This is a genomic window from Streptomyces sp. NPDC006332 (assembly GCF_040612855.1).
In the GTDB taxonomy this organism is placed as follows: domain Bacteria; phylum Actinomycetota; class Actinomycetes; order Streptomycetales; family Streptomycetaceae; genus Streptomyces.
Genome location: NZ_JBEXRA010000002.1, coordinates 230,687 through 286,601, shown reverse-complemented (window position 1 = coordinate 286,601; position 55,915 = coordinate 230,687). Strand labels below are relative to the sequence as shown.

Below are 55,915 nucleotides of genomic sequence, written 5' to 3'. Positions count from 1 at the left end.
AGGCCGGGCCCGGCCCTGTTCTGGGGCCCGGCGCTGTTCTGGCGTCAGGCGCTGTTCTGGCGTCAGGCCTTGGCGAGTTCCTTGTCGCCGCCCTGCTCGGGAAGCTCCGCGTGGGCGTCGTGGCCACCGTCGGCACCGTCGTCCAGGAGCGTCTGCTCGTCGAAGGGCAGGTGTCCGGCGAGGACCTGGTCGACGCGCTCGCGGTCGACCTCCTTCGTCCAGGTGCCGATCAGGAGGGTAGCCACGGCGTTGCCCGCGAAGTTCGTCACAGCGCGCGCCTCGCTCATGAAGCGGTCGATACCGACGATCAGGCCGATGCCGTCCACCAGAGCGGGCTTGTGCGACTGCAGACCGCCGGCCAGGGTGGCCAGACCCGCGCCGCTCACGCCCGCCGCGCCCTTGGAGGCGACCAGCAGGAAGAGCAGCAGCGGGATCTGCTCTCCGATCGACATCGGCGTCCCCAGGGCGTCGGCGATGTAGAGCGACGCCATGGTCATGTAGATCATCGTGCCGTCAAGGTTGAAGGAGTAGCCGGTCGGAACGGTGATGCCGACCACCGGCTTGCTCACGCCCAGGTGCTCCATCTTCGCGATGAGCCGCGGCAGCGCCGACTCGGAGGAGGAGGTGGACAGGATCAGCAGGAACTCCCGGGCGAGGTACTTGAACAGCATGAAGATGTTCAGCCCCGCGACCACACGCAGCAGCGTACCGAGCACGACGAAGACGAAGAGCAGACAGGTGATGTAGAAGCCGACCATCAGCACGGCGAGACTCTTGAGCGCGTCCAGACCCGCCGATCCGACCACGGCGGCGATGGCACCGAAGGCACCTATCGGGGCGGCCCACATCACCATGGCGAGGATGCGGAACACCAGTCGCTGGATGTGCTCGACACCGCGCAGAATCGGCTGACCGACCGAACCCATCGCCTGCAGGGCGAAGCCGGCAAGCAGCGCGACAAGAAGGGTCTGCAGAACCTGGCCCTCGGTGAAGGCGGAAACGAACGTCACCGGGATGATCGACAGCGCGAATTCGACCGGCGGAAGCGCGTCGGCCGACACCTGGTCGTGGCCGGACGCCTTGAGGGCCTCGGTCAGGTGCAGCCCGTCGCCCGGGTGCAGGATGTTGCCCACGACCAGGCCGATGGCCAGCGCGACCAGGGACATCACCATGAAGTAGCCGAGCGCGATGCCGCCGACGGCACCGACCTTCGCGGCCTTCCGTACCGAGCCGATGCCCAGAACGATGGTGCAGAAGATGATGGGCGAGATCATCATCTTGATCAGGTTCACGAAGCCCGTGCCCAGGGGCTTGAGCTCGACTCCGAAATCGGGCCAGATCAGACCGACCGCGATGCCGAGCGCCACCGCGCCAATGACGGCGATGTACAGATAATGGGTGCGGTCCCGTTTGGCTTTGGGTGCGGCTGGTGCCGTATCGGCTGCGCTGGTCACGGAGACCCTCCTTGACGACGTCGTCGGCATCACCGGCGTGCGGCTCACGTCCGGGGGATGTGGATGGGGTTGTGTAGGGCGGTTTTGCATGGGGGGATGCGGTGACTATCTCCCGCCGTGTGAGGGCGGTCACCCTTCCGTTCATATAGTTCACAATCAGCCAACAGGCAGACTGACGGCATGCACGTCCGTGTCCCGAGACCCCGCAGCCTGGCCGGCCAGCTCTTCGCCATGCAGGCCGTGCTGATCGCGGTCGTCGTCGCCGGGTACGCGCTGTTCACGTACGTCAGTGACCGCGGCCAGGCGGAGGACGCCGCCCGTCGGCAGGCCCTGGCGGTGGCGCGATCCGTCGCCGACTCCCCTTCCGTGCGGGAGGCGATCGGCACCTCCGATCCGACGGCCCGACTCCAGCCGTACGCGCTGCGGGTGATGACCGACACCGACGTCGACTTCGTCACGATCATGAATCCGCGGGGCATCCGCTGGACCCACCCCGTGGAGGCCCAGATCGGCCAGCACTTCCGCGGCAACATCGCCCCCGCCCTGAAGGGACAGCCCTTCACCGAGACCTACACGGGCACGCTCGGCTCCTCGGTCCGCGCGGTCACCCCCGTCGAGGACGGCGACCACCGCGTCATCGGCCTGGTCAGCGCCGGCATAAAGGTCGAGGAAATCAGCAAGCGGGTGCAGGGCCAGCTGACCGCCATGCTCGGGGTCGCGGCCGGTGCGCTCGCCCTCGGCGCGATCGGCACGTACGTCGTCAACGCCCGGCTGCGCCGCCACACCCACAACATGAACGCGGCCGAGCTGAGCGCCATGCACGACTACCACCAGGCCGCGCTGCACGCCGTACGCGAGGGGCTGCTGATGCTGGACGGGCAGTACAGGGTGGCGCTCATCAACGACGGCGGGCGGGAGTTGCTCGGGGTGGCGTCCGAGTGGGACGTGGTGGGCCGGTCGGTAGCGGAGATCGGCCTGCCCGCCCCGCTCACCGGGGCGCTGCTGGCGTCGGAGCCACGGGTGGACGAGGTGCACCTGACGGCGGCCCGGGTACTGGTGGTCAACACCTCCCCGGTGTCGGGCGGCGAACGCCGGGGAACCGTGGTCACCCTGCGCGATGTGACCGAACTCCAGTCCCTGATGGGCGAGTTGGACTCCGAACGCGGCTTCACGCAGGCCCTGCGCTCGCAGGCCCACGAGGCGGCGAACCGGCTGCACACCGTCGTCTCGCTGATCGAGCTGGGCCGCGCGGAGGAGGCGGTGGACTTCGCGACCGCCGAACTGGAGCTGGCCCAGGCCCTCACCGACCAGGTGGTGGCGGCGGTGGGCGAGCCGGTGCTGGCGGCCCTGCTGCTGGGCAAGACCGCCCAGGCCAACGAGCGGGGCGTGGAGCTGGTGGTGTCGGACGACAGCCGCCTGGACGACGGTCTGCTGCCGGACTCCCTGCCCTCCCGTGACCTGGTCACCATCCTCGGCAACCTGATCGACAACGCGGTCGACGCGGCGCAGGGCGGTGTGCCGGCCCGGGTGACGGTGACGGCGTACACCAAGGACGGTGAACTGGTGCTCCGTGTCTCGGACACCGGAGACGGCGTCGACCCCGCCCACACGGAGGCGGTGTTCCAGCGGGGCTTCTCGACGAAGCCGGCCGGACCTGGCGGCCGGGGCCTCGGCCTCGCTCTCGTACGGCAGGCGGTGAACCGGCACGAGGGGTCCCTGACGGTGGCGGAGGCCGACGGGGGCGGGGCCCAGTTCGAGGTCCGGCTGCCGCTGGGGGGCGGGGACGGATCCGGGCGGGTGTCGGAGGAGGCCCTGGTGTCGGGCAGTGGGGTCGTGCCCGGGAGCGGCTCGGTCACGGGCGGCCGGGCTTCGCCGGCCGGCACGGTCACCGGGGGAAGCGCGGTTCACGGGGACACGGTGTCCGGCGACAACCCGGCTTCTGGAGGCGACGCATGACGACGACCGAGCAGCAGCCCATCCGGGTCCTGGTGGTGGAGGACGACCCGGTCGCCGCCGACGCCCACGTCATGTACGTCAACCGGGTCCCGGGGTTCACCGCCGTCGGCAAGGCCCACACCGGCGCGGAGGCCCGCCGCGCGCTGGAGCGCACACCGGTCGACCTGCTCCTGCTTGACCTCCACCTGCCGGACGTGCACGGCCTCCAACTGGCCCGCTCCCTGCGGGCCGCGGGCCATCACGCGGACGTCATAGCGGTGACGTCCGCACGGGACCTGACCGTGGTGCGGGAGGGCGTCTCCCTCGGCGTCGTCCAGTACGTACTGAAGCCCTTCACCTTCGCGACCCTGCGGGACCGCCTCGTGCGCTACGCCGAGTTCCACGCGTCGGCGGGCGAGGCGAGCGGCCAGGACGAGGTCGACAGAGCCCTGGCCACGCTGCGGGCCCCGGGGCCGGCCGCGTTGCCGAAGGGACTGAGCGGACCGACCCTGGAGCGGGTGACGGGCGCGCTGCGCGAGGCGGAGGAGGGCCTGACCGCGGCGGGCATCGCCGAGGCGGTGGGCATCTCCCGCATCACGGCCCGGCGGTACCTGGAGCACCTCGTGGAAGCGGGACGGGCGGAACGGGCCCCGGTGTACGGGCAGGTGGGGCGGCCGGAGTTGGTGTACCGGTGGGTGCGGGGGGTGGTGGGGCGGGGGCGTTAGGGCCTGTCAGGCGGTCGGGGCATGACCACCTCCTGGCAGTCCTGATCGAGTGCTACGACAGCGTGGCGGGGAAATGGGAGCTTTGTTCTCGTATGTCATGAGTGGATGACCGAGTCTTCTGCCGCCTCACGACTCCGCCGGGTCGCCCGTCGACGGGCCGCCAGGCGACATCGACCACAACGGTCCCGCCCCGTCGGGCGGGACCGTGACACCGGAGTCAGCACACTGACATGGGTGGCACTCGTGGCGTCCACGCTGCCGGGACTGGCCGCACTCGTCGCGCTGCTGTTCACGTGGATGTCGGTCGAGCAGACGAACAAGGATCTGCGGATCTCCGAGCAGGGGCAGATCACCACCCGGTACAACGCCGCGATCACCAACCTGGGATCAGCGTCGCTGGATGTGCGCCTGGGGGGAATCTTCGCCCTGCAACGCATCATGCAGGATTCCTCTCGAGATCAGCGCGCTGTCGTCTCGGTGCTGGCCGCGTTCGTACGCCGGCACGCTCCCGTTCCGGACAGTGGCTTCAAGCCGGCGGAGGAGCACAGACCCCCTGCCGACGTGGCGGCTGTGGTCACTGTCCTGGGCAACCGGTCCACTGACCGGGAAGTGACCGAGGAGGGCAAGCCGCTGTACCGAGTCGATATGAGCAGCGTCGATCTGCGCGGCCTCGAGCGCGAAGTGGGCCTCACAGAAGGCGGGATGCCCAGACGCGGCACCTTCCGCTACGCGAACTTCACCGGCGCGGACCTCCGAGACGCGGGCCTCGAACACTTCGACCTTTTCGGCGCGTCCCTCGACGACGCGAACATGCCCGCCGCCAACCTGCAGGACACGGACCTCCGGCAGGCGTTTCTCGCAGGAGCAGTCTCACCGACGCGCGCCTGGGTGCGGCCGTCCTGACCGGCGCGGAGCTCGACGGAGCGAACCTTCACCGCGCGCACCTGAGCAGCGCCGAGGAAACCAACGTCACCAGCCGGGCCGACTCGAGCGCCGACCTGACCCGCGCGTCCCTGATCGGCGCGAACCTGAGCTCCGCGGACTTGCGCGGCGTGCTCCTGATCCACGCGGATCTGACCGACGCCGACCTGACCGGCGCGGACCTGCGCGGCGCCGACCTGACCCGTGCGGACCTGAGCAACGCAGACCTGACCGGGGCGAAGACAGCGGGCGCGAAGCTGTCCGGCGCGATCCTCGAGGGCGCACGCGGGCTGCCTCAGCACAGCCGCGGAGGCTCACCGTGATCCTCGTCCATGTAGTCGCGTATTACGTCGACAGGCCGCGTTCGGTCACTTCGGCCTCTACGACGCCGTAGGCATCCTCGGTGCTCTCCGTGTCCGGCGCGGGCAGGCGCAGCCCCCGGGACTCGGCGACGCGCAGGGCGTCGGTCAGGCACTCGGCGAGCCGGATGCCGGCGTAGCGGACCTCGGTGTACGGCGACGTGGGGTCGTCCAGCAGCGGGCGGGCGAGGTCGAGCACGTCGGCGGCCATGGCCAGTTGGGTGGCCTCCAGCTCGTCGGCGAGGCGGGACACGTATCCGCCGCCGCTGTCCGTGAGCAGGTAGCAGGGTTTACCACCGGGGGACGGCCAGGGCAGCAGGCGGGCGGACGGGGAGGGCGTCGCGGGGTCGGTGGCGTGTCGCGTTGTGGGTTCCATCAGGCGGCCACCTCCTGCGCGCCGATCAGGTGCCGGTCGAGGTCGATCCCGAAGTCGGCGGCGAGGACGAGGGCGAGGCGGCGGTGTTGCTGGAGGGCGGCTTCCTGTTCGAGGGCGGCGAGGTAGGGGCGCACGAGAGCGGAGGCGGTGCCGTCGAGAGGCGTGGGGACGCCGTACGGGGAGCGGTGGCGCGGCAAGGGGGCGGGGCGTACGGGGGTGAGGTGGAGGCTGGGGTAGGGGTGGCTGCGAGGGCGGCGCCGTTTGCCGGTGCCGGGGGCGAAGAGGAGGCGCAGCCATTCGAGGGTGCGGCGGATAAGGTCATGCATGTCGACGCTCCTGTTAAGCGTTGGCCGTGCCCCGGGAGGTCTAGCCACCTCGCCGGGGTCTGTCATTTCGACCATACCGCCAACTGCGTCCCCCTGCACCCCACTGCGTCCTACCGCTCATCACCGCTGCGGAACGCGTCCCAACTCTGCGTCAAGCGTTGGGCTGCGGCACGGTGGAGAAATGAGTGAGCTCCCGCGCTACGAGTACGTGAAACTCGCCGACGCCATCGCGGCAGACATCGCCACCGGCAAGTTGCCGCAGGGGGCCGCGCTGCCGGGCGAGCGGGCCATGACGGAGTTGCACCGCGTGAGCATCGGCACCGTGCGTCGCGCCATCGTCGAACTCCGGAAGCGAGGGCTCGTCGCCACCCTGCCCGCCAAGGGGACGTACGTCATCGGAATGCCAGAGCCAGCCAGCGACACACCCGAAGAGACCGAGCCGAACACCTGAAGGAGCCGCGCGCGAGCATCATCGGGCCACTCTCCTGTCGCCCTGTGACTCATGTCACACGCAGTTCCTGTCAGTAATCGGGGCCCTGTTCCGCTCAAGTCACCGACAGGGAGCCAGCGACCCGACAGGAGACACCCATGAAGCACCGCATCGTCGTCCTCGGTGCCGGATATGCCGGGGCCTACGTGGCCGGGACCCTGGCCCGTCGGCTGTCCCCGGCGGACACCGAGATCACCGTGGTCAACGCCGGGCCGGACTTCGTCCAGCGGTTACGGCTGCACCAGCTCGCGGCCGGCCAGGAGATCGAGGCTCCGAAGCTCACCGACGTCTTCGTGGGCACGGGGATACGGCTGCGCCTGGCCCGTGTCACCGCCGTCGACCCCGAGCGCCAGGTCGTCACTGTGGCCGACGCCGACAGCGGCGGCGAACTGGGCTACGACACACTTCTCTACGCGCTCGGCAGCCACGTCGCCGACCAAGGCGTTCTGGGCGTGGCCGAGCACGCCTTCCACGTCACCAGCCGTCCAGCGGCTCTGCGCTTGCGCGATCGCCTGGACAGCCTGGGCAGGAAAGGCGAAGGCGGGAGTGTGCTGGTCGTCGGCGACGGGTTGACCGGCATCGAGACCGCCACCGAGATCGCCGAATCCCGGCCCGGCCTGTCGGTGACGCTGGTCGCCCGCGGAGAGCTGGGCGTCACGCTCTCCGCCGGGGCCCGCGGTCACCTGCGCCGGGCCTGCGACCGGCTGGGCATCACCGTCTTGGAGCACACCAGCGTCGTAGCCGTCGAAGCGACGCGGGTACGGTGCGCCGACGGCACCGCCCTGGCGTCCGACGCCACCGTGTGGACGGCCGGGTTCGCGGTCAACGCCATCGCCGCCGTCGGCGGGCTGGAGGTCACCGAGGACGGTCGAATCGTCGTCGATCGCATCATGCGGTCGGTCTCGCACCCGAACGTCTACGCCGTCGGCGACAGCGCCTACGCCATCGGTGACAACGGCCGGCGGCTGCCGATGTCCTGCGCTTCGGCCGGCTACACCGGCATGCAGGCCACGGCCGCGATCGTGGGACACCTGACCGGCCGCCAGATCCCGAACACCAAGCTGGAGTACCTGGGCAACCACATCAGCCTCGGGCGGCGGGACGGGATCCTGCAGATGATCGACGACGAAGGGCAGGCGAAGCCGAAGTATGTGGGCGGCCGGAAGGCCGCGCGGATCAAGGCGGGCATCCTCAAGATGTCACTGTGGACCACCTCGCACCCGACCTTCGGCCTGCCCAAGCGCAAGCGGCGCCTGGCCGCCGCGCCAGATGCGGCCGCCGACAAGCGCTTGGCCGCCTAGGGTGGTCCGCGTGGACAACGCCGCCGCCGATCGCTTCGACATCAGTCGGTTCGAGGCCGGCCGGAACCGGCTGGCCTCGCTGGCGTACCGACTGCTGGGCTCCGCCGCCGACGCCGATGACGCCGTGCAAGACGCGTTCCTGCACTGGCAGGCCGCGGACCGGCAGCGAATCAGGGTGCCGGAAGCATGGCTGACCAAGGTCGTCACCAACCTGTGCCTCGACCGGCTCCGCTCGGCACAAGCCCGCCGCGAACGCACCGTCGGCGCCTGGCTGCCCGAACCGCTCCTCGACGGTGACCCGATGCTCGGCCCTGCCGACACTTTCGAACAGCGCGAATCGGTCTCCCTGGCCGTGCTGACTCTCATGGAGCGCCTGTCACCCTCCGAGCGGGCCGTCTACGTCCTGCGCGAAGCGTTCTCCTACAGCCACGCCGAGATCGCCGAGATCCTCGACATCACCGAGTCCGCAAGCCAGCAGCACCTGAGCCGGGGCCGGCTCCGCATCACCGCCGCGCGTCGCGGCGGCGGCGAAGTGGACCAGGCATCCGCCCGCAGGATCGTCGAGGAATTCCTCGCCGCTGCCTCCTCGGGCCGCACCGAACGGCTGGTGGCGCTGCTCACCGACGACGCGACCGCGATCTCCGACGGCGCCGGCCTGACCGAGAAGCTGCTGCGGTACGACACTCCGCAGCGCATCGCCGCCGTAGCACGCGCCGGCTTCAAACCCACACCCGCGAAACGGCGACTTGCCGGCGGCACGCCCGCCATCCACTACGCGCTCGTGAACGGCTCCCCCGCCATCCTCTTCGTGGTCGGCGACCAGGTCATCGGCGCCGTGACGTTCGACATCGCGGGCGGCAGGATCGCAACCGTGCGTGGCATCGCCGCCCCCGCCCGCCTCGTCCGCCTCACCGAAGCCTGGCAGCAGCACGAACCGGACACGCCGCTCGTCACCCAGTGGTGATCCGACGCCGACCGCGGCCAGGCGCAGCACCCGCGCATCGCCCTCGCCGGACCGAGGACCACCGCCCTCAACAACTCCCGCGAAGCCCTCCGCGCCCCCATCCGCGACATCGAGTACGGCAGGACCAACCACGTCCGGTAGCCGCCCAACATCCAATCCGCGCACGCTCATTGACCTGACTAGACCACTCCTCTTACGTTCACACGGCAGCCATCCCGGCCACAGCGACGTGCCCGCAGGAGGTCATGCCCGTGCGCCCCACCGCCGTCCGCTCAACTTCCTTACTGATCAGCCTTGTCGCCATCGCAGCCACCGTCACCGCCTGCGGCGGCGGTTCCGGTGGTGACCCGGACACCCTGAAGGTCTCCTTCAAGCAGTCCACGGACAACTCGATCCACGTCATGGACGACTACCTCGCCGGCGTCAAGAAGCAGTTCGAGAAGGAGAACCCCGGCAAGAAGGTCGAGCTCGTCCCCATCAAGGCCCCGGACTCGGAGTACTACACCAAGCTCCAGCAGATGCTCCGCTCCCCCAAGACCGCCCCGGACCTGGTCTACGAGGACACCTTCCTCATCAACTCGGACATCACCAGCGGGTACTTGAAGCCGCTCGACCCGTACCTCGCCAAGTGGCCGGACTGGGGACAGTTCATGGAGACCGCGAAGGCCGCCGCGAAGGCCGAGGACGGCAAGACGTACGGCGTCCCGGACGGCACGGACACCCGGGGCCTCTGGTTCAGCAAGGACATCTTCCGCAAGGCGGGCCTGCCCGCCGGCTGGCAGCCGAAGACCTGGGACGACGTCCTCGCCGCCGCCCGCACGATCAAGGAGAAGGTCCCGGACGTCATCCCGCTGAACGTCTACACGGGCAAGCCGGTCGGTGAGGCCGCCACCATGCAGACCTTCGAGATGCTGCTCTACGGCACCGGCGACGCGGGCGGCCAGGATCCCCTCTACGACCGGACGTCGAAGAAGTGGGTCACCGCGGGCGACGGCTTCAAGGACTCCCTCGCCTTCGTCGAGACCGTCTACAAGGAGAAGCTCGGTCCGGACATCGAGGACGCCCTCGACCCCAACGTCATGACGAGGGTCCGCGGCGAGTGGCTGCCCAAGGGCAAGCTCGGTATCGCCCTCGACGGCTCCTGGCTCCCGCAGGACTGGCTGAAGGGCAGCGGACACGAGTGGCCCGAGTGGTCGAAGGAACTCGGTCTCGCCGCGATGCCCACCCAGCACGGCCAGGCCCCCGGCAAGGTGAGCATGTCCGGCGGCTGGACCTGGTCCATCCCGGACAAGTCAGCCAACCCCGACCTCGCCTTCGACTTCATCAAGACCCTGCAGACGAAGGCCAACGCCCAGAAGTGGTACATCGCCAACTCGGGCATCGCCGTCCGCGAGGACGTCGCCGCCGATCCCGCGTACACCAGGGCCCAGCCAGGCATCACGTTCTTCACCGACCTGGTCGCCAGCACCCACTACCGGCCCGCCTATCCCGCGTACCCGAAGGTCTCCACCGCCATCCAGGAGGCGATGGAGGGCGTGACGACGGGTGACCAGCCCGTGCCACAGGCGGCGCGGGCCTACGACGACGCGCTCAAGGAGGCCACGGACAACCAGGTGGTCGACAAGTGACCACCGCCGCACCGCGGGCGACGGGTCCGGGGGCGGCGAAGTCCCCCTCGGGCCCGCCCCCTGCACCGCCCGGCGCTCCGCGCGTCCCCCTGCGCCGCTCCCTCGTCCGTGCCCTCCCCGTCTCCCCCGCGCTGGTCCTGCTGCTGCTCTTCCTCGCGGGCCCGATCGTCTACTGCGTCTGGATCGCCTTCACCGACCTCCAGCTCACCGGCCAGGCCGAGTCGTCGTTCGTCGGTCTGGAGAACTTCCGTACGGCGTTCCAGGACGAGGAGTTCCTCAACGCCGTATGGCTGACGCTGGTGTTCACGGTCATCTCGTCGCTGATCGGGCAGAACACCCTGGGCCTGGCACTGGCCGCCCTCATGCGGCGCGCCTCGAAACCGGTCCGCACGCTCACCGGTGGGATCGTGATCACGGCGTGGGTGCTGCCGGAGGTGGTCGCCGGTTTCCTGCTCTACGCCTTCTTCCGCCGCGAGGGCACCCTGAACGCCATCCTGGACTGGCTCCACCTCCCGTCCCAGAACTGGCTGTTCACGCTTCCGATCCTCGCGGTGTCCTTCGCGAACGTGTGGCGGGGGACGGCCTTCTCGATGCTCGTGTACTCCGCCGCCCTCAACGAGATCCCGAAGGAGATCACCGAGGCGGCCGAGGTCGACGGGGCAAGTGGCCGGCGCCGTATGTGGCACATCACGCTCCCGATGATCCGTCGCTCCATCGCCACCAACCTGATGCTCAACACCCTGCAGACCCTGTCCGTCTTCGGGCTCATCTGGGTGATGACCAGGGGCGGCCCGGGTGACAAGAGTCAGACGCTGCCCCTCTTCATGTACGAACAGGCCTTCCAGAACAGCATGATCGGCTACGGAACGGCGGTGGCGCTGCTGTTGCTCCTGGTCGGCTCCCTGTTCTCGCTCATCTACCTGCGCCTGCTGCGGACGGAGGTCTGACGACACATGGCCCTGACGCTCTCCTCCCGCCGACGCAGCCGCCGACTGGCCGCCGACGCCGGGCTGTTCGTGCTCGCCGCCGCCTTCGCGCTGCCGCTGGCCTGGGTCGTCCTGTCGTCCCTCGACCCGCGCGCCGACCTCAGGGTGAAGGCGCCCGACGGCCTCACCCTGGGCAACTTCGATGCGATCCTGACCTCCGACATCACCTTCACCCCGCTGCTGAACAGCCTGATCCTGTGCGGCGGCGCGACCGGACTGACGGTGGTGTGCGCGGCGCTCGCCGCGTACCCCCTGTCCCGGTTCAGGTCCCGCCTGAACCGTCCGTTCCTGCTCACCATCCTCTTCGCGACCAGCCTGCCGATCACCGCGATCATGGTGCCGGTGTACGCGCTGTTCGTGCGGGTGGACCTGATCGACACCATGCAGGGCACGATCTTCTTCTTCGCCGCTTCTCAACTGCCGTTCGCCATCTGGCTGATGAAGAACTTCATGGACGGCGTGCCGAGGGAACTGGAGGAGGCGGCCTGGACGGACGGCGCGTCCTCGCTCCAGTCACTGGTCCGGATCGTGCTCCCCCTCATGGGGCCGGGAGTCTCCGTCGTGACGGTGTTCTCCTTCGTGATGATGTGGGGGAACTTCTTCGTCCCGTTCATGCTTCTGCTCACCCCGGACCAGATGCCGGCCTCGGTCAGCATCAACGAGTTCTTCGGGAACCGGGGCATGGTGGCCTACGGGCAGCTGGCCGCGTTCTCCGTCGTCTACTCGACCCCGGTGATCCTGCTGTACGTGCTGATCGCCAGGCGGCTGGGCGCGGGGTTCGCGCTCGGCGGGGCGGTCAAGGGATGAAGGGTGAGCCCGGCGCGCACCTCCAGCGAGCGCCGTCGGGGTGGTGACGGGAGGGGGGAACGTTCGGATTGCGCCGCCGGAACCCCTCCCTCCCACGGTCGATCGCCGTGTTGACCTTGACGTACTCACCTTCGATGTCCGCCCACCCGGGCGAGACACGCGAGGCCCCGTCGGCGCCGACCGTTTCGGGATGCCGGACGGAAGGCGTCTCCGAACGCTCGCGAATATGCCCCTCTACCTTGCCATTCGCCTCTTGCACGAGAGCGACGGTCCGTCCGGGCACCCGTCCGGGCGCCCTCCGCGACCCTCCCCACCAGCCGCCGGTCCGGCGACGGACGATCTTCGGCCACCTCGAACCCACGGCCGAAACCGTATGTTCCTACAATCTGTGATCCTGGCCGAACTGACCGTAGTCACCGTTCGTCGGCGCCCCTAGCTTGTGGGCCGTGCGCCGACCCCCACAGCCGAATCCGTCCAGCCCACCGCCGACTCCCCCGTTCGACGCTCCCGTCGCCCGCAGACTGAGGACCGCTCTCGGAATGGGACCCGAACATGTCGCCTACGGCATGCGGGTCTCCTACGGGCTCCCCTATGTGACCCCCGACCTCGTGATCGCCTGGGAGCGCCGGATCGCCGCTCCCAGCAACCCCGAACTCATCGGGCTCGCGGGCGTGTTGTGGTGCTCCCCCGGAGACCTCATCGGCAGACCACGCACCCTGCGCGAGCACCGGCTCGCCCGCGGGTTCGCGCCCGAGGACGTGGCGCGTGCCGTAGGGCTCGAACTCCTCGCGTATCTCAGCATGGAGGAGCACGACGAGTGGCGCGGCACCGGCCGTCAGTCGTCCGCGTTGGCCGACCTGCTGGACCTCTCGCTGCCCGACCTGGTGACCGTCACGGGCCACGAGCCGAAACTCGCCGAGCTGCTGCGCGACGCCATGACGAGTCGGTGGCAGTCGTACGTCCGCCCGGTCGCGAAGATCGTGCCGCTGGGCCGGCGGCTCCTGGAAGACAGCCTCAGGAAGCTGCACCGGCAGTACCAGGGGCAGCTGGCCTCCACCCTCGGCTGGGGCGGCAACGCCGGTGAGGCCGGGCAGGACTTCCTGGACCGGGTGGTCGACCACTTCTGGACCACGGTCCAGGACAACACCGGCTAGCACTCCGGAGAGCGGTCCGGAACACCAGCTCGGACGGGGGTGGGTCTAGAAGACCGACTCCGCCTCGTCCATCCGGTCCTTCGGGACCGTCTTCAGCTCGGTCACCGCCTCCGCGAGCGGCACCATCTCGATGTCGGTGCCGCGCAGGGCGGTCATCCTGCCGAATTGGCCCCGGTGGGCGGCCTCCACCGCGTGCCAGCCGAAGCGGGTGGCAAGGACACGGTCGTAGGCGGTCGGTGAGCCGCCGCGCTGCACGTGGCCGAGGATGACCGGCTTGGCCTCCTTGCCGAGGCGGCGTTCCAGCTCGTACGCCAGGGCCGTACCGATGCCCTGGAAGCGCTCGTGGCCGAACTGGTCGATCGCGCCCTTGCCGTAGTCCATGGTGCCCTCGGCGGGGTGGGCGCCCTCCGCGACGCAGACGACGGCGAACTTCTTGCCGCGGGAGAAGCGCTCCTCGACCATCTTGACCAGGTCAGCCGGGTCGAAGGGCCGCTCGGGCAGGCAGATGCCGTGGGCGCCGGCCGCCATGCCGGACTCCAGGGCGATCCAGCCCGCGTGCCGGCCCATGACCTCGACGACCATCACGCGCTGGTGGGACTCGGCGGTGGTCTTGAGGCGGTCCATCGCCTCGGTGGCCACACCGACCGCGGTGTCGAAGCCGAAGGTGCGGTCGGTGGAGGAGATGTCGTTGTCGATGGTCTTCGGGACGCCGACCACCGGCAGGCCCGCGTCGGCCAGCATCCGCGCGGCGGTCAGCGTGCCCTCGCCGCCGATCGGGATCAGCGCGTCGATGCCGAAGTCGCGCGCGATGTCGTACGCGTTCTCGCAGGCCTCGCGCAGCCGGTCGCGCTGCAGGCGGGAGGAGCCGAGGATGGTGCCGCCACGGGCCAGGATGCCGCTGACCGCGTCGAGGTCGAGCGTGCGGTAGTGGCCGTCGAGCAGGCCGGCGTAGCCGTCCTCGAAGCCGATGACCTCGTCGCCGTAGTGGTCGACGGCTCGGTGCACGACCGACCGGATCACGGCGTTCAGGCCAGGGCAGTCGCCGCCTGCGGTGAGCACTCCGATGCGCATCGTGCTGTGTCTCCTGCTCGCTGTGGATACCGGTGAGCCAGGTCCGATTGTTTCATGCCCGCGGGACCGCGTCGCCGGTCACCACTGCCGGGCGCCCTATATATCGCGGGAGGTATTGTCAAGAGGGTTCTGCTCACCACGGTGGGCTCTTTTTATGAGCCCACTGATCCCCCGGGCCCCGCTTCCCCCAGGCCCACGACACCCCCCTGAGCAGACGGAACGAAGACGACGACGGAACGGAGACCGCGCGTGACCCGCAGCGTGTACGTGACCGGCATCGACCGTGGCGACGGCCGCCAGGTCGTCGAGCTGGGGGTCATGGAACTCCTGACCCGGCAGGTCGACCGGGTGGGCGTGTTCCGTCCCCTCGTCCACGACGGACCCGACCGCCTTTTCGAGCTGTTGCGCGCCCGGTACCGGCTGGCCCAGGACCCGGCCACGGTCTACGGCATGGACTACCACGAGGCGTCCGCCCTCCAGGCCGAGCGCGGCGCCGACGAGCTGGTGTCGACCCTGGTGGACCGCTTCCACCGGGTCGCCCGCGACTACGACGTCGTCCTGGTCCTGGGCACCGACTACGCCGACACCCAGTTCCCGGACGAGCTGTCGCTCAACGCCCGGCTGGCGAACGAGTTCGGCGCGTCGGTGATCCCGGTGGTCGGTGGCCGGGGCCAGAGTGCCGAGTCCGTGCTGGCCGAGACCCACAACGCCTACCGCGCCTACGACGGCCTCGGCTGCGACGTCCTCGCCATGGTCACCAACCGGGTCGCCCGGGACGACCGGGACAAGATCGCCGAGCAGCTCCACTCCCGGCTCCCCGTGCCCTGCCACGTCCTGCCCGACGAACCCGCCCTCTCCGCGCCGACGGTCGCCCAGATCGCGCACGCCCTGGGCGCCAGGGTCGTCCTCGGCGACGACTCCGGACTCGCCCGGGACGCGCTGGACTTCGTGTTCGGCGGGGCGATGCTGCCGAACTTCCTCGGCGCCCTCACGCCGGGCTGCCTGGTCGTCACCCCGGGCGACCGTGCCGACCTGGTGGTCGGTTCGCTGGCCGCGCACAGCGCCGGCACCCCGCCGATAGCGGGCGTACTGCTCACCCTGGGCGAGGTGCCGGGCGAGGACATCCTCACCCTCGCGGCCCGCCTCGCCCCCGGCACTCCGGTCCTGTCGGTGACCGGCACCAGCTTCCCCACCGCCGCCGAGCTCTTCTCCCTGGAGGGGAAGCTGAACGCGGCCACCCCGCGCAAGGCGGAGACCGCGCTCGGCCTCTTCGAGCGGTACGTCGACACCACCGACCTCAACCGGCGGGTCTCCGCGCCGAGCAGTGGCCGGCTCACCCCGATGATGTTCGAGCACAAGCTCCTGGAGCAGGCCCGCTCCGACCGGCGCCGCGTGGTGCTGCCCGAGGGCACCGAGCCGCGCGTCCTGCACGCGGCCGAGGTGCTGCTGCGCCGCGGGGTGTGCGACCTGACCCTGCTCGGCCCGGTCGACCAGATCCGCAAGAAGGCCGCCGACCTCGGTATCGACCTGGGCGACGCCCAGCTGATCGACCCGGCCACCAGCGAGCTGCGGGACTCCTTCGCCGGGAAGTACGCGGCCCTGCGCGCCCACAAGGGCGTCACGGTGGAGCTGGCGTACGACGTCGTCTCGGACGTGAACTACTTCGGCACGCTGATGGTCCAGGAGGGCCTCGCCGACGGCATGGTGTCGGGGTCGGTGCACTCCACGGCCGCGACCATCAGGCCGGCCTTCGAGATCATCAAGACGAAGCCGGACGCGGACATCGTCTCGTCCGTCTTCTTCATGTGCCTGGCCGACAAGGTCCTGGTCTACGGCGACTGCGCGGTGAACCCGGACCCGAACGCCGAGCAGCTGGCCGACATCGCCGTCCAGTCGGCGTCCACCGCCGCGCAGTTCGGTGTGGCGCCGCGGATCGCGATGTTGTCGTACTCGACGGGTACGTCCGGTTCGGGCGCCGACGTCGACAAGGTGCGCGAGGCGACCGAGCTGGTGCGTTCGCTCCGGCCCGACCTGCGGATCGAGGGGCCGATCCAGTACGACGCGGCCGTGGAGCCGTCGGTCGCGGCGACCAAGCTGCCGGGCTCCGAAGTCGCCGGTCAGGCCAGCGTGTTGATCTTCCCGGACCTCAACACCGGCAACAACACCTACAAGGCCGTGCAGCGGTCGGCCGGCGCGATCGCCGTCGGACCGGTGCTGCAGGGCCTGCGCAAGCCGGTCAACGACCTGTCCCGGGGCGCGCTCGTCTCGGACATCGTCAACACCGTCGCCATCACGGCGATCCAGGCCCAGCACCCCAACGAGAAGGCAACCGCCCAGTGAGCCCGTCCCGCGTCCTCGTCCTCAACTCCGGTTCCTCGTCGGTGAAGTACCAGCTGCTCGACATGGGGGACAGCAGCCGACTGGCCGTGGGGCTCGTCGAGCGCATCGGCGAGCAGTCCTCCCGGCTCAAGCACACCCCGCTGGCCCGCGGCGGGGAGTCCCGGGAGTGGACCGCCCCGATCGCCGACCACGAGGCGGCCCTGAAGGCGGTCGCGGAAGAGCTCGCGAGGGACGGGCTCGGACTCGACTCGCCGGAGCTGGCCGCGATCGGGCACCGGGTGGTGCACGGCGGGAAGACCTTCACCGAGCCGACCGTGATCGACGAGGCCGTGCTCGCCGAGATCGAGCGGCTGATCCCGGTGGCCCCGCTGCACAACCCGGCCAACCTCACCGGCATCCGCACCGCCCGGGCGCTCAGGCCCGACCTCCCGCAGGTCGCCGTCTTCGACACCGCCTTCCACACCACGATGCCGGAGTCGGCCGCCCGCTACGCGATCGACGTGAAGACCGCCGACGAGCACCGGATCCGGCGCTACGGCTTCCACGGGACCAGCCACGCCTATGTGTCCCGGGCGACGGCGAAGCTGCTGGGCAGGGCGCCCGAGGACGTCAACGTGATCGTGCTGCACCTGGGCAACGGCGCGTCCGCCTCGGCGGTCCGGGGCGGGGTGTGCGTGGACACCTCCATGGGGCTGACGCCTTTGGAAGGACTGGTGATGGGTACGCGCTCGGGAGACATGGACCCGGCCGTCATCTTCCATTTGATGCGCGTTGGCAAAATGTCCACGGACGAGATCGACACTCTTCTCAACAAGAAGAGCGGATTGATCGGTCTGTGCGGGGACAACGACATGCGGGAGATCCGCCGCCGGATCGACGAGGGTGACGAACAGGCCCTACTGGCCTTCGACATCTACATTCACCGGCTGAAGAAGTACATAGGCGCCTATTACGCCGTACTCGGCCGCCTGGATGCGGTCGCCTTCACAGCGGGAGTCGGGGAGAACGCGAGCGCGGTGCGGGAAGCTGCGGTGGCGGGCCTGGAAGGGCTGGGCCTGGCCGTGGACGGCGCGCTCAACGCCGTACGCGGTGACGAGCCGCGACTGATCTCGCCCGGGCACGCGCGGGTCGCCGTCGCGGTGGTCCCCACCGACGAAGAACTGGAGATCGCCACACAGACCTACGCACTGGTCGGGCAGTAACAATATGCGGCTCGGCCGCGTGGCCAACTGAGCAATACACGGCAGTAACACGCCTGAGCGCAGAGCCGCCCATTTGTATCTTCCACCAGACGGAATATTCCGTAGCGAAACAAACCGATAGGATCGCCCCATGCGCCGTTCGAAAATCGTCTGTACTCTCGGCCCCGCGGTCGACTCCCATGAACAACTCGTGTCGCTGATCGACGCCGGCATGAATGTGGCCCGCTTCAACTTCAGCCACGGCAGCCACGCCGAGCACCAGGGGCGGTACGACCGCGTCCGTGCCGCCGCCAAGGAGACCGGCCGGGCCATCGGTGTGCTCGCCGACCTGCAGGGCCCGAAGATCCGTCTGGAGACCTTCGCCGAGGGTCCGGTGGAGCTGGAGCGCGGTGACGAGTTCGTCATCACGACCGAGGACGTCCCCGGGGACAAGCAGATCTGCGGAACGACCTACAAGGGCCTGCCCGGTGACGTGACCCGGGGCGACCAGATCCTGATCAACGACGGCAACGTCGAGCTGAAGGTCACCGAGGTCGAGGGCCCCAAGGTCAGGACGATGGTGATCGAGGGCGGTGTCGTCTCCGACCACAAGGGCATCAACCTGCCCGGCGCGGCCGTGAACGTCCCGGCGCTGTCCGAGAAGGACATCGAGGACCTGCGCTTCGCGCTGCGCATGGGCTGCGACCTGGTCGCGCTGTCCTTCGTCCGGGACGCCTCGGACGTCGCGGACGTGCACAAGGTCATGGACGAGGAGGGCCGCCGGGTCCCCGTCATCGCCAAGGTGGAGAAGCCGCAGGCGGTGGAGAACATGGAGGACGTCGTGATGGCGTTCGACGGCGTGATGGTCGCCCGTGGCGACCTGGCCGTCGAGTACCCGCTCGAGAAGGTCCCCATGGTGCAGAAGCGCCTGATCGAGCTGTGCCGGCGCAACGCCAAGCCGGTGATCGTGGCGACCCAGATGATGGAGTCGATGATCACCAACTCCCGTCCGACCCGCGCCGAGGCCTCCGACGTGGCCAACGCGATCCTGGACGGCGCCGACGCGGTCATGCTGTCCGCCGAGTCGAGCGTGGGCGCGTACCCGATAGAGACCGTGAAGACGATGTCGAAGATCGTCGCCGCGGCCGAGCAGGAGCTGATGTCCAAGGGCCTGCAGCCGCTGGTCCCGGGCAAGAAGCCGCGCACGCAGGGCGGTTCGGTGGCCCGCGCCGCCTGCGAGATCGCCGACTTCCTCGGCGGCCGCGGTCTGGTGGCCTTCACCCAGTCCGGCGACACCGCCCGCCGCCTCTCGCGCTACCGCGCGGTCCAGCCGATCATCGCGTTCACCACCGACGAGTCCACCCGCAACCAGCTGGCGCTCAGCTGGGGCGTGGAGCCGCACGTCGTGCCGTTCGTGAACAGCACCGACGAGATGGTCGACCTGGTCGACCAGGAGATCGCCAAGCTCAACCGCTTCAACCCGGGCGACATCTGCATCATCACCGCGGGCTCGCCCCCCGGCGTCGCCGGCACCACCAACATGCTGCGGGTGCACCACCTCGGCGGGGGCTCGGGCGTCTGAGTGGGCGTTGCCCCAACAGGCCGAGGACTGGCGGAACGGCTGCCGTTCCGTTTCCGGTCCTCGGCCTTTCGTTTCACCAGGGCCGCACGGCGGGCAGGCCGCGGGTGAAGGTGAATTGGGCGACCGCACAGGGCGACTTCTGGCGACGGGTGCCTGCGTGACACAGTGATCCACGGATCATCCGAGGCGCCAACTCCCGTCGCGACCAGAGGAATGCCACTGTGACCACCTCCATCATCGTCACCGGCGCGTCCGCGGGGCTGGGGGAGATCACCGCCGGACATCTGGCCGCCGCCGGTCACCATGTGATCCTCGCCTGCCGCAGCGCCGAGCGCGGCCTAGCGGCGGCCGACCGCATCCGGGCCCGCACTCCCGGCGCCGGTCTGGAGGTGCTCGAACTCGACCTCGCCTCGCTGGACTCGGTCCGTACGGCGGCCGGGAAACTGCTGGCGGACACCAGCCGGCCGCCGCTGCACGGACTGGTGTGCAACGCGGGCGTCCAGGTCGTCAACGGGGTGCGGAAGTCGACCGACGGACACGAACTGACCTTCGCCACCAACCACTTGGGGCACTTCCTCCTCATCCGACTGCTCGCCGACCACATCGCGGCGCCGGGCCGGATCGTGCTGGTCTCCAGCGAGGTGCACCAGGGCCCCCTCAAGTCGATGGGCTTCCCCGCTCCGCACTGGCAGCACCCCAGGGCGCTGGCAGACCCGGCACAGACCGAGCTGGGCGGATCGGCCAAGGCGGGCCGCGTCCGCTACGCCACCTCGAAGCTCGCCAATCTCTTCCTGACGTACGAGCTGGCCCCCCGCCTCGCCGGCCGCGGGATCACCGTCAACGCCTTCGACCCTGGCCTGATGCCGGAGACCGGACTCGACCGGGACTGGCCGGCCTGGACGCAGCGGATCTACCACACGACGGCCCCGCTCCTCGTCCGGACCCTGCCGGGCACCCGCACCGTGGCCCGCTCCGGCGGCGACCTGGCCTGGCTGGCCACGTCCCCCGACGTCGCCGAGGTCACCGGGACCTACTTCTCGGGGCGCCGACGGCGCGCCAGCTCCCGGCAGTCGCACGACACCACCCTCGCGGCGGAGCTGTGGGAGGTCTCGGAGGAACTCGTTGCCGAACACTGAGCCCACACACCACGGTCCGAAAAGCTGGATCAGGTGCTTCCACCGTTCCTAAAGACTGAGCGGGAGTGAATCCTGTTTCCAGGACTCGTGCTCAGCCGGGTGCCCCGAACGGTGGCGGGCACCGACCCGCGGGTCCTCGCGCAGGAGGACCTGATGAGGCTGACGCTGCCACCGATGCGCGTCGACCACGAGGCACTGGAGACGTACGTCCACCCGCGCGGACAGCGGATGGGCTGCCCCGTCAGAGTGGTGATCGGCGACCGGGACCCCCTAGTGACACCGGAGACGGCCGGCTCCTGGGCGGAGCACACCACCGTCGGCTGCGACGTACGGGTGCTGCCCGGCGGGCACTTCTATCTCCAGGACCGCCAGGAAGAGGTGGCGGCCCTCGCCCTCGACTTCATCGCCACCCTGCGCGCCACCCGAAGTCCCTGAGTCACGGCCGCGGCAGGCAACGCGCTTCCCGCGGCCTGTACGCCACTGAGGGCGCCCCCTGGTAAGGGGGCGCCCTCAGTTCTGTGCGCGGCTCCCGAACGGGCTTACACGGGCGCTCAGCCGGTCAGGTAGTTGTGCAACCCGGGGATGTGCAGGGTCCCGCCGGCCTGACCGGCCTGGACGACCTTCACATCGGTGAAGTAGATCTCTGGGATGTTGAGCGGCGGCGGACTGTCCGGGCTGAACGTCATCGGTATCAGGCCGAACAGCTTGCCGGAGATGCTCTCCGTGTACATCACCGTCTTGCCGCCACGGAACGTGGACATCGAACCCTTGGCCGCCTGCACGTGGTGGGTCTTGCCGGACTGCTTGTCGTACACCGTCTGGTGCAGATCACCGATGTCGATTCCGCCGGAGACGACGTACTTCAGCACCTTCTTGCTCTGGCCACTGGCCGTCTTCACCGTGACGACGCCCTTGTAGTCGCACTTCCTCAGCAGCAGCGAACTGGCGTCGAGGTACCAGGGGTTGTCGGGCAGCACCACCTCGTCCTGGCCGCCCTCCTCGTCCGTGGCGGCCGGGCAGTCGTCCGCGTTCGTGCCGGAGCCCGCGGACGGGCCTGGCGAGGCGGTGGCCCCGTCGGCGGCGTCCCCGGCTGCCTTCTCGACGGCCTTGGCGGTGTCCTCGACCGTCTTGGAGGCGCCGTCGGTCGTGTCCTTCACGGTGCCGCCCACCGTGTCGGTGAGCTTCTTGGTGGTGTCCGTGAGGGAGCCGGAGGTGTCCTTGCCGGTGCCCGCCCCGCTGTCGGAGCCGTCGCCCGAGCTGTCCGGGCTCGCGGAGGCGGACGGGGTGGCCGACGGCGTGGGGCTCGCGCTGTCCGTCGCCTTGGTGTCGCCGGTGAGGATCCCGCCGATCGCGTCGCCGATGCCGTCCAGCAGGCCGCCGCCGCTCTCGGAGGGCGAGGGGCTCGCGGCGTCGGACGCCGAGTCGCTCTCCTCGCTCGACGAGGCCGAGGGGGACGGCGCCGGGTCGGTCTTGTCGTCGGAACCTGAATCCGACGAAGAGGAGCCGCCCGAGGACGCGGACGGGTCCGGCTCGGCCGAGTCGCCCTTGTCCGAGGAGTCCGAGGAGCCGTCCGCGGACGGGTCCTTGGCGTCGTCGCCGCTCGCCGAGGCGGACGGCGACGGACTGGCCGACGGCGACGCGCCGTCCTCCAGCGCCGTGAGGCAGTCCTTGTACTCGTCGGCCGTCAGGCTCTTGGACGCCGGCTGGTCGTCGGCGAGCGCGAGGGTCGGCGTGAATCCCATCCCCATGAGGACCGCGGTCGGCATCGCCGCCAGGGCTATCGCCTTGCCGGCCGGCACGTGGAACCTGGTGAACAGCGGCTTCTTGGGTGCCGCGTGGCGCGGCCCGGTTCTCACACGGGACGCCTCCACGTCAGTCCCGTGGGTCACCTCGTCAGCCGGCACTGTGCCTCCCGTTCGCCCCGTTGACCGGGATCGTTCCTGACAGATCGTTCGGCCCGTCCGTCCCGTCCACCGGCCTGAGGACCGTGGTGTCGGAGTCCGTCGCCGCCGTGTCCTTGGTGAACGCGACACCCGGTACCGCGCCCTCGGGGGTACCGCCCGCGCTCGCGGGGACCCCGGGCGGCTGCGACACGGGCGGCTGGCCCGGTACCCACGACACGGCCATCGCTCCGCCGACGAGGGCGAGGAGGAAGCCGATGACGAAGCCGCCGAAGTTGGACACCGGGAGGGACACCAGGCCCAGCAGAATCGCCGCGACGCCCGCGAAGGTGCGGACGTGCTTCTGGAACCAGAGGCTGAGACCCAGGACGAAGAGCAGCACACCGATGATCAGGGAGCCGGCACCCGCGGTGGTGGCCATGGCCAGCGTGACGTGACCCAACTGGAGGTTCGCGTACGGGAAGTAAAGGATGGGGAAGCCGGCGAGCGTGACGAACAGACCGGCCCAGAACGGCCGAGTACCCCGCCAGGCGCGGAAGTTCCGCCGGAAGACCGAGAGGTAGTGCTCATCGCGGCCGGGCGCGGCAGGAGTTTCGGCGCTCATGGAAAACAGCTCCCTGGAACGGCGTTGCTGTGGTGAGTGGTTACTGCGGGACGAGAGTGGACGGGCGGGGGTGCCGGTGGCTCCCCCGCCCATCGCGAGTGCCTAGTAGCACTCCTTGACGCCCTTGGACAGCGACATCTTCAGGCCGCTGAGCTTGAACGTACCGGCGGTGGTCGCCCACGCCGTCTGCTTCACGTCGGTCAGCGTGGCCCTCTCGGCCTGCTGCGCGAAGCCGAACGGGTTGGCGGTGTCACCGCTCTTGATGCCGGGACCCTTGTTGAGGTCCTTGCCCGCCACACCGATGTCGATGTTCTCGAACGTGGCATCGGCCTGGAGGTCCTCGACGTCGATGTACAGGTTGTCGGCCTGTACCGGCGTGCTGCCGCCGCCCGCCTTCAGGATCAGGCTGACCGATCCGAGCAGCGGGATGTCGGGCGTGACCACGGACTGGCACATGTTCGTGATCGAGGCCTGCTTGAAGGCCGAGACCGCGACGGGGTGAGCCGTCTTCTTGCCGTCGAGGGTGTACCCCGAGTCAATGGCCCCGTACTGCGAGAAGCCCGTACCGACCAGCTTGTCGGCCGTGACCTTGAACGACTGCCCCGACACGCTGAACGACGCCGCGAGGGCGTTGTTCGCGAGGGCGAGACCTATACACGCCGTGGCGGCGACGCTGGGCACCATCACCACAGCGAACCGCTTCCATCTCGTCCCGCCACGCACCTGGGACTCCATATTTCCTCCTTCTCGGACGTACATCTCCTGACCCTGGCTGCCCCTTCGACTCGACGGCTCAGCCGGGCAGGGATGGGAGAAGTGCTACGTCCTCGGGAAGGGGAGCGCCCGCACTCGGAGGCTCTTACCGCGCCCGAATCACCGGCGATCACCCCCGAGCGACAACCACTGGTCGCGCCTGAACACGCATCACGCACAACCCTGCTGGACAGGCTTCACCCAGTGGGCGAAGACCCCCCTGTCCTGGAGCCGACGTCACTGCCGCCGACTCCGCTCGGTGGGGATCCAGGGAATCCCGTTGACCCAACCGGCTGCCGGGGTACGGGAATGGACCGAGCGTCGCCGATCGTGGTGCATTCTCGGCGCTGAGGCAAGGGGGTTCGTTACTCGCTAGTAACGGCCGTATAACCGAACAACGACCCACTGGTCTCGGTCGGCGACGCAGGGTGTCACCAGAGGCCTGGACAAAGTCATTGATCGGTGGACAGAAACCGACAGATCCTCGGCGCCGTCTTACTGCCAGTAACAGCGGCCGCGTTTACCAAGATTTGGTAAAGCGCGGCCGCCCTGGCCATCCATCGGCCAATTTTTCACCTGGGCATCACAAGCTGTGACGTTTAGCGACTGGTCAGAACCGGGCCGCCGCCCCGCTCAGAACAGCGCCCGCGCGAGCGCCCTGCGCGCCGCCGCGACCCGCGGATCGTCACCGCCCACCACCTCGAACAGCTCAAGCAGCCGACGGCGTACGGTGTCCCGGTCGTCGCCCGCCGTGCGGCGCACGGTGTCGATAAGCCGCCCGAAGGCGTCCTCGACGTGACCGCCCACCAGATCCAGGTCGGCGGCGGCGATCTGCGCCTGCGCGTCGTCCTGCCTGTCGGCCGCCTCCTTGCGCACCTGCTGCGGGTCCAGGCCCTGCACCCGCTGGAGCAACTCGGCCTGGGCGAGACCCAGTTTCGCCTCGCTGTTGGCCGGGTCGTCACTCAGGACGTTCCGGTAGGCCTGGACGGCACCGCCGAAGTCCCCGGCGTCCAGGGCCCGTACGGCGGCTTCGAGGAGCGAGTCGTACGGGCCGGCCGGCACCTCTTGGGCCGGCTGGGCGTCGCCGCCCGGCTCGGCGTCCGGGTCGACGACCAGGCCGGTCAGGCCGAAGCGCTGCTCGGCGACCTCCACCAACTGGTCCAGGGTCTGCCGGATCTGCGCCTCGGCGGCGGCCCCCTGGAAGAGCGGCAGGGCCTGCCCGGCGACGACCGCGAAGACCGCCGGGATCCCCTGGACCCCGAACTGCTGCATCAGCATCTGGTTGGCGTCGACATCGATCTTGGCAAGCAGAAAACGCCCGTTGTACTCGACGGCGAGTCGTTCCAGGACGGGGCTCAACTGCTTGCAGGGCTGACACCACTCGGCCCAGAAGTCGATGACGACGGGCACCTCGGCCGACCGTTGCAGGACATCCCGCTCGAACCCTGCTTCATCGACGTCGATGACGAGATCGGCCGGGGAGAGCCCGCCCGCCCCGCCGCCCTGTCGGGCCGCTTCGGCGCGCGCCTGCTCCGCCTTCGCCTTGGCCTCCTGGGCCGCCTTCACCGCGGCGAGGTCGACGACTCCGCTCATGGACATGTTCCGTGGCTGCATGCGTCTATCCTCCCCCGTTCTCCCGCCTGCGCGAAAAGCGTTCTGAAAGCCGGTCGTGGCACGTGCTGTCCGGCGCGGGATCCCCACCCCACGCCCGTGGTTTCGCTACGAGTCGTAGCGTAATGGCACAGGGTCCTTGCGGGACAACCGGCACCGGTGATCTCCCTCACGACCCCGCCCGAACCCAGGGCTATGGTCGAGGGATGCAGAGCCGCCCTGCCACCCCGCGCGCCACCGGACGCCCCCGCAGCGCGACCGCGGACACCGCGATCCTCGCGGCCACCCGGCAGGCCCTGACGGAACTCGGCTGGTCCAAGCTCACCCTGGGCGACGTGGCGCGGCGGGCCGGCGTCGCGAAGACCACGCTCTACCGCCGCTGGGCCGGCAAGAACGAACTGGTCGTGGACGCGGTGGCGGAACTCTTCGACGAACTGGAACTCCCCGACCGGGGCAGCCTCGGCGCCGACATCGAGGGTGTGGTCCTGCAGTTGGCCGCGATCCTGGACCGACCGGAGGCGAGGAACGGCCTGATGGCGGTGGTCGCCGAGGCGACCCGCGACGACGCCCTGCGCGAACGCGTCCGTGCCTCGATCGTGGACCGCCAGAAGCGCCTGGTCCTGACGGGCCGCTCGCGCGCCCAGCGGCGCGGTGAACTCCCCCCGGAGGCAACCCCGGAGGAAACCGCCCGCAAGATCGACCTGATCTTCGACATGGTCGCCGGCGCGGTCGTCCACCGCACCCTGGTCAGCGCCGAACCGGCGGACGAGGAGTGGGCACGCGACTTCACCCGGGTACTGCTGCTGGGGCTGACGGCGGCGGGCTAGGGCGGTCCCCGCACCGGGCTCGTGAACGTCTCAGAACCCGGCCGGCTCCGTGTACACCCCCCACTCGTCCCGCAGCGCCCCGCACACCTCGCCGAGGGTCGCTTCCGCCCTTACCGCGTCCAGCATCGGCTCGATCATGTTGGATCCGTCGCGCGCGGCGGCGACCATCGCGTCCAGCGCGGCCCGCACACCGGCCTCGTCCCGCGCGGCCCTGCGGGCGGCCAGCGCACGCACCTGCTCCCGCTCCACCTCGTGACTGACCCGCAGGATCTCCAGGTCGCCGGTGACCGACCCGGTGTGCACATTGACACCGACGACCTTCTTCTCGCCCTTCTCCAGGGCCCGCTGGTAGCGGAAGGCGGACTCGGCGATCTCGCCCGTGAACCAGCCGTCCTCGATCCCGCGCAGGATCCCGGAGGTGACCGGCCCGATCGGGTGCTGTCCGTCCGGGTGGGCGCGCAGCCCCCGCTCCTTGATCTGCTCGAAGATTTTCTCGGCGTCCGCCTCGATCCGGTCGGTCAGCTGCTCGACGAACCACGAACCGCCCAGCGGATCGGCCACGTTGGCGACCCCGGTCTCCTCCATCAGCACCTGCTGGGTGCGCAGCGCGATCTCCGCGGCCTGCTGGGAGGGCAGCGCGAGGGTCTCGTCGAGGGCGTTGGTGTGCAGCGAGTTGGTGCCGCCCAGCACGGCGGCCAGCGCCTCCACTGCCGTCCGCACCACGTTGTTGTACGGCTGCTGCGCGGTCAGCGAGACACCGGCGGTCTGGGTGTGGAAGCGCAGCCACTGCGCCTTGTCGGTCCGGGCCCCGTACACGCCCCGCATCCATCGCGCCCAGATACGGCGCGCCGCACGGAACTTGGCGATCTCCTCGAAGAAGTCCAGGTGCGCGTCGAAGAAGAAGGACAGCCCGGGTGCGAAGAGATCGACGTCGAGTCCGCGGCTCAGCCCGAGCTCCACGTATCCGAAGCCGTCGGCGAGCGTGTAGGCCAGCTCCTGCGCGGCCGTCGATCCGGCCTCGCGGATGTGGTAGCCGGAGACGGACAGCGGCTTGTAGGCGGGGATGCCGGCCGCGCAGTACTCCATCAGGTCGCCGATCAGGCGCAGGTGCGGCTCGGGCTCGAAGAGCCACTCCTTCTGGGCGATGTACTCCTTGAAGATGTCGGTCTGCAGGGTGCCGTTGAGGACGCCCGGGTCGACGCCCTGGCGTTCGGCGGCGACGAGGTACATGCAGAAGACCGGCACGGCCGGGCCGCTGATGGTCATGGAGGTCGTGACGTCACCCAGCGGGATGTCCTTGAACAGGACCTCCATGTCGGCCGCCGAGTCGACGGCGACGCCGCAGTGCCCGACCTCGCCCAGCGAGCGCGGATCGTCGGAGTCCCGCCCCATGAGGGTGGGCATGTCGAAGGCCACGGACAGCCCGCCGCCGCCGTTGGCCAGGATCATCTTGTAGCGCTCGTTGGTCTGCTCGGCGTTGCCGAACCCGGCGAACTGCCGGATGGTCCACGTGCGCCCGCGGTAGCCCGTCGGGTACAGGCCGCGGGTGAAGGGGTACTCCCCCGGCCAGCCGATCCGTTCGAAGCCGTCGTACGCGTCCCCGGGCCGTGGCCCGTACACCGGCTCCACCGGATCCCCCGAGAGCGTGGAGAAGTCGGCCTCACGCCTGCGCGCGGCGTCGTACCGGGCCTGCCAGCGTCGGCGGCCCTCCTCGATGGCGTCAGCGTCCATACCACCGAATTTACTAGGACGTCCTAGTACCTGTCGATCGCTGACCGCCGCACGCGTGTCGTACGGCGGCGCGGGTTAGGCCTTGGCGGTCACCGGAGTGTTGTCGGCGGTCTTCGCCTCCAGCTCGCGGGTGACCTTGCGCTCCACGAAGAAGGCGGCGGTGGGAATGGTCCCGGCCAGCAGCACCCACAGCTGCTTGGCCACCGGCCACTTCGCCTTCGAGCCCAGGTCGAAGGCGAAGACCAGGTAGACGACGTACAGCCAGCCGTGCGCGATGCCCACGACACGGGTGAAACCGTCGGCGCCGTCCAGGTCGAGCAGGTACTTGGCGATCACGCCGAGGGTCAGCAGGACCAGCAGCACACCGGTGACGTAGGCCATGACGCGGTAGCGGGTCAGCACGCTCTTTTTCATGCGTACGAGCGTAACCACGCACTCCGGTAGATCTTGGCCCGGGTCGGTCGCCGGGTCAGTCCTCGTCGAAGTCGCTCGCGGACACCCGCAGCGGCCTCAGCAGCGCGAAGATCTCGCCGCACTCCTCGGCGTCGTACACCCCGAGCCCGAAGTCCATCGCCATCAGGTCGCGGGTGGCCGCGTCCACCACCTCGCGGCCCTTGTCGGTGATGGTGGCGAGCGTGCCGCGCCCGTCGTTGGGGTTGGGACGCCTGGCCACCAGGCCGGACCGCACCAGGCGGTCGACGGTGTTCGTCACCGACGTGGGGTGCACCATGAGCCGCTCACCGATCTTCGACATCGGCAGCTCGCCGGCCTTGGAGAAGGTGAGCAGCACCAGCGCCTCGTACCGCGCGAACGTCAGTCCGTACGGCTTGACGACCGCGTCGACCTCGGCGAGCAGGATCTGCTGCGCCCGCATGATCGAGGTGATCGCGGCCATGGACGGCACGTTTCCCCAGCGCTGCTTCCAGAGTTCGTCGGCACGGGCGATGGGGTCGAAGGGAAGGCTGAGCGGCTTCGGCACGACCCAGACCTTACCGGCCGGTCACATGGTGGTCAGCCCCGTCTCGCCCTTCGGTCCACGGCGCCGACCGGGCATCCGGCGGCGATCGTCCTTCCGGGGCGAGCCACCTACCCCTGCTCCGGCCGCCCCGCGAGATGCTGTTCGACCGTCTCGACCTTGGACGTCAGCCCGTCCGTCACCCCGGGCCGGATGTCGGCCTTGAGGACCAGCGAGACGCGCGGCGCGCGCCGCTCGACCGCCGCGACGGCACGCTTGACGACGTCCATGACCTCGTCCCACTCCCCCTCGACGGAGGTGAACATGGCGTCGGTCCGGTTCGGCAGGCCGGATTCGCGGACCACCCGGACGGCGTCGGCGACGTACTCCCCCACGTCCTCACCGACCCCCAGCGGCGTCACGGAGAAGGCGACGATCATGCGCCGACGACCCCTTCCTTCTCCTGGCGGGCGCGGGAGGCGATGACCGCGTCCTCGGCCTCGCGGCGCAGCTTGCGCTCGGCGAAGAAGCCGCCGGTGGGCAGCACGGAGAGGACGAAGTAGAGGAGGCCGGTCTTCAGGGACCACTTGGCGCGGTTCCAGGCGTCCGCCCAGAAGATCACGTACAGGATGAACAGGACGCCGTGGATCATCCCCATCACGGGGACCGCGTTGAAGTCCGTGGTCCGCTTCAGCACCGAGCAGACGAGCAGGAGCAGGAAGGAGATCGCCTCGGGGGCCGAGACCAGCCGGAGACGGCGGAGGGCGGTGGCGGTCTTGATGTCCACAGGTCACCTTCGGTGGGAGTGATGTCGGACGGCTTGTGAATACGGGCACAAACGTCCGCCCATTGTGGCAAACGTCCGCCGGGGCCCCGTGCCGGGGGTGGGAGGGCCCGTTCGGGCGACCGGAGACGTGCGTCAGGGTTGCGATCAGGGTGTCAGTCCTCCCGCAAGCCCTGTCGGCGCAGGCGTGCTGCCGCTACCTTCGCTGCGTGGCGATGTTCCGACTTCAAGGCAGCAAGGTGCTCGCCGTCGACATGACCGGGGACGCCGTGAAGGCGAAGAACGGCTCGATGGTCGCGTACGACGGGCAGATGGACTTCAAGAAACTCAGCGGCGGCGGTGAGGGCCTGCGGGGGATGGTGACCCGGCGGATCACCGGCGAGCAGATGACACTGATGGAGGTGAAGGGGCACGGGACGTGCTGGTTCGCCGACCGGGCCTCGGAGATCAACCTCGTCGCCCTCCAGGGCGACAAGCTGTACGTGGAGTCGAGCAATCTGCTCGCGACCGACTCGGGCCTGCGGACCGGCACGTCGTTCACGGGGATGCGCGGGGCCACCCAGGGCAACGGCCTGTTCACGACGACGATCGAGGGGCACGGTCAGGCCGCGATCATGTCGGACGGGCCGGCGGTCGTGCTCCGGGTGAGCGGGCAGTATCCGCTGACCGTCGACCCGGGGGCGTACGTCGCGCACCAGGGGAACCTGCGGCAGTCGTTCCAGTCCGGGGTGACGTTCCGTACGTTCATGGGCGAGGGCGGCGGCGAGGCCTTCCAGGTCCGCTTCGAGGGGGACGGTCTGGTGTACGTCCAGCCGAGTGAGCGGAACACGATCGCGGGGGATGTGTGACATGGCCCTGCGTGAGATCAACTCCAAGATGGTCGAGGCGACCGTCCTGCCCGGGCAGCGGCTGTTCAGTCAGCGCGGGGCGATGCTCGCCTACCGGGGCGAGGTGTCCTTCACCCCGAACATCCAGGGCGGCCAGGGCGGGGTGATGTCGATGATCGGCCGCCGGGTGGCGAACGAGGCGACTCCGCTGATGTCCGTCGAGGGCAGCGGCACCGTGCTGTTCGGTCACGGCGGCCACCACGTCCAGGTGATCAACATGACCGGCGACACCCTCTACGTGGAGGCGGACCGGCTGCTCGCCTTCGAGGGCACCCTGGAGCAGGGCACGATGTTCATGGGCTCCCAGGGCGGCGTCATGGGCATGGTCCGCGGCCAGGTCACCGGCCAGGGACTGTTCACCACCACGCTGCGCGGGCACGGCGCGGTGGCGGTGATGGCGCACGGCGGTGTCATCGAGGTCCCGATCACCCCGCAGCGCCCGGTCCATGTCGACCCGCAGGCGTACGTCGCCCACCACGGCGACGTACGCAACAAGCTGTCCACCGCGCTGGGCTGGCGGGACATGGTGGGACGCGGCTCCGGCGAGGCGTTCCAGCTGGAGCTGAGCGGCAACGGCGCGGTGTACGTCCAGGCCTCGGAGGAGAAGCTGTGAGCATGTACGGGGCCCCGGGCGGCGGCCCGACCGTCTACGACCCGATGACGCTGCCGTCCGACGACAACGTGAACAACTACACCTTCTGCGTGGAGCTCAAGGGGAGCCAGTGGTTCCTGCAGAAGGGGAAGATGATCGCCTACTACGGCTCGATGGACTTCAACGGCATCGGGCACGGCCGGCTCGACCGCCTCGTCCGTACGTCCTTCCATTCGCCTCTGCACGCCAGCGACTGGGTGGTGGCGGAGGGCTCGGGCAAGATGCTCCTCGCCGACCGGGCCTTCGACGTGAACTCCTACGACCTGGACAACGGCAACCTGACCATTCGCTCAGGCAACTTGCTCGCTTTTCAGCCAAGTCTCGCGCTCAAACAGTCGATCGTGCCGGGTTTTCTGACACTCATCGGAACCGGAAAGTTCGTGGCGGCCTCCAACGGTCCCGTGGTGTTCATGGAACCCCCGATCCGGGTGGACCCGCAGGCGCTCGTCGGCTGGGCGGACTGCCCCTCTCCGTGCCACCACTACGACCACGGCTACATGACCGGCCTGATGGGCGGTCTACGTGCGATGACGGGCCTCGGCGGGGCCTCCGGGGAAGAGCACCAGTTCGAGTTCGTCGGGGCCGGTACGGTCCTCCTCCAGTCGTCCGAGGCGCTCATGGCCGAGCAGGCCACGGGGGCGGTTCCGCAGCAGGACGGAGTACCCGGTGGGGGCGGGGGGCCGATGGGCCACGGAGGGCAGGCGGGCGCACCGCGCCTTCCCGGACAGCTGGGGGACCTCCAGCGTCGCTTCGGGCTGTGAGCGGTAGTCTGCGGAGGGTGACGTCGAACGTGTGCGCGCCGATGTCACCGCCACCCTCACTAGTTCGCCTTTCAACCTTTTAGGTAGACTTCATTCATGGAGACCGAGACGGCCACACGCTGGCTGACGGATGCGGAGCAGTGCGCCTGGCGCACCCACCTGGAGGTCAACAGACTGTTGACGTACCAGCTCGAAAAGGACCTGCAGCCGTTCGGCCTGACAATGAACGACTACGAGATCCTCGTCAATCTCTCCGAGTCGGAGGGCGTACGGATGCGGATGAGTGACCTCGCCTCCGCCACCCTCCAGTCCAAGAGCCGCCTCTCCCACCAGATCACCCGCATGGAGAACGCGGATCTGGTGCGGCGCGAGAACTGCGAGTCGGACCGCCGGGGTCTGTACGCGGTGCTCACCGAGACGGGCATGGAGACGATGAAGAAGGTCGCGCCCCACCATGTGGCGTCCGTGCGGAGGCACTTCATCGATCTGCTGCCCCCCGAGGCCCTGACGGAACTCGACAAGGGCCTGAAGCCCATCGCGGAACACCTCCGCGGGCAGCGGGGACGCCCCTGACACAGGGCACTCCTAGGGCCTTCGAAACACGCCCTAGACGATCACCGGCAGGCGGAGTTCGAACTGGGCTCCGCCTGCCGGTGCGTCACGGACGGTGAGGGTGCCACCGTGCCGGACGGCGACATCCCGGGCGATCGCGAGGCCGAGCCCAGCGCCGCCGTCGTCGCGGCTGCGGGCCGCGTCCAGCCGTACGAACCGCTCGAAGATCCGCTCCCGGTCGCCCTCCGGCACCCCGTCGCCGTCGTCGGCGACCTCGACCACCGCCCAGTCCCCCGCGCGCCGCACGGTCACCCGGACGGCCGAACGGGCGTGCCGCCCCGCGTTGTCCAGCAGGTTGGTGAGCAGCCGCCCCACCTGCCCCCGGGACCCCACCACCGTCACGCCCTCAGGCGCCTCGACCGTCACGCCCGTGCGCCCGTCGGCCTCCTCCCGGGCCAGCGCGGCGAGGTCGAGCCGCGCGTCGGCCGTGGGCCGCTCCCCGGCGTCCAGCCGGGCCAGCAGCAACAGGTCGGCGGCGAGGCGTTGCAGTCGTACGGTGTCCTCGACCGCTCCCCCCACGTCCAGCAGCTCGGGGTGGGCGGCGCCCACTTCGAGCTGGGTGCGCAGGGACGCGATCGGGCTGCGCAGCTCGTGCGAGGCGTCGGCGACGAACCGGCGCTGGCGCTCCACGGAGCTCTCCAGGGCGGTGAGCGTCTCGTTGGTGGTGCGGGCTAGGCGGGCCACCTCGTCGTGCGTGTCCGGCACCGGTACGCGGCGCGCGAGGTCCTCGGAGGCGGTGATCGCGGCCATCTCGCCGCGGATGCCCTCGACCGGGCGCAGGGCGCGCCGGGTGACCAGCCAGGTCACCGCCGCGACGACCGCGAGCAGCAGCGGGAAGCCGACCAGCATGACGGTCAGCGCGGTGCGCACGGCGCCCTGCTCGGCGGACAGGGGCGCGCCGGCGTAGACGGTGAGCGTGCCCGCCTTCTCGGTCTCCACCTGGACGGCGGCGAAGCGGTAGTCGGCGCTCTCGTGGTCCACGGTCACCGAACCGTTGCTGAAGGTGGTCTTGTCGTCGATGTCGCCCGGTTCGAGGAGATCGGCGGCGTCGGAGTGGTCGTCGTCGTCCTCGCGCTCGTCCTCGTCGCTCTGGTCGCTGTTCGCGGCGGGCTTGGTCGTCTGCCGCTGCACGGCGTCGGTGGCCGTGCCGCTGATCCGTTCCAGGTCCTTGGTGACCGCCAGCAGCGTCCCGTGCTCGTCGACGACCTGGACCGGCTCCTCGCCCTCGTCCAGGTCCAGTTGCCCCGGGGTCTTCCCCAGGGACAGGTCGGTGGCCACCGACCGCGCGGTGTGCTCCGCCTGGGTGCCGGCCTGGCCCATCAGGTTGGAGCGCAGGGACAGCAGGACGGCGGCCCCGGCGGCGACCAGCGCCACGGCCACCACGAGCGTCGCGGCGAGGGTCGCCCGGGACCGGACGGAGCCGAACAGACGGCTCATCGCCGCTCCGCCTCCAGCCGGTACCCGGCGCCGCGGACCGTGCGGATGAGCTCGGGGCGCAGCTTGCGCCGCAGGGTGCTGACGTAGACCTCGACGATGTTCGGGTCGCCCTCGTACGCGAAGTCCCAGACGTGCTCCAGCATCTGCGACTTGGACACCACCTCGCCGGCCCGCAGCACCAGTTGCTCCAGGACGGAGAACTCCTTCGCCGTCAGGGTGATCTCGTCCTCGCCGAGGAAGACGCGGTGGGCGGCGGTGTCCACCTTGAGGTCGCCGTGGACGTGCACGGGCGAGCCGCCGGCGCCCTGGCCGCGTCGCCGCAGCAACGCCTTGATGCGGGCGACGAGGACGACGTACGAGAACGGTTTGGTCAGGTAGTCGTCGGCGCCCGTGTCCAGCCCCTCCGCCTCGTCGTACTCGCCGTCCTTGGCGGTGAGCATCAGGATCGGCACCTCGTGGCCGGCGGCGCGCAGGGCGGCGCAGACGCGGTAGCCGTTGAGGCCCGGCAGCATGATGTCGAGGATCAGCAGGTCGTACGCCCCCTCGGTGGCCCGGTGCAGGCCCTCCCGGCCGTCGTGGACGACGTCCACGGCGTACCCCTCGGCGGTCAGTCCCCTGGCGAGCGACAGGGCCAGCCGTTTCTCGTCCTCCACGATCAGGAGTCGGAAGGGGGCGCGCGAAGGGTCTCGATCAGGGTGATGGGCGTCGGGTGGGCGCATGCGTAAAGGTTCGCAAAGCGAAGCTGAAGATCTCTTCAGGGGGTTTCAGGTTCCTCTCAGCGTCCCTCGGCGATGGTGGTGAACGTCGAAAAGCGCACGCAATCGGCGTGAAGCCGCAAGAAACTGGAGGAAGCCCCATGAAGCGCAACATCGTGATCGCCGCCGTCACGGCCGCCGCCCTGGTCGGTGGCGGCACCGCCACAGCCCTCGCGGTGAGCGGCGACGGCGACGGCACGGCGCGACAGGCGGCGGACGTACGGGGGGCGGGCGACGACGCGCAGGGCGCCGGCGCCGCCTCGACGGACGACGACTCCGCGTCGGCCGCCTCCGCGAAGGTGACCGCAGCGGACGCCATCGCCTCCGCGCTGCGTCAGTCCCCGGGCACCGCCGTCTCCGCCGAGCTGGACGATCAGGACGGTGACGACCAGGGGCCGGCCGCGTGGGAGGTCGATGTGCTCGCCGCCGACAACACCTGGCACAGCGTGCGGATCGACCCCGCAGACGGCAAGGTCCTCGGCTCCCACGGCGAGCGCGAGGACGACACCGGCCAGGTGCGGGCCGCGCTGAAGGGCTCGTCCGTGACGGCGGCCGAGGCCGCGAAGGCCGCGGCCGGCAAGGGCACGGTGACGTCGGTGGAGCTGGACGAGGACGGCACGGCCAAGTCCTGGGACGTGGAGACGCAGAGCGCCGGCAAGGCCGAGCAGGAGTGGAACGTCGACCTGAAGAGCGGCAAGATCACCGCTGACCGGCCGGACGATCACGGCGACGACGACACCGACGCCGGTGACGACGACTGACGTCACGGTTCACGAACACGCCGGACGGGCCACGGAACCGGCCCGTCCGGCGTTCGTGCGCTCAGCCCTCCGTCAGCCCGGCCACCAGCTCGTCCGCCGCCCGGTACGGGTCCAGGCCGCCGGCGACGATCTTCTCGGCCAGCGCGCCCAGTCGCCGGTCCCCGTGCAGGTCCGCGATGCGCTCCCGCAGCGCGGTGACCGCGATGGTCTCCACCTCGCGAGCCGCGCGGGCCCGCCGGCGGTCCGCCAGGACGCCCCGTTCCTCCATCCAGGCCCGGTGCTTGTCCAGCGCCTCGACGACCTCGTCGATGCCCTCACCGCGGGCGGCGACCGTCTTGACGATGGGCGGGCGCCAGTCGCCGGGGCCCCGGGACTCGCCCAGGCCGAGCATGTGGTTCAGTTCGCGCGCGGTCGCGTCGGCCCCGTCCCGGTCGGCCTTGTTGACGACGTACACATCGCCGATCTCCAGGATTCCGGCCTTGGCCGCCTGGATGCCGTCGCCCATCCCGGGGGCCAGCAGCACCACCGAGGTGTCCGCCTGGGAGGCGATCTCGACCTCCGACTGGCCCACGCCGACCGTCTCGACCAGGATCACATCGCAGCCCGCCGCGTCCAGGACCCGGATCGCCTGCGGGGCCGCCCAGGCGAGGCCGCCGAGGTGGCCGCGGGTCGCCATCGAGCGGATGTAGACGCCGGGGTCGGACGCGTGGTCGGACATGCGGACGCGGTCGCCGAGCAGCGCCCCGCCGGAGAACGGTGAGGACGGGTCGACGGCCAGGACACCGACCCGCCTGCCCTGCTTGCGGTACGCCGTCACCAGCGCGGAGGTCGACGTGGACTTGCCCACGCCCGGCGAGCCCGTCAGCCCCACCACGTACGCCCCTCCCGTCAACGGGGCCAGCGTCGCCATGACCTCCCTGAGCTGTGGGGACGCCCCCTCCACCAGGGAGATCAGCCGGGCCACGGCCCGCGGCCGGCCTTCCCTGGCCTGGGCGACCAGCGAGGAGACGTCCTGCATCACAGCTCCGTTCTGCCGGGCGACGTACGGCGCGCTCAGGCCTTCGGTACCCGCACCACCAGCGCGTCACCCTGACCGCCGCCGCCGCACAGCGCGGCCGCGCCCACACCACCGCCGCGCCGCTTCAGCTCCAGGGCCAGGTGCAGCACGAGACGGGCGCCGGACATGCCGATCGGGTGACCGAGGGCGATGGCACCGCCGTTGACATTCACCCTTTCTGTGGACACCCCGAGGTCCTTCATTGACTGCACCGCGACGGCCGCGAAGGCCTCGTTGATCTCGATCAGGTCGAGGTCGGCGACCTCCAGGCCCTCCTTCTTGAGGGCGTGCAGGATGGCGTTGGACGGCTGCGACTGCAGGGAGTTGTCGGGGCCCGCCACATTGCCGTGGGCGCCGATCTCCGCGATCCACTCCAGGCCCAGCTCCTGCGCCTTCGCCTTGCTCATCACGACCACCGCGGCGGCGCCGTCGGAGATCTGCGAGGCCGACCCCGCGGTGATGGTGCCGTCCCGGGTGAACGCGGGGCGCAGCTTGCCGAGCGACTCCGCGGTGGTCTCCCCGCGAATGCCCTCGTCCTTGCTGAACACGACCGGCTCGCCCTTGCGCTGCGGGATCTCGACCGGAGTGATCTCGGCCTCGAACAGGCCGTTCTTCTGGGCGGCGGCCGCGCGCTGGTGGGACAGGGCCGAGAACTCGTCCTGCTCCGGACGGGCGATGCCCAGACGGGTGTTGTGCTTCTCCGTGGACTCGCCCATGGCGATGTTCTCGAAGGCGTCGGTGAGACCGTCGTACGCCATCGCGTCGAGCATCTCGATCGCGCCGTACTTGAAGCCCTCCCGGGACTTCGGCAGCAGGTGGGGGGCGTTGGTCATGGACTCCTGGCCGCCCGCGACGATCACCTCGAACTCGCCGGCGCGGATCAGCTGGTCGGCCAGCGCGATGGCGTCGAGGCCGGACAGACACACCTTGTTGACGGTGAGCGCCGGGACGTTCATCGGAATGCCGGCCTTGACGGCGGCCTGACGTGCCGGGATCTGTCCCGCCCCGGCCTGCAGCACCTGGCCCATGATGACGTACTGCACCTGGTCGCCGCCGATCCCGGCGCGGTCCAGAGCGGCCTTGATCGCGAAGCCGCCGAGGTCGGCTCCTGAGAAGGACTTCAGCGAGCCCAGCAACCGCCCCATGGGCGTCCGGGCGCCGGCGACGATCACCGAGGTCGTGCTGTTCGATCCAGTCATGAGCTGCGATCCCCTTACCGGCCCGCACAGGCCGAGGAGTGAACGAGGGTTTACTTCGAATGTACTGAGCGGTAGCACACTCCGTCATCCGGCTGTCGGTGTGATCGCGCGCACGTTGCGTAACCACCCTTGTCGCGCTGCACTGAATTCATGCTGACGCGAATCGACCACATCGGGATCGCCTGTTTCGACCTCGACAAGACCGTCGAGTTCTACCGGGCCACCTACGGCTTCGAGGTTTTCCACTCCGAGGTCAACGAGGAGCAGGGCGTGCGTGAGGCCATGCTCAAGATCAACGAAACGTCCGACGGCGGGGCCTCCTACCTGCAGCTCCTGGAGCCGACGCGGGAGGACTCCACCGTCGCGAAGTGGCTGGCGAAGAACGGCGAGGGCGTCCACCACATCGCCTTCGGTACGGCGGATGTCGACGGGGAGGCCGCCGACATCCAGGGCAAGGGCGTACGCGTCCTGTACGAAGAGCCGCGACGCGGTTCCATGGGGTCACGAATCACCTTCCTGCACCCGAAGGATTGCCATGGCGTACTGACAGAACTGGTCACTTCGGCGCCTGTTGAGTCACCTGAGCACTGACCCTCGTACATATGGGCCGGTAGGGTTGGGGCGGTCGCCGCTCGCAACGAGGGCGACCGGGGTCCTGTCCTTGCGGCGGGACCTGACCGGGGTCCGGGTTTCGGGGGACGAGCGTCGGGGCAGCAGCCCGTGCTCCGCCGTTGATCTGACACCATTCCCCGGGAGCCCCGTTCGGCGTACGGACGGAGCTCGTACGGAGAGACTTGCGACCAGGGGACGGATGGGACCGCGCAGTGCGGGGCTACGAGAGCCAGGAGCGGGAACCGGCGGCTGACGTCGACCACCTCACTCGTTTCGAAGCCGAGATGAAGCGGCTGAAGACCGAGCGGGAAAAGGCGATCCAGCACGCCGAGGACCTCGGCTACCAGGTCGAGGTGCTGCGCGCCAAGTTGCACGAGGCGCGGCGCACCATCATGTCCCGGCCCAGCTTCGACGGCGGTGACCTCGGCTACCAGGCCGAGCAGTTGCTGCGCAACGCGCAGGTCCAGGCCGACCAGCTGCGCCAGGAGGCCGAGCGTGAGCTGAGCCAGGCCCGGTCGCAGACCCAGCGCATCCTCCAGGAGCACGCCGAGCAGGCCGCCCGGCTCCAGGCGGAGCTGCACCAGGAGGCGGTCACCCGCCGCCAGCAGCTGGACCAGGAGCTGTCCGAGCGCCGGCAGACCGTCGAGTCGCACGTCAACGAGAACGTGGCGTGGGCCGAGCAGCTGCGCGCCCGGACGGAGCAGCAGGCCCGCCGGCTTCTCGACGAGACCCGCGCGGAGACCGAGCAGGCCATGGCCGCCGCCCGCGCGGAGGCCGAACGGGTGACCTCGGAGGCCCGGCAGCGGTTGCAGAGCGAGGCCGAAGCGGCCCGCGCGGAGGCCGAGCAGCTGCTGCGGCGGGCCCGCGCGGACGCCGAACGCCTGCTGAACGCCGCCTCCACCCAGGCCCAGGAGGCCACCGACCACGCCGAGCAGCTGCGGACGTCCACCGCGACCGAGTCGGACACGGCCCGTCGTGAGGCGCAGGAGCTCAGCCGGACCGCCGAGCAGCGCATGGCGGAGGCCGACACGGCCCTGCGGGAGGCACGCTCCGAGGCGGAGAAGCTGGTCGCCGAGGCCAAGGCGGCCGCCGAGAAGGCGCTGTCGAGTGCCGAGTCGACCAACGAGCAGCGCACCCGCACGGCGAAGGAGCAGGTCGCCCGGCTGGTCACCGAGGCCACCAAGGAGGCCGAAGCCACCCGGGAGTCCGCCGAGCAGATCGTCGCGGACGCCCGCGCCGAGGCCGAGAAGCTGCTGGACGAGGCAGCCGAGAAGGCCCGCAACCTCACCGCCGAAGAGAGCGCGACGCAGCTGTCCAAGGCCGCCAAGACCGCCGAGGAGGTCCTGACCAGGGCCCAGGAGGACGCGCAGAACACCACCAAGGCCGCCGCCGAGGAGGCCGAGCGGATCCGCACCGAGGCGGAGACCGAGGCGGACCGGCTGCGGGCCGAGGCGCACGACATCGCCGAGCAGCTCAAGGGCACGGCGAAGGACGACACCAAGGAGTACCGCGCCAAGACGGTCGAGCTGCAGGAGGAGGCCCGTCGGCTGCGCGGCGAGGCCGAGCAGCTGCGCGCCGACGCGGTCGCCGAGGGCGAGAAGATCCGCTCCGAGGCCCGCAAGGAGGCCGTCCAGCAGATCGAGGAGGCGGCCAGGACCGCCGAGGAACTGCTGGCCAAGACCCGGCAGGACGCGGACGAGCTGCGCCAGAAGGCCACCGCGGACAGCGAGAAGGTCCGTACCGAGGCCATCGAGCGGGCGACCACCCTGCGCCGGCAGGCCGAGGAGACGCTGGAGCGCACCCGCAACGAGGCCGAGCAGCAGCGCGCCGAGGCCGTCGAGCTGTCCGAGGAGATCAAGGCCGCCGCCGAGCGGGCCGCGGACGAGCTGCGCGAGGAGAGCGAGCGGGCCGCGGAGGCCCGTCGCGCGGAGGCCGCCGAGGAACTGACCCGGCTGCACACCGAGGCCGAGGAACGGCTCGCCTCCGCCGAGCGGGCTCTGACCGAGGCCCGCGAGGAGGCCTCCCGGATCCGCCGCGAGGCCGGCGAGGAGAGCGACCGGCTGCGCGGCGAGGCCGCCGAGCGGATCCGTTCGCTCCAGCAGCAGGCCGAGGCGGAGGCGGAGCGGCTGCGCACCGAGGCCGCGTCGGACGCGTCCGCGTCCCGCGCGGAGGGCGAGGCCGTCGCCGTGCGCCTGCGGTCGGAGGCCGCGTCCGAGGCCGAGCGGCTGAAGTCGGAGGCGAAGGACACCGCCGACCGGGTACGGGCGGAGGCGCAGGCCGCCGCCGAGCGGCTGTCGACGGAGGCGTCGGAGACGCTGGCCGCCGCGCGGGAGGAGGCCGACCGGCGTCGGCGCGAGGCCGAGGAGTACCTCGGTTCCGCCCGGCAGGAGGCCGACCAGGAGCGTGAGCGGGCCCGCGAGCAGAGCGAGGAGCTGCTGGCCTCGGCGCGCAAGCGCGTGGAGGAGGCGCAGGCCGAGGCCGTACGACTGGTCGAGGAGGCCGAGCGGCGGGCCACCGAGATGGTGTCCGCCGCCGAGCAGCACGCCCAGCAGGTGCGGGACTCGGTCGCCGGGCTGCACGAGCAGGCGCAGGAGGAGATCACCGGGCTGCGCAGCGCCGCCGAGCACGCGGCGGACCGTACCCGCCGAGAAGCCCAGGAGGAGGCGGACCGGGTCCGCTCCGACGCCTACTCCGAGCGGGAGCGCGCCACCGAGGACGCGAGCCGGGTCCGGCAGCAGGCGAACGAGGAGTCCGAGGCCGCCAAGTCGCTCGCGGAGCGCACGGTCTCGGAGGCGATCGCGGAGGCGGAGCGGCTCAGGTCGGAGGCGTCCGAGCACGCCCAGCGGCTGCGTACGCAGGCGTCGGAGACCATCGCCGAGGCCGACCAGGCGGCGGGGCGTACCCGGGCGGACGCCCGCGAGGACGCCAACCGCATCCGGTCGGACGCGGCCACGCAGGCCGACGCCCTGATCACCGAGGCACGCAACGAGGCCGAGCGGCTCACCACCGAGACGATCACGGACACCGACCGGCTGCGCCGGGAGACGGTGGCCGAGGCCGAGCGGCTGCGGTTGGAGACGATCGCGGAGGCCGAGCGCGTACGGTCCGAGGCGCTCGCCCAGGCCGAGCAGTTGGTCGGCGAGGCCAGGGGCGACGCGGAGCGGCTGCGCGCGGAGGCCGCGGACACCGTCGGGGCGGCCCAGCAGCACTCCGAGCGGGTCCGCGCCGAGGCGGAGCGGGTCCGGACGGAGGCGGAGACGGCGGCCGAGCGGCTGGTCAACTCCGCGCGCGAGGAGGCCGAGCACACCCTCGACGAGGCCCGGCAGAACGCCCACAAGCGCCGTTCCGAGGCTGCCGAGCAGGTCGACAAGCTCATCACGGAGACCACCGCCGAGGCCGACAAGCTGCTCACCGAGGCGCAGCAGCAGGCGCAGAAGACCACCGCGGAGGCGGAGTCCCGGGCCGACAGCATGGTCGGCGCCGCCCGCACCGAGGCGGACCGGCTGGTGTCCGAGTCGACGGTCGAGGGCAACGCGCTGGTGGAGCGGGCCCGCACGGACGCGGACGAGCTGCTCGTCGGTGCCCGCCGGGACGCCACCGCGATCAGGGAGCGCGCCGAGGAGCTGCGCGAACGCATCACGGGCGAGATCGAGAGCCTGCACGAGCGGGCCCGCCGCGAGGCCGCCGAGACGATGAAGACGACCGGCGACCGCTGCGACGCCCTCATCAAGGCGGCCGAGGAGCAGCTCGCCAAGGCCGAGGCGAAGGCCAAGGAACTGGTCTCGGAGGCCAACTCCGAGGCGGGCAAGGTCCGGATCGCCGCCGTGAAGAAGGCCGAGGGGCTCCTGAAGGAGGCCGAGCAGAAGAAGGCGGCGTTGATCAGGGAAGCCGAAGAGCTCAGGGCGGAGGCGATCCGCGAGGCGAAGCGCACGGTCGAGGAGGGCAAGCGCGAGCTGGAGATCCTGGTTCGCCGCCGGGAGGACATCAACGCCGAGATCTCCCGTGTCCAGGACGTCCTGGAGGCGTTGGAATCCTTCGAGGCGCCCGGAGCGGGCAAGGACGGCGTCAAGGCGGGGGCCGTGGTCGGTGCCCCTCGTTCGGGTGGCAAGGCGTCAGAGGGTTAGAACAGACGGCGGATTCCGGTACCTTCTGGGGCCTTTGACCAAGTCTTTGGCAAGTCGTCCCGCGGTTAGCCACCCAAAAGGGGTGTCATTCTCCAGATCAAACGCGCATCCGCTCGATGACAGACCGCTTCGGCCCCTAGGATTCCCCCTATCACCTCACCGGTCTCATTTGACAGGAACCCCATGAGCGACACTTCCCCCTACGGCTTCGAGCTTGTGCGGCGTGGGTACGACCGCGCGCAGGTGGACGAACGGATCTCGAAGCTCGTCTCCGATCGTGACAGCGCTCTCGCCCGCATCACCGCTCTGGAAAAGCGCATCGAGGAGCTCCACCTCGAGACGCAGAACGCCCAGGCCCAGGTGAACGACGCCGAGCCGTCGTACGCCGGTCTGGGCGCGCGTGTCGAGAAGATCCTCCGTCTCGCCGAGGAAGAGGCCAAGGACCTGCGCGAGGAGGCGCGTCGCGCCGCCGAGCAGCACCGTGAGCTGGCCGAGTCGGCCGCCCAGCAGGTCCGCAACGACGCAGAATCGTTCGCTGCGGAGCGCAAGGCCAAGTCCGAGGACGAGGGCGCCCGGATCGTCGAGAAGGCCAAGAGCGAGGCTTCGCAGCTGCGTTCCGAGGCGCAGAAGGACGCGCAGTCGAAGCGTGAGGAGGCCGACGCCCTCTTCGAGGAGACCCGCGCCAAGGCCGCGCAGGCCGCCGCCGACTTCGAGACGAACCTCGCCAAGCGCCGCGAGCAGTCGGAGCGCGACCTGGCGTCCCGTCAGCAGAAGGCGGAGAAGCGTCTCGCGGAGATCGAGCACCGCGCGGAGCAGCTGCGCCTGGAGGCGGAGAAGCTGCGCACGGACGCCGAGCGTCGCGCCCGTCAGACCGTCGAGACGGCTCAGCGCCAGGCCGAGGACATCGTGGCCGACGCCAACGCCAAGGCGGACCGCATCCGTTCGGAGTCCGAGCGGGAGCTGGCGGCTCTCACCAACCGCCGCGACTCCATCAACGCCCAGCTGACCAACGTGCGCGAGATGCTCGCCACGCTCACGGGCGCCGCGGTGGCCGCCGCCGGCACGCCGGCCGACGACGAGCCGGTCTCCCGGGGTGTCCCGGCTCAGCAGTCCCGGTGACCGCCAGCGGGTGACGTAGTACGGCCGGGCCCGCATCCTCTGCGCAGGGGGTGCGGGCCTTCCTCGTGCCCGAGCTCGCCCGGCCGACGGCGAGAACAAGCCGTCCACGACCATTGCCTGCGTGCTGTCCGTGGCCGGATCCCTGCCGTCTTTCACGTTTCTTGTCACACTCGTCGGCCCCCGTTTGCCCAGCCGGTTGGCATTCGCGGAACACGGGTCCTAGCGTGGTCCGCATGATCGAGCTGGAGGGCCTCACCAAGCGGTACGGCGAGAAGACGGCGGTCAACAACCTGACCTTCACCGTCAGACCCGGCATCGTGACGGGCTTCCTCGGGCCGAACGGCGCCGGGAAGTCGACCACCATGCGCATGATGCTCGGCCTCGACCGCCCCACCGCCGGGGACGTCCGTATCGACGGCAAGCACTACGACCAGCTCAAGGACCCGCTGACGTACATCGGCGCCCTGCTGGACGCCAAGGCCATGCACGGCGGCCGGAGCGCCCACAACCACCTGCTGTGCCTCGCGCAGAGCAACGGCATCCCGAAGAAGCGGGTGCACGAGGTGCTGGACACGGTGGGTCTCACCGCGGTCGCGAAGAAGAAGGCCAAGGGGTTCTCGCTCGGCATGGGCCAGCGCCTCGGCATCGCGGGCGCGCTGCTCGGCGACCCGCGGATCCTGATGTTCGACGAGCCGGTCAACGGGCTCGACCCCGAGGGCATCCACTGGATCCGCAACCTGATGAAGACGCTGGCCGCGCAGGGCCGTACGGTCTTCGTCTCCTCACACCTGATGAGCGAGATGGCGCTGACCGCCGACCACCTCGTCGTCATCGGCCAGGGGCGGCTGCTCGCCGACACCTCCATGGCCGACTTCATCGCGCAGAACTCGCGCTCGTACGTCCGGGTCCGCAGCCCGCAGCGTGAGCGTCTGCTCGACGTGCTGCACCGCGCCGGGGTCACCGTGGTGGAGACCGGCAACGGCTCGCTGGAGGTCGACGGCAGCAAAGCCGAGTACATCGGCGAGCTGGCCGCCCAGAACCAGCTCGTCCTGCACGAGTTGAGCCCCCAGCAGGCCTCCCTGGAGGAGGCGTTCATGCAACTGACCGCGGGGGCGGTCGAGTACCACGCACACTCCGACGCGCCCGCCGAGCAGCAGCCGTGGGGCGACGGCTGGAAGGGGAACTGAGATGGCTGCGATCCAGGTCGTCCGGTCCGAATGGACCAAGATCCGGTCGGTGGCCTCCACGGTGTGGACGCTGTCGCTGGCCGTGGTCGTCACCATCGCGCTCGGCATGCTGATCTCGGCGTTGTCGGAGAATGAGTTCAACACCAGGAACGCGCAGGACAGGCTGTCCTTCGACCCGACCTACACCAGCTTCGCCGGCATGAGCCTCGGGCAGCTCGCGATGATCGTGTTCGGGGTGCTGGTGGTGTCGAACGAGTACAGCACCGGCATGATCCGCACCTCGCTGGCCGCCGTACCGCGGCGCGGCGCCTTCCTGGCCAGCAAGATCGCGGTGGCCAGCGGGCTGGTGCTCGTGGTGGGCCTCGCCACCAGCTTCGTCACCTTCTTCCTCGGGCAGGCGATGCTCGGCGAGCACAAGGCGTCGATCGGTGACGCCGGGGTGCTGCGCGCGGTCATCGGCGGCGGGCTCTACATGACCCTGATCGCGATGTTCTCGATGGGCGTCGCCGCGATGCTGCGCTCCCCCATGCTGTCGCTGGGCATCCTGATGCCGTTCTTCTTCCTGATCTCCACCATCCTGGGGAACGTCTCCGCGACGAAGAAGATCGGCCGGTTCCTGCCCGACCAGGCCGGCAGCAAGATCATGCAGGTGGTCACCCCGGCCAACGACGACACTCCGTACGGTCCCTGGGGCGGCCTCGGCATCATGGCGCTGTGGGTGCTCGTCGCGCTCGCCGGAGGGTACGTGCTGCTCAAGCGGAGGGATGCCTGAGCCGCCGGCGGGACACCGGGGGCTTTGGTGGGGCTTGTTTTGAAGTGAGCGGAACCGTCAGCGTCCCGATAAGCTCCTAACCCTTACGGGGGGCGTGTGCCCCGCTGTCCTGAACCTTGCGATGGGTGCGGAGCATGATCGAGGCAGTCGGCCTGACCAAGCGCTACGGCGACAAGACCGCTGTGTACAACCTTTCCTTCCAGGTACGGCCCGGCACCGTCACCGGCTTCCTCGGGCCCAACGGCTCGGGCAAGTCGACGACGATGCGGATGATCCTCGGGCTGGACAACCCCACGTCGGGGCAGGTGACGATCGGGGGCTATCCCTACCGCAGGCTTCCCAACGCCCCTCGCCAGGTCGGTGCGTTGATCGACGCCAAGGCCGTGCACGGCGGCCGTACCGCCCGCAACCACCTGCTGAGCCTGGCCCAGTTGTCCGGCATCCCGGCCCGCCGGGTCGACGAGGTGCTGGGCGTGGTCGGCCTCCAGGACGTGGCGAAGAAACGTTCCAAGGGCTTCTCCCTCGGTATGGGCCAGCGGCTCGGCATCGCCGCCGCGCTGCTCGGCGACCCGCAGGTGCTGCTGTTCGACGAGCCGGTCAACGGCCTCGACCCCGAGGGCATCCTCTGGGTGCGCAACCTGATGAAGGCGCTGGCGGCGGAGGGCCGTACGGTCTTCGTCTCCTCGCACCTGATGAGCGAGATGGCGCTGACCGCCGACCACCTGATCGTCATCGGACGCGGTCAGCTGCTCGCCGACATGAGCATCACGGACTTCATCTCGGCGAACTCGGCCGACTTCGCACGCGTGCGGACGCCCGACACCGAGCCGCAGCTGCGCGAGAAGCTGTCGTCCGCGCTCTCCGAGGCGGGCGGGCACGTGATGCCGGAGCAGGACGGCGCGCTGCGCGTGACGGGACTGCCGCTGCCGCGCATCAGCGACATCGCGCACGGCACGGACGTACGCCTGTGGGAACTGTCGCCGCACCAGGCCTCGTTGGAGGAGGCGTACATGCGGATGACCCAGGGCGCCGTCGACTACCGCTCGACCATCGACCAGAAGGCCGGGCTCCAGCAGCCGCTGCCGCCCGGTGCGCAGCCGCCGATGCCGGTGCCGGGACAGGGCCAGCCGGGCTGGTACGCCCCGCCGGCGCCCCAGCAGGGCGGGCAGCCGTTCGCGGGGGCACCGGGGCAGCCCGCTGCGCCGGGTCAGCCTCAGCCGGTGCCGCAGGGGCACCCCGGCGCCCAGGGACAGCCTGGGCAGCACGGGCAGCCGATGGCTCCGGCGCAGCCGCCCGCGGGCCCCTACGGGGCTCCCGGCGCGCCCGGTGCCGCTCCCGCCCCCGGCGCCTCGCCCAACCCCTACGCGCAACCGCAGGCGGCGCCGCAGGCCCCGGCCCCGGCCGACGCTCCCGCCGCGCCGACCGCGCGACCCTCCGCCTCCGCTTCCGCCTCCGACCTGACCAAGCCCGAGGACGCCCGATGAGCACCCCGCAGCCCCCGATGCCGCAGGCCGCCCCCGCCTGGCAGGCGGCGCCCGGACCGTCGTACCCCAGCTACACCTCGCCGATCCCGGTCGTGCGCACGCACCTCGGGCACGCGATCGCCTCCGAGTGGACGAAGATCAAGTCGGTGCGCTCCACGATGTGGACGCTCGGTGTGTTCGTGCTGCTCGTCATCGGCATCGGACTGGCGGCCGGCGCGGTGGTGGCCGGCAACACCGACGCGGGGGACGTAGGGGACGAGAACCCGCTGTCGTTGGGGTTCTTCGGCCTGTTGCTCGGCAGCATGTGCGTCATCACGCTCGGCGTGCTGACCACGGCCTCCGAGTACGGCACCGGCATGATCCGCACCACGATGGTGGCGTGCCCGTCCCGTGGCCGGGTCCTGGCGGCGAAGTCGATCGTGTTCTTCGTGGTCGCGTTCGTGGTGACCCTGGTCTCGGCACTCGTCGTCGCGCTCGCGGACGTCGCCATGCTGGAGGGCGCCAGGGAGCCGACCGCCCAGGAGTGGCTCAAGGGCACGGTCGGCATCTCGCTGTACATCGCGCTGCTCGGGCTGATCTCCCTGGTCATGGGCTCGATCATCCGGCACTCGGCGGGCGCGATCACCATCATGATCGGCCTGGTGCTGGCCCCGCTGGTCATCGCGCTGTTCATGTTCTCGCAGTCGCTGGAGAAGCTGCGCGAGGCCCTGTTCGAGTACTCCATCCCGAACCAGCTCAGCGTCTTCTACTCCAACTCCCTGACCGAGTCCGGCCCGTCCGGCTGGGACCCGCTGTGGATCGCCCTCGGCGTGACGGCCGCCGCGTTCGCCGCTGCCTACGCCCTGCTGGAGAAGCGCGACGTGTGACGTCTCAGAGCCGGGGTCTCAGAACCTCGGCGCGCTACGGGACCGCTGCACCCGCGTGGTGCGGCGGTCCTTCGCGTTCCAGCAGGCCTTGTGCCAGTGACGGCGCTCGTCGACGCCCGAGTGCTCCGGCCAGGCCACCACGTGCGCGACGCCGTCCGGGATCAACTGCTCGCAGCCCGGGCAGCGGTACGTCTTGCCCTGGGCGCTCGCCCCGGCCACGTGCCGCACGCTCCACTGCTCGCCCCGCCAGTCCTCCGCGCTCTGCCAGCCGCCGTAACGGCCGGGCCGGTCGTCCTCGGCGCTGTGGCTCGACGAGTCGGTTCCCTTGGGTCGGTTGCGACGCGGGGACACAGGACACCTCACGGGGCTATACAGGATGCAGGGCTCGTGCCCAGCGTACGCGGCAGAGGCCGGGGTACAGGCAGGGAACGGACCCCCGCACGTCCCCCTCCGTCGACTCATTCTGCAGACAATCCGCAAATCCCTTCGCCAGACCGTGTCCTCGGCACGTGTCAGACGGTTATGCCGGGTGGGGGAGCTCCCTGTCGGAGCCAAGGAAGCAGGAAGAGCGATGCACGTAGGCAGTTTCGTGTTGGCGGCCCAGTTCCCGGGGCAGGGCCAGGGGGAGGCGCTGTACCGCGCGGTCCGCTCGGCCGAGGTGGCCGAGGAAGCCGGGCTTGACGCGGTCTGGCTGGCCGAGCACCACTTCGTGCCGTACGGCACCTGTCCGTCGGCGATCACCCTGGCCGCGTTTCTGCTCGGCCGCACCCGCCGGATCCAGGTCGGCACGGCCGTCAGCGTGCTGCCCACCGCCCACCCCGTGGCCCTCGGCGAACAGGCCGCGCTGCTGCACCTGACGAGCGGCGGCCGTTTCTCGCTGGGCGTCGGGCGCGGCGGCCCGTGGGTCGACCTGGAGGTGTTCGGCGCGGGTCTTCAGGCGTACGAGTCGGGGTTCCCGGAATCACTCGATCTGCTGGTGCGCTGGCTGCGTGAACCGGCGGTCGGCGCGGCGGGCGAGCGGTTCAGGTTCCGTGAGGTGCCGGTCGTGCCCCGGCCGTCGGAGGCGCTGACCGACACCGTCGGCCCCGAAGTGGTCGTCGCGTGCACCTCCCCGGCGAGTGTGCGGCTGGCCGCGGAGCGCGGGTTGCCGATGCTGCTCGGGATGCACGCCGGGGACGAGGAAAAGGCCGAGATGGTCGCCCTGTGGCGCAGGCACGCGCGCGCGAGCGGACATCCGCCGGCGGAGGTCCTCGGCGCGGCCCATGTCTCGGCCGGCGTCTGCCAGATCGCGGACCGGCGCCAGGACGCGGTGGAGGCGTTGACGAAGGCGATGCCGGGCTGGCTGAAGCAGGGGCTCGGCGCCCATGTCACGGTGGACGGCAGCGAACGCCGGATGCGCGACCCGCTGGCGTACACCGAACTGCTCTGCGAACTGCACCCGGTGGGCACCGCTCGCCTGTGCGCCGACCGTCTCGCCGCGACCAGCGAGCGGACCGGCATCTCCCGTTTCGCCCTGCTCGTCGAGGGCTCGGGAGACCTCGCGGCCACCGAGGAGAACGTACGGCGGCTGGGTGCCGAGGTCATTCCGCACCTCGGCTGACGACCCCCGTCAACTGGTCTGTCCTGCGGGGAACTTGCCGCCCCGGTATTGAGGCACCTCCCACGTACGGAGCGGCAAGCCGGCAGCTCACTGCTGGTCAGCAGTCCCGCAACTCCGGGGACTGGTTCAACAGCTGGTTGCGCACCGAGGTGAAGCGGGCGAGCGTCTCGTCGACGGAGGAGTCCAACGGGAAGACCGCCACCCGGTGGCAGTTCTGGAAGGCCAGCCGAACACCGAAGTGCCGCTGCAGCGCGCCGCGTATCGCGTCACTCGCGAGCGCACGCAGCAGCTGACCGCGTGCCTGCTCGTCCGGCGGGGGCGTCTGGTTGTCGGCGAACTGACCGCCGTCGACCTTCAGCTGGGCCACCAGGGAGCTGATCATCTCCCATGCGTAGGGCAGGGAGGTCCGGACGCAGTCGACGAAGGCAGCTTCGTCGACCTCGCCTCGCTCGGCCTGTTCGAGTAGGGCCGGTGAGACGTCGAGCGACATGGGTTCTCCTCTCGCACCCCCGATCACCAGGGGTTGCCGGACAGATAAAGGGAGTTCGTGATACCGAACACGCTGTGTACACAACTCGCGACCTCCCGTTTACTACGGTAAGCAGCGGATGGTGACGGCACCAGCAGAATGCGTACATGCAGAGGCCTCATTGGGCTCACAATCGGCCACAACCGAACGAGGGTTGCAGCTGCTGCCACTGGAACACGATCGAGTGCGTTTGAGTGAGCGCCAGTGAGTCCTGGTTATGCCCTGTGCTGAGCGGCCCAGAGGGCCCTGCGGTGGAACGGAAGTTCCTGCATCGAATGCGTGACCTCTGCTGCGGGGTGCTCGTTGGATGCGGTGACCAGTTCTTCGGGTGGTCTTGGTCGGCGGGGGTGGTGGGGTTGGGCGGGTTGCGTGAGGCGGCGGAGTCGTTCGTGGTGCCCGGTCCCGCTGGGGTGGCGATCCGGGCCCGGCTGCGGGTGTCGCAGGCGAATGCGGCGGTGCTGGCCGAGGTGGGCGCGTTCCTGGGCTCGCTGGCCGCGAGGGATCTCGCGGTGCGTTCCCAACGCGGGCTGGAGCACGATGCCGCCGCGTGGGCGGTGCGCAAGCGGGAACTGACGGGGGTCTCGTCGGCCAGGTGGGCGGGCAGTATCACCAAGGCCACGCATGACCAGTGGGCACTGGCCCGGCGCGGACAGGCGGCCGAACTGGCCTGGCTGCGCAGGCAGATCGCCTCGATTGAGGCGCGGCTGGCGCGTCCGCTGGGCGCGAAGGCGGACAAGCGGGCTGGCCTGGCACGCGGCTACGGCTCGCGCTCAGAATGGCATGCCAAGTCCCGCCGCTTACACGCGCTCCAGTCCCGGCTGGCTGGGGTGGAGGCGGACTGGGCGGCGGGCCGGGTGCGGGTGGTGCGCGGCGGGAAGAAACTCGCACACCTGCGCCACCACCTGGATGCGGCCGGGCTTGATGAGCAGGCGTGGCGGGAGCGGTGGCGGGCAGCGCGGATGTTCCTGGCGGCGGACGGGGAGTCCGGTAAACGCTTCGGCAACGAGACGATCCGTGTCACCGACACCGGACAGCTCTTCCTCAAGCTCCCAGCCGCCCTGGCGCATCTGGCGAACGCCCCGCACGGCAGGTACGTGCTGGAGGCGCGCGTGCAGTTCGCGCACCGGGGCGAGGAGTGGCTGGACCGGATCACGAACAGTCGGGCGGTGGCCTACCGCATCCACCACGATGTGGTGCGGGGCCGTTGGTATGTGACCGCCTCCTGGCAGCGCACCCCGGCCCCCGTCCTGCCCCTGCACGCGGCCCTCGCCCGGGGCGTGGTGGGCGTGGACATGAATGACGACCACCTGGCCGCCTGGCGACTGGACGTGCACGGCAATCCGGTGGGTGAGCCCCGCCGCTTCTTCTACCACCTGTCGGGCAGCGCCCAGCACCGGGACGCGCAGCTCCGGCACGCGCTGACCCGGCTGCTGCACCACACCCGCGCATGCGGCGCCGCTGCCATCGCGGTCGAGGACCTCGACTTCACCGACGGCACAAGCCGTGAGAAGCACGGCCGCAACAAGCGTTTCCGGCGTCTCATCTCCCGTTTCCCCACCGCGAAGCTGAAGGCGCGGCTGGTGTCGATGGCCGCCGAGCAGGACGTCGCGGTCGTGGCGGTGGATCCGGCGTACACCTCCCGGTGGGGTGCCCAGCACTGGCAGCAGCCCCTCACCAGCAGTACCCGACAGGTTTCCCGGCACGATGCGGCGTGCATCGCGATCGGGCGACGCGCCCTTGGACACCCGATCCGGCGACGGACGGCACCGCCCCCGCACGACCAGAGCGATCGTGCGGGGCATCGGACCGCCCAGGCCCCACCGGAGGCCAAGGACGTGAGGGACCCCGCCCCCGCATCCCCGGACCACGCACCAGATGCGTGCCCCCGGACAGCGGAGCGAAAGCGGGCGACCAGAACACCCAACACCGTTCGGGGCGTTCGTCTGAGCAGGAGTCCTGGCACCAGGACTCACTCCCGCTCAGACTCTAGGAACGGTTTACCGGGCCGAATCGCGTGCACCTGTGCCCGTCGAGTAGCGTTGCCGACCATGCGTCTCGTCATTGCCCGATGCTCCGTCGACTACGCGGGCCGGCTCACCGCCCACCTCCCCTCGGCCCCCCGGCTGATCCTGGTGAAGGCGGACGGCAGCGTCTCGATCCACGCGGACGACCGGGCCTACAAGCCTCTGAACTGGATGTCGCCGCCCTGCACGCTGAAGGAGGGTTCCGGTGACGAGGACGGCGTCTGGACCGTCATCAACAAGGCGGGCGAGAAGCTCATCATCACGATGGAGGAAGTCCTCCACGATTCCTCGCACGAACTGGGCGTGGACCCCGGCCTGATCAAGGACGGCGTGGAAGCGCACCTCCAGGAACTCCTCGCCGACCGCATCGAGACCCTCGGCGAGGGCTACACGCTCATCCGCCGCGAGTACATGACGGCGATCGGGCCCGTCGACATCCTGTGCCGGGACGCGGAGGGCAAGACCGTCGCGGTGGAGATCAAGCGGCGTGGCGAGATCGACGGGGTCGAGCAACTCACGCGCTATCTCGAGCTGTTGAACCGCGATCCGCATCTCGCCCCGGTCCGCGGTGTCTTCGCCGCCCAGGAGATCAAGCCGCAGGCCCGCGTCCTGGCCACGGACCGCGGCATCGGCTGCGCGGTCCTCGACTACAACGCCCTGCGCGGCATCGAGGACGACAAGCTGCGCCTGTTCTGACGGTCACTCCGTCACGACGACGTGAAGGGCCCGGTCCGCTGGTGGACCGGGCCCTTCAGGCTGTACGGGCGTCAGATCACCGGCGCGGAGTCGCTCGGTGAAGCTGCGTCGGCGCTCGCCGGGGCGCTCGCGGAGCTGCTGGTCTCCACGGGGGCGCTGGCGGTCGCGGGGCCGCTGGCAGTGTTTGAGGTCTCCGGCGGCGTCGTCGGGGTGTCCGTGGGCGGTTCCGTCGGCGGGTCCGTGGGAGTGTCCGTCGGGGTGTCGGTGGGCGTGTCCGTGGGCGAGTCGGTCGGGGTGTCCGTCGGCGGCTTCGACGGCGAGCTGGGCGGCCTGGGCGAGGTCGGCGGCTTCGACGAGGTCGACGGACTGCCGCTCGGCTTCTTCGTCCCGCTCGGGTCGTCGGACGGCTGCACCGGGTCGGTCGGCGTCGGGTCGTCGGCGGTGCCGAGGGTGCCGTCGGGGCCGGGGTCGGCCGGCCTGCTGGTCGCGGTGCCGGTGTCGCTGTCGCCGTCGTCGCTCTTCGGGACGTCCGCGCCCAGGCCGCCGTCGTCCGGGCCCTGGCTGGCGGAGGGGTCGACCCCCACGTGGTCGGCCGGTGGTTTGGCGTCGTTGTCGGAGGTGGCGCCGAGTGTCACCACCGTGCCGAGCACGGCCACCAGCAGGGCGCCCGCGCCCGCCGCCACGAGGTTGCGCCTGGCCATTCCCCGCAGGCCGCCGCGCGCCTTGTGCGTCGACGGGGACAGGCCGGAGACCCTGGTGGACCCGGACGGCCCCAGAGGGCCGGAGGGCGAGCCGTAGGTGACCAGCGTGCCACTGTCGGTGGGCGGCTGGAGCGGCGGGAAGGCCGCCGGGACACCGGCCGAGGGCGACTGCGACTCCTCGTACCGCGCGTCCGGTACCTCCTCCCCCGCCGTCGCGGGGAGGCCGGGCACCGTACCGGAGCGGTCCGCGACCAGCGCGAGGGCGCGGCGGCCCGCGACGGTGCCGCGCTTGTCGGAGAGGGCGCCGCGCAGGCCGATGGAGGCCTCCAGCTCGGCCCGGGCCCGGTCGAGCTGTCCGCCGCAGAGGGCGAGGACGCCGAGCTCGTGGTGGAAGTAGGCCTGTTCGGCGACCTCACCGGCGAGCCGGGAGGCCTCCGCGCCGGCACGCAGCGCCCGCTCCCAGGCACCCCAGTGCAGCCCGGCCGCGAAGGCGGGCGCCGCCGCCCGGGCCAGCTGCACGGCGACGCTCTCCTCGCCCTCGGCGGGCGCGGTGGCCGTCGGCGCGAGGACGCTGAGGGCGGCGAGCAGGGCGCCCGCCTCGGCGCACACGCGCTCCGGGGTGACCGAGGGGTGCCCGGCCCACCACGCGTAGTGCTGGGCGGCGGCGAGCGCCTGGGACTCCGTGTCGTCGCCGTATCCGGCGGCCTCCAGCTGGATCTGGACGCCGGCGGCGAGGCGGTAGCCGGAGCCTGCCGGGGAGACCAGTCCGCACGCGGTCAGCTCGCCCAGCGCGGCGTCCGCGTGGGTGTGGCCGACCAGAGCGGGCAGGTGCGCCTGGTGGGGCACCTCGCCGCCGAGTGCGACGGCGAACCGCAGGGTGGCGCGGGCCGAGTCGCTGAGGTGGGCGGCGAGCAGCGGGGCGGGCGCGGCGGCCTCGCCGAGCGAGGGCAGGGGAACGTTGTCGGCGTCGTCCGGGTCGAGGGACGGGGCGAAGGGCGCGCCGACCTCGGTCAGGTCCGTGAAGACGCCGAACTCGTCGGTGGCCCCGGCCCGCTGCCGGTCGCGCTGCCGCAGCAGGGCCCCGGCCTGGACGAAGCGCAACGGCAGGCCCTCGGACTCGAAATAGAGGTCGCCGGCCCAGTTGGACTCCTCCTCGGTGAGGACGCGGCCGACGGCACGCTCCAGGAGTTCCAGCCCGTCGGCGCGCTCCAGGCCGCCCAGGAAGACCTCTTCGAGCGCGGAGTCGGCGGACGGGGCGGGCACGTCGGGGGTGGCCGCGATCAGGAAGGCGCACTCGGGTGTGGCGTCCAGCAGTTCGTCGAGGGCGGCGCCGCCGAACTCGATGTCGTCCAGGACGACGACCGCGCCGATCTCCCGGACGTGAGCGAGCAACGCGTCCCGGTCCGGGCGGTGCAGGGGCGCGTCGTGGACGGCGTGGAAGAGGTCGTGCAGCAGCTCATTCGCGGTGCGGTGGACGCCGCTGAGGCGGATGACGCCGTCGGGGGCGAGGTCCGCGCAGTCCTCGGCGACGAGGTCGAGGAGGCTGGTGCGGCCGGAGCCGGCGGGGCCGGTCAGGCGGACGGAGCGGCCCCGGGCGAGCAGCCGCACCAGGCGTTCGCGTTCGTCCCGGCGGGCCGGCAGCGGCAGCTCGGGCCAGGCCGGGCCGGGCGGGGTGGGTGGTCCGGCCGCGCGGGCGGACTCGGCGCGCTCGGCCGCGGTGAGCTTCTCGGGCCGTCCGGGGCGTTCTCCCGGCGGGCAGACCTCGATCTCGCTGCCGTCGACGGGATTGACGGTGAGCAGGAAGTCGCCCGCGACGAGCCGCACCGTGCGGGCGAGTGCGGGCCCCTGCGGAACGAAGTCGGAGGTGAGGGCGTCCCTGAACGGACGCTGGCGCGACGCGTGGCCGCCCCCGGTCTCGAACTCATTCGACCGGGAGGTACCGCCGTCGTCGTGGCCGTACTCCTCGGGTTCCCGGTTGTCAGGGTCCATCAGGTCCAAGCCCCCAAAAGCGTCGTGTGCACAGTTCCGGCCCCTCCCGACCTTTTGCACACCGCGCTGTCGCCTCTGGTCCGGGCCCGCTTGAGGGTTGTCACGCTGCGGGCGACCGAACCCTAAACCTTCGCACAGTATCTCCGACATACCGGGGTACCGCGCCGTCCGAGACGTCACGGTCTCGTG

The 55,915-nt window shown here is 70.4% G+C and carries 50 protein-coding genes and 2 pseudogenes; 32 read left to right on the top strand and 20 right to left on the bottom strand.

Annotated features, from left to right (window positions below; genetic code table 11):
• Window positions 1-62: 62 nt before the first annotated feature.
• Window positions 63-1,454: a cation:dicarboxylase symporter family transporter gene (locus tag ABZ027_RS03525; protein ID WP_356763930.1), complete on the bottom strand. Its 1,392-nt coding sequence runs from the start codon at window positions 1,452-1,454 to the stop codon at window positions 63-65.
• Window positions 1,455-1,634: 180 nt separating this feature from the next.
• On the opposite strand from ABZ027_RS03525, the gene ABZ027_RS03520 reads away from it, so the two are divergent.
• The 4 genes and pseudogenes from ABZ027_RS03520 to ABZ027_RS03505 form a co-directional block, all read left to right on the top strand.
• Window positions 1,635-3,410: a sensor histidine kinase gene (locus ABZ027_RS03520; protein WP_356763928.1), complete on the top strand. Its 1,776-nt coding sequence runs from the start codon at window positions 1,635-1,637 to the stop codon at window positions 3,408-3,410.
• A complete protein-coding gene (locus tag ABZ027_RS03515) occupies window positions 3,407-4,114 on the top strand; it encodes a response regulator (RefSeq protein WP_356763926.1) in 708 nt (235 codons plus the stop codon). Before ABZ027_RS03520 ends, ABZ027_RS03515 begins: the two co-directional genes overlap by 4 nt.
• A 243-nt stretch (window positions 4,115-4,357) precedes the next feature.
• Window positions 4,358-5,017, top strand: coding sequence for a pentapeptide repeat-containing protein (locus ABZ027_RS03510; RefSeq protein WP_356763924.1), 660 nt, complete (start codon window positions 4,358-4,360; stop codon window positions 5,015-5,017).
• A gap of 86 nt (window positions 5,018-5,103) precedes the next feature.
• Window positions 5,104-5,358: pseudogene (locus tag ABZ027_RS03505) on the top strand (pentapeptide repeat-containing protein); the annotation flags it as partial.
• A gap of 22 nt (window positions 5,359-5,380) precedes the next feature.
• Here ABZ027_RS03505 and ABZ027_RS03500 read toward each other — a convergent pair.
• A complete protein-coding gene (locus ABZ027_RS03500) occupies window positions 5,381-5,770 on the bottom strand; it encodes a hypothetical protein (protein WP_356763922.1) in 390 nt (129 codons plus the stop codon).
• Window positions 5,770-6,096: a hypothetical protein gene (locus ABZ027_RS03495; protein ID WP_356763920.1), complete on the bottom strand. Its 327-nt coding sequence runs from the start codon at window positions 6,094-6,096 to the stop codon at window positions 5,770-5,772. Before ABZ027_RS03495 ends, ABZ027_RS03500 begins: the two co-directional genes overlap by 1 nt.
• Window positions 6,097-6,277: 181 nt before the next feature.
• Between ABZ027_RS03495 and ABZ027_RS03490 the strand changes: the two genes are divergently transcribed.
• From ABZ027_RS03490 to ABZ027_RS03460, 7 genes are all read left to right on the top strand, one after another.
• Window positions 6,278-6,547, top strand: a complete 270-nt coding sequence (locus ABZ027_RS03490) for a GntR family transcriptional regulator (protein WP_356763918.1) — start codon at window positions 6,278-6,280, stop codon at window positions 6,545-6,547.
• A gap of 137 nt (window positions 6,548-6,684) precedes the next feature.
• Window positions 6,685-7,887, top strand: a complete 1,203-nt coding sequence (locus ABZ027_RS03485; protein ID WP_356763916.1) for an FAD-dependent oxidoreductase — start codon at window positions 6,685-6,687, stop codon at window positions 7,885-7,887.
• 10 nt (window positions 7,888-7,897) lie between these two features.
• The gene (locus ABZ027_RS03480; protein ID WP_356763914.1) at window positions 7,898-8,851 is read left to right on the top strand and encodes a sigma-70 family RNA polymerase sigma factor; all 954 of its coding nucleotides are present in this window, start codon (window positions 7,898-7,900) and stop codon (window positions 8,849-8,851) included.
• A gap of 245 nt (window positions 8,852-9,096) precedes the next feature.
• Complete coding sequence (locus ABZ027_RS03475) at window positions 9,097-10,479, top strand: extracellular solute-binding protein (protein WP_356763912.1); 1,383 nt, start codon at window positions 9,097-9,099, stop codon at window positions 10,477-10,479.
• Window positions 10,476-11,426 carry a sugar ABC transporter permease gene (locus tag ABZ027_RS03470; RefSeq protein ID WP_356763910.1) on the top strand — a complete coding sequence of 317 codons (951 nt, stop codon included), beginning with the start codon at window positions 10,476-10,478 and terminating at the stop codon, window positions 11,424-11,426. The genes ABZ027_RS03475 and ABZ027_RS03470 overlap by 4 nt, the downstream gene beginning before the upstream one ends.
• A gap of 6 nt (window positions 11,427-11,432) precedes the next feature.
• A complete protein-coding gene (locus ABZ027_RS03465) occupies window positions 11,433-12,272 on the top strand; it encodes a carbohydrate ABC transporter permease (RefSeq protein ID WP_356763908.1) in 840 nt (279 codons plus the stop codon).
• A 446-nt stretch (window positions 12,273-12,718) separates the two neighbouring features.
• Window positions 12,719-13,426 carry a helix-turn-helix transcriptional regulator gene (locus ABZ027_RS03460; protein WP_356763906.1) on the top strand — a complete coding sequence of 236 codons (708 nt, stop codon included), beginning with the start codon at window positions 12,719-12,721 and terminating at the stop codon, window positions 13,424-13,426.
• A gap of 45 nt (window positions 13,427-13,471) precedes the next feature.
• On the opposite strand, the gene ABZ027_RS03455 is transcribed toward ABZ027_RS03460, so the two are convergent.
• Window positions 13,472-14,497, bottom strand: coding sequence for an ATP-dependent 6-phosphofructokinase (locus ABZ027_RS03455; protein ID WP_356763904.1), 1,026 nt, complete (start codon window positions 14,495-14,497; stop codon window positions 13,472-13,474).
• Window positions 14,498-14,746: 249 nt separating this feature from the next.
• Between ABZ027_RS03455 and pta the strand changes: the two genes are divergently transcribed.
• From pta to ABZ027_RS03430, 5 genes are all read left to right on the top strand, one after another.
• Window positions 14,747-16,837, top strand: a complete 2,091-nt coding sequence (gene pta, locus ABZ027_RS03450; protein WP_356763902.1) for a phosphate acetyltransferase — start codon at window positions 14,747-14,749, stop codon at window positions 16,835-16,837.
• Window positions 16,834-18,039, top strand: coding sequence for an acetate kinase (locus ABZ027_RS03445; protein WP_356763900.1), 1,206 nt, complete (start codon window positions 16,834-16,836; stop codon window positions 18,037-18,039). Before pta ends, ABZ027_RS03445 begins: the two co-directional genes overlap by 4 nt.
• Window positions 18,040-18,169: 130 nt before the next feature.
• On the top strand, window positions 18,170-19,600 hold the full coding sequence (pyk, locus tag ABZ027_RS03440; protein ID WP_356763898.1) for a pyruvate kinase: 1,431 nt from the start codon (window positions 18,170-18,172) through the stop codon (window positions 19,598-19,600).
• Between the two features lie 221 nt (window positions 19,601-19,821).
• A complete protein-coding gene (locus tag ABZ027_RS03435; protein WP_356763896.1) occupies window positions 19,822-20,736 on the top strand; it encodes an SDR family NAD(P)-dependent oxidoreductase in 915 nt (304 codons plus the stop codon).
• Window positions 20,737-20,835: 99 nt separating this feature from the next.
• Window positions 20,836-21,171, top strand: a complete 336-nt coding sequence (locus ABZ027_RS03430; RefSeq protein WP_356763894.1) for a thioesterase domain-containing protein — start codon at window positions 20,836-20,838, stop codon at window positions 21,169-21,171.
• Between the two features lie 116 nt (window positions 21,172-21,287).
• On the opposite strand, the gene ABZ027_RS03425 is transcribed toward ABZ027_RS03430, so the two are convergent.
• The 4 genes from ABZ027_RS03425 to ABZ027_RS03410 form a co-directional block, all read right to left on the bottom strand.
• Window positions 21,288-22,640, bottom strand: a complete 1,353-nt coding sequence (locus tag ABZ027_RS03425; RefSeq protein WP_356763892.1) for a hypothetical protein — start codon at window positions 22,638-22,640, stop codon at window positions 21,288-21,290.
• Window positions 22,630-23,241 (bottom strand): DUF6114 domain-containing protein, encoded by a 612-nt coding sequence (locus tag ABZ027_RS03420; RefSeq protein WP_356763890.1) that lies wholly within the window; start codon window positions 23,239-23,241, stop codon window positions 22,630-22,632. The genes ABZ027_RS03425 and ABZ027_RS03420 overlap by 11 nt, the downstream gene beginning before the upstream one ends.
• A 102-nt stretch (window positions 23,242-23,343) precedes the next feature.
• Window positions 23,344-23,976: a DUF6230 family protein gene (locus ABZ027_RS03415; protein ID WP_356763888.1), complete on the bottom strand. Its 633-nt coding sequence runs from the start codon at window positions 23,974-23,976 to the stop codon at window positions 23,344-23,346.
• A 651-nt stretch (window positions 23,977-24,627) separates the two neighbouring features.
• The gene (locus ABZ027_RS03410; protein WP_356763886.1) at window positions 24,628-25,608 is read right to left on the bottom strand and encodes a tetratricopeptide repeat protein; all 981 of its coding nucleotides are present in this window, start codon (window positions 25,606-25,608) and stop codon (window positions 24,628-24,630) included.
• A 203-nt stretch (window positions 25,609-25,811) separates the two neighbouring features.
• On the opposite strand from ABZ027_RS03410, the gene ABZ027_RS03405 reads away from it, so the two are divergent.
• Window positions 25,812-26,432, top strand: coding sequence for a TetR/AcrR family transcriptional regulator (locus ABZ027_RS03405; RefSeq protein WP_356763884.1), 621 nt, complete (start codon window positions 25,812-25,814; stop codon window positions 26,430-26,432).
• 30 nt (window positions 26,433-26,462) lie between these two features.
• Here ABZ027_RS03405 and ABZ027_RS03400 read toward each other — a convergent pair whose 3' ends face one another.
• The 5 genes from ABZ027_RS03400 to ABZ027_RS03380 all read right to left on the bottom strand — a co-directional run bounded on the left by ABZ027_RS03400 (window position 26,463) and on the right by ABZ027_RS03380 (window position 29,905).
• Entirely contained in the window at window positions 26,463-28,163 is a 1,701-nt protein-coding gene (locus ABZ027_RS03400) for a methylmalonyl-CoA mutase family protein (RefSeq protein WP_356763882.1), read from the bottom strand.
• A 75-nt stretch (window positions 28,164-28,238) separates the two neighbouring features.
• A complete protein-coding gene (locus ABZ027_RS03395; protein WP_356763880.1) occupies window positions 28,239-28,577 on the bottom strand; it encodes a DUF3817 domain-containing protein in 339 nt (112 codons plus the stop codon).
• Window positions 28,578-28,632: 55 nt separating this feature from the next.
• Window positions 28,633-29,142 carry a MarR family transcriptional regulator gene (locus ABZ027_RS03390; protein WP_356763878.1) on the bottom strand — a complete coding sequence of 170 codons (510 nt, stop codon included), beginning with the start codon at window positions 29,140-29,142 and terminating at the stop codon, window positions 28,633-28,635.
• Between the two features lie 107 nt (window positions 29,143-29,249).
• Window positions 29,250-29,558, bottom strand: a complete 309-nt coding sequence (locus tag ABZ027_RS03385; RefSeq protein WP_356763876.1) for an MTH1187 family thiamine-binding protein — start codon at window positions 29,556-29,558, stop codon at window positions 29,250-29,252.
• Window positions 29,555-29,905 carry a DUF3817 domain-containing protein gene (locus ABZ027_RS03380; RefSeq protein ID WP_356763874.1) on the bottom strand — a complete coding sequence of 117 codons (351 nt, stop codon included), beginning with the start codon at window positions 29,903-29,905 and terminating at the stop codon, window positions 29,555-29,557. The genes ABZ027_RS03385 and ABZ027_RS03380 overlap by 4 nt, the downstream gene beginning before the upstream one ends.
• A 212-nt stretch (window positions 29,906-30,117) precedes the next feature.
• Here ABZ027_RS03380 and ABZ027_RS03375 point away from each other — a divergent pair, with 212 nt between their 5' ends.
• The 4 genes from ABZ027_RS03375 (at window position 30,118) to ABZ027_RS03360 (ending at window position 32,775) form a co-directional block, all read left to right on the top strand.
• The gene (locus ABZ027_RS03375; protein ID WP_356763972.1) at window positions 30,118-30,750 is read left to right on the top strand and encodes an AIM24 family protein; all 633 of its coding nucleotides are present in this window, start codon (window positions 30,118-30,120) and stop codon (window positions 30,748-30,750) included.
• Window position 30,751: 1 nt separating this feature from the next.
• On the top strand, window positions 30,752-31,402 hold the full coding sequence (locus tag ABZ027_RS03370) for an AIM24 family protein (RefSeq protein WP_356763872.1): 651 nt from the start codon (window positions 30,752-30,754) through the stop codon (window positions 31,400-31,402).
• Window positions 31,403-31,404: 2 nt separating this feature from the next.
• Window positions 31,405-32,202: an AIM24 family protein gene (locus ABZ027_RS03365; RefSeq protein WP_356763970.1), complete on the top strand. Its 798-nt coding sequence runs from the start codon at window positions 31,405-31,407 to the stop codon at window positions 32,200-32,202.
• 96 nt (window positions 32,203-32,298) lie between these two features.
• Window positions 32,299-32,775 (top strand): MarR family transcriptional regulator, encoded by a 477-nt coding sequence (locus ABZ027_RS03360; RefSeq protein WP_356763870.1) that lies wholly within the window; start codon window positions 32,299-32,301, stop codon window positions 32,773-32,775.
• A 33-nt stretch (window positions 32,776-32,808) separates the two neighbouring features.
• Here the strand turns inward: ABZ027_RS03360 and ABZ027_RS03355 are convergent, their stop codons facing one another.
• Together ABZ027_RS03355 and ABZ027_RS03350 are read right to left on the bottom strand one after the other, a co-directional pair.
• Window positions 32,809-34,251, bottom strand: coding sequence for a HAMP domain-containing sensor histidine kinase (locus tag ABZ027_RS03355; RefSeq protein WP_356763868.1), 1,443 nt, complete (start codon window positions 34,249-34,251; stop codon window positions 32,809-32,811).
• On the bottom strand, window positions 34,248-34,970 hold the full coding sequence (locus ABZ027_RS03350; RefSeq protein WP_356763866.1) for a response regulator transcription factor: 723 nt from the start codon (window positions 34,968-34,970) through the stop codon (window positions 34,248-34,250). Before ABZ027_RS03350 ends, ABZ027_RS03355 begins: the two co-directional genes overlap by 4 nt.
• 137 nt (window positions 34,971-35,107) lie before the next feature.
• Between ABZ027_RS03350 and ABZ027_RS03345 the strand changes: the two genes are divergently transcribed.
• Window positions 35,108-35,767, top strand: coding sequence for a PepSY domain-containing protein (locus ABZ027_RS03345; protein WP_356763864.1), 660 nt, complete (start codon window positions 35,108-35,110; stop codon window positions 35,765-35,767).
• A gap of 61 nt (window positions 35,768-35,828) precedes the next feature.
• Here the strand turns inward: ABZ027_RS03345 and meaB are convergent, their stop codons facing one another.
• Complete coding sequence (meaB, locus tag ABZ027_RS03340) at window positions 35,829-36,785, bottom strand: methylmalonyl Co-A mutase-associated GTPase MeaB (protein ID WP_356763862.1); 957 nt, start codon at window positions 36,783-36,785, stop codon at window positions 35,829-35,831.
• Between the two features lie 35 nt (window positions 36,786-36,820).
• Window positions 36,821-38,023: an acetyl-CoA C-acetyltransferase gene (locus ABZ027_RS03335; protein ID WP_356763860.1), complete on the bottom strand. Its 1,203-nt coding sequence runs from the start codon at window positions 38,021-38,023 to the stop codon at window positions 36,821-36,823.
• Window positions 38,024-38,173: 150 nt separating this feature from the next.
• On the opposite strand from ABZ027_RS03335, the gene mce reads away from it, so the two are divergent.
• The 7 genes from mce to ABZ027_RS03300 all read left to right on the top strand — a co-directional run bounded on the left by mce (window position 38,174) and on the right by ABZ027_RS03300 (window position 48,187).
• Window positions 38,174-38,614: a methylmalonyl-CoA epimerase gene (gene mce / locus ABZ027_RS03330; protein WP_356763858.1), complete on the top strand. Its 441-nt coding sequence runs from the start codon at window positions 38,174-38,176 to the stop codon at window positions 38,612-38,614.
• Window positions 38,615-38,847: 233 nt separating this feature from the next.
• Window positions 38,848-42,759, top strand: coding sequence for a polarized growth protein Scy (gene scy / locus ABZ027_RS03325; protein WP_356763856.1), 3,912 nt, complete (start codon window positions 38,848-38,850; stop codon window positions 42,757-42,759).
• 183 nt (window positions 42,760-42,942) lie between these two features.
• On the top strand, window positions 42,943-43,878 hold the full coding sequence (locus ABZ027_RS03320) for a cellulose-binding protein (protein WP_356763854.1): 936 nt from the start codon (window positions 42,943-42,945) through the stop codon (window positions 43,876-43,878).
• Window positions 43,879-44,111: 233 nt separating this feature from the next.
• On the top strand, window positions 44,112-45,065 hold the full coding sequence (locus ABZ027_RS03315) for an ABC transporter ATP-binding protein (protein ID WP_356763852.1): 954 nt from the start codon (window positions 44,112-44,114) through the stop codon (window positions 45,063-45,065).
• A gap of 1 nt (window position 45,066) precedes the next feature.
• Window positions 45,067-45,837: an ABC transporter permease gene (locus ABZ027_RS03310; RefSeq protein ID WP_356763850.1), complete on the top strand. Its 771-nt coding sequence runs from the start codon at window positions 45,067-45,069 to the stop codon at window positions 45,835-45,837.
• Between the two features lie 134 nt (window positions 45,838-45,971).
• Window positions 45,972-47,321 carry an ATP-binding cassette domain-containing protein gene (locus ABZ027_RS03305; protein WP_356763848.1) on the top strand — a complete coding sequence of 450 codons (1,350 nt, stop codon included), beginning with the start codon at window positions 45,972-45,974 and terminating at the stop codon, window positions 47,319-47,321.
• Entirely contained in the window at window positions 47,318-48,187 is an 870-nt protein-coding gene (locus ABZ027_RS03300; protein ID WP_356763846.1) for an ABC transporter permease subunit, read from the top strand. The genes ABZ027_RS03305 and ABZ027_RS03300 overlap by 4 nt, the downstream gene beginning before the upstream one ends.
• An 18-nt stretch (window positions 48,188-48,205) precedes the next feature.
• On the opposite strand, the gene ABZ027_RS03295 is transcribed toward ABZ027_RS03300, so the two are convergent.
• Complete coding sequence (locus tag ABZ027_RS03295; RefSeq protein WP_356763844.1) at window positions 48,206-48,538, bottom strand: ATP/GTP-binding protein; 333 nt, start codon at window positions 48,536-48,538, stop codon at window positions 48,206-48,208.
• 220 nt (window positions 48,539-48,758) lie between these two features.
• Here ABZ027_RS03295 and ABZ027_RS03290 point away from each other — a divergent pair, with 220 nt between their 5' ends.
• Entirely contained in the window at window positions 48,759-49,787 is a 1,029-nt protein-coding gene (locus ABZ027_RS03290) for an LLM class flavin-dependent oxidoreductase (protein WP_356763842.1), read from the top strand.
• 97 nt (window positions 49,788-49,884) lie between these two features.
• Here the strand turns inward: ABZ027_RS03290 and ABZ027_RS03285 are convergent, their stop codons facing one another.
• Entirely contained in the window at window positions 49,885-50,277 is a 393-nt protein-coding gene (locus ABZ027_RS03285; protein WP_095748035.1) for an SCO5389 family protein, read from the bottom strand.
• A gap of 395 nt (window positions 50,278-50,672) precedes the next feature.
• Between ABZ027_RS03285 and ABZ027_RS03280 the strand changes: the two are divergent.
• A pseudogene (locus ABZ027_RS03280) lies at window positions 50,673-52,306 on the top strand (IS200/IS605 family accessory protein TnpB-related protein).
• 58 nt (window positions 52,307-52,364) lie between these two features.
• On the top strand, window positions 52,365-53,036 hold the full coding sequence (nucS, locus tag ABZ027_RS03275; protein ID WP_356763840.1) for an endonuclease NucS: 672 nt from the start codon (window positions 52,365-52,367) through the stop codon (window positions 53,034-53,036).
• A 71-nt stretch (window positions 53,037-53,107) separates the two neighbouring features.
• Here the strand turns inward: nucS and ABZ027_RS03270 are convergent, their stop codons facing one another.
• Complete coding sequence (locus ABZ027_RS03270) at window positions 53,108-55,726, bottom strand: ATP-binding protein (RefSeq protein WP_356763838.1); 2,619 nt, start codon at window positions 55,724-55,726, stop codon at window positions 53,108-53,110.
• Window positions 55,727-55,915 lie beyond the last annotated feature (189 nt).

What these genes read in the sequence shown, in the direction of transcription:
- ABZ027_RS03365 (WP_356763970.1), top strand. Translation starts at nt 31,405, where the DNA reads ATGTACGGGGCCCCGGGCGGCGGCCCGACCGTCTACGACCCGATGACG.
- ABZ027_RS03415 (WP_356763888.1), bottom strand. Translation starts at nt 23,976, where the DNA reads ATGGAGTCCCAGGTGCGTGGCGGGACGAGATGGAAGCGGTTCGCTGTG.
- ABZ027_RS03420 (WP_356763890.1), bottom strand. Translation starts at nt 23,241, where the DNA reads ATGAGCGCCGAAACTCCTGCCGCGCCCGGCCGCGATGAGCACTACCTC.
- meaB (WP_356763862.1), bottom strand. Translation starts at nt 36,785, where the DNA reads ATGCAGGACGTCTCCTCGCTGGTCGCCCAGGCCAGGGAAGGCCGGCCG.
- ABZ027_RS03455 (WP_356763904.1), bottom strand. Translation starts at nt 14,497, where the DNA reads ATGCGCATCGGAGTGCTCACCGCAGGCGGCGACTGCCCTGGCCTGAAC.
- ABZ027_RS03305 (WP_356763848.1), top strand. Translation starts at nt 45,972, where the DNA reads ATGATCGAGGCAGTCGGCCTGACCAAGCGCTACGGCGACAAGACCGCT.
- ABZ027_RS03475 (WP_356763912.1), top strand. Translation starts at nt 9,097, where the DNA reads ATGCCCGTGCGCCCCACCGCCGTCCGCTCAACTTCCTTACTGATCAGC.
- ABZ027_RS03290 (WP_356763842.1), top strand. Translation starts at nt 48,759, where the DNA reads ATGCACGTAGGCAGTTTCGTGTTGGCGGCCCAGTTCCCGGGGCAGGGC.
- mce (WP_356763858.1), top strand. Translation starts at nt 38,174, where the DNA reads ATGCTGACGCGAATCGACCACATCGGGATCGCCTGTTTCGACCTCGAC.
- ABZ027_RS03315 (WP_356763852.1), top strand. Translation starts at nt 44,112, where the DNA reads ATGATCGAGCTGGAGGGCCTCACCAAGCGGTACGGCGAGAAGACGGCG.
- nucS (WP_356763840.1), top strand. Translation starts at nt 52,365, where the DNA reads ATGCGTCTCGTCATTGCCCGATGCTCCGTCGACTACGCGGGCCGGCTC.
- ABZ027_RS03370 (WP_356763872.1), top strand. Translation starts at nt 30,752, where the DNA reads ATGGCCCTGCGTGAGATCAACTCCAAGATGGTCGAGGCGACCGTCCTG.
- ABZ027_RS03360 (WP_356763870.1), top strand. Translation starts at nt 32,299, where the DNA reads ATGGAGACCGAGACGGCCACACGCTGGCTGACGGATGCGGAGCAGTGC.
- ABZ027_RS03395 (WP_356763880.1), bottom strand. Translation starts at nt 28,577, where the DNA reads ATGAAAAAGAGCGTGCTGACCCGCTACCGCGTCATGGCCTACGTCACC.
- ABZ027_RS03335 (WP_356763860.1), bottom strand. Translation starts at nt 38,023, where the DNA reads ATGACTGGATCGAACAGCACGACCTCGGTGATCGTCGCCGGCGCCCGG.
- ABZ027_RS03350 (WP_356763866.1), bottom strand. Translation starts at nt 34,970, where the DNA reads ATGCGCCCACCCGACGCCCATCACCCTGATCGAGACCCTTCGCGCGCC.
- ABZ027_RS03500 (WP_356763922.1), bottom strand. Translation starts at nt 5,770, where the DNA reads ATGGAACCCACAACGCGACACGCCACCGACCCCGCGACGCCCTCCCCG.
- ABZ027_RS03520 (WP_356763928.1), top strand. Translation starts at nt 1,635, where the DNA reads ATGCACGTCCGTGTCCCGAGACCCCGCAGCCTGGCCGGCCAGCTCTTC.
- ABZ027_RS03490 (WP_356763918.1), top strand. Translation starts at nt 6,278, where the DNA reads ATGAGTGAGCTCCCGCGCTACGAGTACGTGAAACTCGCCGACGCCATC.
- ABZ027_RS03310 (WP_356763850.1), top strand. Translation starts at nt 45,067, where the DNA reads ATGGCTGCGATCCAGGTCGTCCGGTCCGAATGGACCAAGATCCGGTCG.
- ABZ027_RS03375 (WP_356763972.1), top strand. Translation starts at nt 30,118, where the DNA reads ATGTTCCGACTTCAAGGCAGCAAGGTGCTCGCCGTCGACATGACCGGG.
- ABZ027_RS03355 (WP_356763868.1), bottom strand. Translation starts at nt 34,251, where the DNA reads ATGAGCCGTCTGTTCGGCTCCGTCCGGTCCCGGGCGACCCTCGCCGCG.
- ABZ027_RS03300 (WP_356763846.1), top strand. Translation starts at nt 47,318, where the DNA reads ATGAGCACCCCGCAGCCCCCGATGCCGCAGGCCGCCCCCGCCTGGCAG.
- ABZ027_RS03515 (WP_356763926.1), top strand. Translation starts at nt 3,407, where the DNA reads ATGACGACGACCGAGCAGCAGCCCATCCGGGTCCTGGTGGTGGAGGAC.
- ABZ027_RS03400 (WP_356763882.1), bottom strand. Translation starts at nt 28,163, where the DNA reads ATGGACGCTGACGCCATCGAGGAGGGCCGCCGACGCTGGCAGGCCCGG.
- ABZ027_RS03385 (WP_356763876.1), bottom strand. Translation starts at nt 29,558, where the DNA reads ATGATCGTCGCCTTCTCCGTGACGCCGCTGGGGGTCGGTGAGGACGTG.
- ABZ027_RS03270 (WP_356763838.1), bottom strand. Translation starts at nt 55,726, where the DNA reads ATGGACCCTGACAACCGGGAACCCGAGGAGTACGGCCACGACGACGGC.
- pyk (WP_356763898.1), top strand. Translation starts at nt 18,170, where the DNA reads ATGCGCCGTTCGAAAATCGTCTGTACTCTCGGCCCCGCGGTCGACTCC.
- ABZ027_RS03465 (WP_356763908.1), top strand. Translation starts at nt 11,433, where the DNA reads ATGGCCCTGACGCTCTCCTCCCGCCGACGCAGCCGCCGACTGGCCGCC.
- ABZ027_RS03410 (WP_356763886.1), bottom strand. Translation starts at nt 25,608, where the DNA reads ATGCAGCCACGGAACATGTCCATGAGCGGAGTCGTCGACCTCGCCGCG.
- ABZ027_RS03495 (WP_356763920.1), bottom strand. Translation starts at nt 6,096, where the DNA reads ATGCATGACCTTATCCGCCGCACCCTCGAATGGCTGCGCCTCCTCTTC.
- ABZ027_RS03345 (WP_356763864.1), top strand. Translation starts at nt 35,108, where the DNA reads ATGAAGCGCAACATCGTGATCGCCGCCGTCACGGCCGCCGCCCTGGTC.
- ABZ027_RS03485 (WP_356763916.1), top strand. Translation starts at nt 6,685, where the DNA reads ATGAAGCACCGCATCGTCGTCCTCGGTGCCGGATATGCCGGGGCCTAC.
- ABZ027_RS03405 (WP_356763884.1), top strand. Translation starts at nt 25,812, where the DNA reads ATGCAGAGCCGCCCTGCCACCCCGCGCGCCACCGGACGCCCCCGCAGC.
- ABZ027_RS03285 (WP_095748035.1), bottom strand. Translation starts at nt 50,277, where the DNA reads ATGTCGCTCGACGTCTCACCGGCCCTACTCGAACAGGCCGAGCGAGGC.
- ABZ027_RS03320 (WP_356763854.1), top strand. Translation starts at nt 42,943, where the DNA reads ATGAGCGACACTTCCCCCTACGGCTTCGAGCTTGTGCGGCGTGGGTAC.